This is a genomic window from Clostridium algidicarnis DSM 15099, assembly GCF_002934235.1.
GTDB classification, from domain to species: domain Bacteria; phylum Bacillota; class Clostridia; order Clostridiales; family Clostridiaceae; genus Clostridium_L; species Clostridium_L algidicarnis.
The window spans coordinates 57,672-115,342 of sequence record NZ_PTIS01000002.1 but is presented as its reverse complement, the minus strand read 5'-3'; the positions used below and the strand labels follow the sequence as shown (position 1 = coordinate 115,342).

Annotated in this window: 48 protein-coding genes (1 of these 48 only partly in view); 14 read left to right on the top strand and 34 right to left on the bottom strand. The window is 30.2% G+C overall.

The annotated features are described in order from the left end of the window. Window positions 1–108: 108 nt before the first annotated feature. The gene (codA, locus tag BD821_RS02735) at window positions 109–1,371 is read right to left on the bottom strand and encodes a cytosine deaminase (RefSeq protein WP_104409203.1); all 1,263 of its coding nucleotides are present in this window, start codon (window positions 1,369–1,371) and stop codon (window positions 109–111) included. A 254-nt stretch (window positions 1,372–1,625) separates the two neighbouring features. Here codA and BD821_RS02730 point away from each other — a divergent pair, with 254 nt between their 5' ends. Together BD821_RS02730 and BD821_RS02725 are read left to right on the top strand one after the other, a co-directional pair. After that, window positions 1,626–2,381, top strand: coding sequence for a creatininase (locus BD821_RS02730; protein ID WP_104409202.1), 756 nt, complete (start codon window positions 1,626–1,628; stop codon window positions 2,379–2,381). A gap of 27 nt (window positions 2,382–2,408) precedes the next feature. Then, window positions 2,409–3,317, top strand: a complete 909-nt coding sequence (locus tag BD821_RS02725) for a DMT family transporter (RefSeq protein WP_104409201.1) — start codon at window positions 2,409–2,411, stop codon at window positions 3,315–3,317. A gap of 159 nt (window positions 3,318–3,476) precedes the next feature. Here BD821_RS02725 and BD821_RS02720 read toward each other — a convergent pair whose 3' ends face one another. Continuing rightward, a complete protein-coding gene (locus tag BD821_RS02720; protein WP_104409200.1) occupies window positions 3,477–4,682 on the bottom strand; it encodes a PucR family transcriptional regulator in 1,206 nt (401 codons plus the stop codon). A 154-nt stretch (window positions 4,683–4,836) separates the two neighbouring features. On the opposite strand from BD821_RS02720, the gene BD821_RS13625 reads away from it, so the two are divergent. After that, window positions 4,837–5,076, top strand: a complete 240-nt coding sequence (locus tag BD821_RS13625; protein WP_242971447.1) for a DUF6444 domain-containing protein — start codon at window positions 4,837–4,839, stop codon at window positions 5,074–5,076. Window positions 5,077–5,713: 637 nt separating this feature from the next. On the opposite strand, the gene BD821_RS02710 is transcribed toward BD821_RS13625, so the two are convergent. Then, the gene (locus tag BD821_RS02710) at window positions 5,714–7,327 is read right to left on the bottom strand and encodes a hypothetical protein (RefSeq protein ID WP_104409199.1); all 1,614 of its coding nucleotides are present in this window, start codon (window positions 7,325–7,327) and stop codon (window positions 5,714–5,716) included. Window positions 7,328–7,644: 317 nt separating this feature from the next. Here BD821_RS02710 and adhE point away from each other — a divergent pair, with 317 nt between their 5' ends. After that, window positions 7,645–10,275, top strand: a complete 2,631-nt coding sequence (adhE, locus tag BD821_RS02705) for a bifunctional acetaldehyde-CoA/alcohol dehydrogenase (protein WP_104409198.1) — start codon at window positions 7,645–7,647, stop codon at window positions 10,273–10,275. 74 nt (window positions 10,276–10,349) lie between these two features. Here the strand turns inward: adhE and BD821_RS02700 are convergent, their stop codons facing one another. Continuing rightward, window positions 10,350–13,565 (bottom strand): DEAD/DEAH box helicase, encoded by a 3,216-nt coding sequence (locus BD821_RS02700; protein WP_104409300.1) that lies wholly within the window; start codon window positions 13,563–13,565, stop codon window positions 10,350–10,352. Between the two features lie 111 nt (window positions 13,566–13,676). Here BD821_RS02700 and yfcE point away from each other — a divergent pair, with 111 nt between their 5' ends. The 4 genes from yfcE (at window position 13,677) to ytaF (ending at window position 17,775) form a co-directional block, all read left to right on the top strand. After that, entirely contained in the window at window positions 13,677–14,219 is a 543-nt protein-coding gene (yfcE, locus tag BD821_RS02695) for a phosphodiesterase (protein WP_104409197.1), read from the top strand. Window positions 14,220–14,451: 232 nt separating this feature from the next. Further along, window positions 14,452–16,131 carry a 2-oxoacid:acceptor oxidoreductase subunit alpha gene (locus tag BD821_RS02690; RefSeq protein WP_104409196.1) on the top strand — a complete coding sequence of 560 codons (1,680 nt, stop codon included), beginning with the start codon at window positions 14,452–14,454 and terminating at the stop codon, window positions 16,129–16,131. After that, window positions 16,132–16,995, top strand: a complete 864-nt coding sequence (locus BD821_RS02685) for a 2-oxoacid:ferredoxin oxidoreductase subunit beta (RefSeq protein WP_104409195.1) — start codon at window positions 16,132–16,134, stop codon at window positions 16,993–16,995. A gap of 162 nt (window positions 16,996–17,157) precedes the next feature. Beyond that, window positions 17,158–17,775 carry a sporulation membrane protein YtaF gene (gene ytaF / locus BD821_RS02680; RefSeq protein ID WP_104409194.1) on the top strand — a complete coding sequence of 206 codons (618 nt, stop codon included), beginning with the start codon at window positions 17,158–17,160 and terminating at the stop codon, window positions 17,773–17,775. Between the two features lie 125 nt (window positions 17,776–17,900). Here the strand turns inward: ytaF and BD821_RS02675 are convergent, their stop codons facing one another. The 6 genes from BD821_RS02675 to BD821_RS02650 all read right to left on the bottom strand — a co-directional run bounded on the left by BD821_RS02675 (window position 17,901) and on the right by BD821_RS02650 (window position 22,310). After that, window positions 17,901–18,641 (bottom strand): NADPH-dependent oxidoreductase, encoded by a 741-nt coding sequence (locus BD821_RS02675; RefSeq protein ID WP_104409193.1) that lies wholly within the window; start codon window positions 18,639–18,641, stop codon window positions 17,901–17,903. Window positions 18,642–18,870: 229 nt separating this feature from the next. Continuing rightward, entirely contained in the window at window positions 18,871–19,422 is a 552-nt protein-coding gene (locus tag BD821_RS02670; RefSeq protein ID WP_169993924.1) for a phosphatase PAP2 family protein, read from the bottom strand. A 74-nt stretch (window positions 19,423–19,496) separates the two neighbouring features. Next, entirely contained in the window at window positions 19,497–19,835 is a 339-nt protein-coding gene (locus tag BD821_RS02665; RefSeq protein WP_104409191.1) for an arsenate reductase family protein, read from the bottom strand. 60 nt (window positions 19,836–19,895) lie between these two features. Beyond that, window positions 19,896–21,041 (bottom strand): DEAD/DEAH box helicase, encoded by a 1,146-nt coding sequence (locus BD821_RS02660; protein ID WP_104409190.1) that lies wholly within the window; start codon window positions 21,039–21,041, stop codon window positions 19,896–19,898. A gap of 176 nt (window positions 21,042–21,217) precedes the next feature. After that, complete coding sequence (locus BD821_RS02655; RefSeq protein ID WP_104409189.1) at window positions 21,218–21,586, bottom strand: DUF2304 domain-containing protein; 369 nt, start codon at window positions 21,584–21,586, stop codon at window positions 21,218–21,220. Window positions 21,587–21,620: 34 nt separating this feature from the next. Further along, window positions 21,621–22,310, bottom strand: coding sequence for a glycosyltransferase family 2 protein (locus tag BD821_RS02650; RefSeq protein WP_104409188.1), 690 nt, complete (start codon window positions 22,308–22,310; stop codon window positions 21,621–21,623). A gap of 724 nt (window positions 22,311–23,034) precedes the next feature. Between BD821_RS02650 and BD821_RS02645 the strand changes: the two genes are divergently transcribed. Further along, window positions 23,035–24,306 (top strand): DUF6020 family protein, encoded by a 1,272-nt coding sequence (locus BD821_RS02645; RefSeq protein ID WP_146076371.1) that lies wholly within the window; start codon window positions 23,035–23,037, stop codon window positions 24,304–24,306. Window positions 24,307–24,417: 111 nt separating this feature from the next. Then, window positions 24,418–25,131 carry a lysophospholipid acyltransferase family protein gene (locus tag BD821_RS02640; RefSeq protein WP_104409186.1) on the top strand — a complete coding sequence of 238 codons (714 nt, stop codon included), beginning with the start codon at window positions 24,418–24,420 and terminating at the stop codon, window positions 25,129–25,131. Between the two features lie 98 nt (window positions 25,132–25,229). Here the strand turns inward: BD821_RS02640 and BD821_RS02635 are convergent, their stop codons facing one another. Continuing rightward, window positions 25,230–25,988, bottom strand: coding sequence for a polysaccharide deacetylase family protein (locus tag BD821_RS02635; protein ID WP_104409185.1), 759 nt, complete (start codon window positions 25,986–25,988; stop codon window positions 25,230–25,232). Window positions 25,989–26,161: 173 nt separating this feature from the next. Between BD821_RS02635 and BD821_RS02630 the strand changes: the two genes are divergently transcribed. After that, complete coding sequence (locus tag BD821_RS02630; RefSeq protein ID WP_104409184.1) at window positions 26,162–27,934, top strand: M3 family oligoendopeptidase; 1,773 nt, start codon at window positions 26,162–26,164, stop codon at window positions 27,932–27,934. Window positions 27,935–28,140: 206 nt separating this feature from the next. Here the strand turns inward: BD821_RS02630 and BD821_RS02625 are convergent, their stop codons facing one another. From BD821_RS02625 to BD821_RS02605, 5 genes are read right to left on the bottom strand one after another with little or no spacing between them, the layout of a single operon-like run. Next, on the bottom strand, window positions 28,141–28,497 hold the full coding sequence (locus tag BD821_RS02625) for a NifB/NifX family molybdenum-iron cluster-binding protein (protein ID WP_104409183.1): 357 nt from the start codon (window positions 28,495–28,497) through the stop codon (window positions 28,141–28,143). Between the two features lie 49 nt (window positions 28,498–28,546). After that, window positions 28,547–29,641, bottom strand: coding sequence for a GerAB/ArcD/ProY family transporter (locus BD821_RS02620; protein ID WP_104409182.1), 1,095 nt, complete (start codon window positions 29,639–29,641; stop codon window positions 28,547–28,549). Next, entirely contained in the window at window positions 29,638–29,862 is a 225-nt protein-coding gene (locus BD821_RS02615) for a hypothetical protein (protein ID WP_104409181.1), read from the bottom strand. The genes BD821_RS02620 and BD821_RS02615 overlap by 4 nt, the downstream gene beginning before the upstream one ends. A 1-nt stretch (window position 29,863) precedes the next feature. Continuing rightward, window positions 29,864–31,015 (bottom strand): Ger(x)C family spore germination protein, encoded by a 1,152-nt coding sequence (locus tag BD821_RS02610; RefSeq protein ID WP_104409180.1) that lies wholly within the window; start codon window positions 31,013–31,015, stop codon window positions 29,864–29,866. Continuing rightward, entirely contained in the window at window positions 31,012–32,556 is a 1,545-nt protein-coding gene (locus BD821_RS02605) for a spore germination protein (RefSeq protein WP_104409179.1), read from the bottom strand. The genes BD821_RS02610 and BD821_RS02605 overlap by 4 nt, the downstream gene beginning before the upstream one ends. A gap of 187 nt (window positions 32,557–32,743) precedes the next feature. Here BD821_RS02605 and BD821_RS02600 point away from each other — a divergent pair, with 187 nt between their 5' ends. Beyond that, complete coding sequence (locus BD821_RS02600) at window positions 32,744–33,646, top strand: tetratricopeptide repeat protein (RefSeq protein WP_104409178.1); 903 nt, start codon at window positions 32,744–32,746, stop codon at window positions 33,644–33,646. 71 nt (window positions 33,647–33,717) lie between these two features. Here the strand turns inward: BD821_RS02600 and tkt are convergent, their stop codons facing one another. The 11 genes from tkt to BD821_RS02545 all read right to left on the bottom strand — a co-directional run bounded on the left by tkt (window position 33,718) and on the right by BD821_RS02545 (window position 47,466). Further along, window positions 33,718–35,697, bottom strand: a complete 1,980-nt coding sequence (gene tkt / locus BD821_RS02595; protein ID WP_104409177.1) for a transketolase — start codon at window positions 35,695–35,697, stop codon at window positions 33,718–33,720. A 140-nt stretch (window positions 35,698–35,837) separates the two neighbouring features. Continuing rightward, a complete protein-coding gene (locus BD821_RS02590; protein WP_104409176.1) occupies window positions 35,838–36,662 on the bottom strand; it encodes a hypothetical protein in 825 nt (274 codons plus the stop codon). A 150-nt stretch (window positions 36,663–36,812) separates the two neighbouring features. Next, window positions 36,813–37,868 (bottom strand): 2,4-diaminopentanoate dehydrogenase, encoded by a 1,056-nt coding sequence (gene ord, locus BD821_RS02585; protein WP_104409175.1) that lies wholly within the window; start codon window positions 37,866–37,868, stop codon window positions 36,813–36,815. Window positions 37,869–37,930: 62 nt separating this feature from the next. Beyond that, entirely contained in the window at window positions 37,931–39,022 is a 1,092-nt protein-coding gene (orr, locus tag BD821_RS02580; protein WP_104409174.1) for an ornithine racemase Orr, read from the bottom strand. Between the two features lie 75 nt (window positions 39,023–39,097). Further along, entirely contained in the window at window positions 39,098–40,465 is a 1,368-nt protein-coding gene (locus tag BD821_RS02575) for a GlmL-related ornithine degradation protein (protein ID WP_104409173.1), read from the bottom strand. A 26-nt stretch (window positions 40,466–40,491) separates the two neighbouring features. Then, on the bottom strand, window positions 40,492–42,696 hold the full coding sequence (oraE, locus tag BD821_RS02570) for a D-ornithine 4,5-aminomutase subunit OraE (protein WP_104409172.1): 2,205 nt from the start codon (window positions 42,694–42,696) through the stop codon (window positions 40,492–40,494). Further along, window positions 42,696–43,061 carry an ornithine aminomutase subunit alpha gene (locus BD821_RS02565; protein ID WP_104409171.1) on the bottom strand — a complete coding sequence of 122 codons (366 nt, stop codon included), beginning with the start codon at window positions 43,059–43,061 and terminating at the stop codon, window positions 42,696–42,698. Before BD821_RS02565 ends, oraE begins: the two co-directional genes overlap by 1 nt. A gap of 10 nt (window positions 43,062–43,071) precedes the next feature. Beyond that, entirely contained in the window at window positions 43,072–44,484 is a 1,413-nt protein-coding gene (gene ortB / locus BD821_RS02560) for a 2-amino-4-oxopentanoate thiolase subunit OrtB (RefSeq protein WP_104409170.1), read from the bottom strand. A gap of 91 nt (window positions 44,485–44,575) precedes the next feature. After that, on the bottom strand, window positions 44,576–44,863 hold the full coding sequence (ortA, locus tag BD821_RS02555; RefSeq protein WP_104409169.1) for a 2-amino-4-oxopentanoate thiolase subunit OrtA: 288 nt from the start codon (window positions 44,861–44,863) through the stop codon (window positions 44,576–44,578). A gap of 282 nt (window positions 44,864–45,145) precedes the next feature. Further along, window positions 45,146–46,531: a sigma-54 interaction domain-containing protein gene (locus BD821_RS02550; RefSeq protein ID WP_104409168.1), complete on the bottom strand. Its 1,386-nt coding sequence runs from the start codon at window positions 46,529–46,531 to the stop codon at window positions 45,146–45,148. 77 nt (window positions 46,532–46,608) lie between these two features. Beyond that, a complete protein-coding gene (locus tag BD821_RS02545) occupies window positions 46,609–47,466 on the bottom strand; it encodes a DegV family protein (protein ID WP_104409167.1) in 858 nt (285 codons plus the stop codon). Window positions 47,467–47,719: 253 nt separating this feature from the next. Here BD821_RS02545 and BD821_RS02540 point away from each other — a divergent pair, with 253 nt between their 5' ends. Together BD821_RS02540 and BD821_RS02535 are read left to right on the top strand one after the other, a co-directional pair. Continuing rightward, a complete protein-coding gene (locus BD821_RS02540; RefSeq protein WP_104409166.1) occupies window positions 47,720–48,148 on the top strand; it encodes a Fur family transcriptional regulator in 429 nt (142 codons plus the stop codon). Between the two features lie 147 nt (window positions 48,149–48,295). Beyond that, on the top strand, window positions 48,296–48,739 hold the full coding sequence (locus tag BD821_RS02535) for a Dps family protein (protein WP_104409165.1): 444 nt from the start codon (window positions 48,296–48,298) through the stop codon (window positions 48,737–48,739). Between the two features lie 288 nt (window positions 48,740–49,027). On the opposite strand, the gene BD821_RS02530 is transcribed toward BD821_RS02535, so the two are convergent. The 7 genes from BD821_RS02530 to BD821_RS02500 form a co-directional block, all read right to left on the bottom strand. Next, a complete protein-coding gene (locus BD821_RS02530; protein ID WP_104409164.1) occupies window positions 49,028–50,419 on the bottom strand; it encodes an MATE family efflux transporter in 1,392 nt (463 codons plus the stop codon). A gap of 224 nt (window positions 50,420–50,643) precedes the next feature. Beyond that, the gene (locus BD821_RS02525) at window positions 50,644–52,053 is read right to left on the bottom strand and encodes a flotillin family protein (RefSeq protein WP_104409299.1); all 1,410 of its coding nucleotides are present in this window, start codon (window positions 52,051–52,053) and stop codon (window positions 50,644–50,646) included. 39 nt (window positions 52,054–52,092) lie between these two features. Next, window positions 52,093–52,632 carry an NfeD family protein gene (locus BD821_RS02520; RefSeq protein WP_104409163.1) on the bottom strand — a complete coding sequence of 180 codons (540 nt, stop codon included), beginning with the start codon at window positions 52,630–52,632 and terminating at the stop codon, window positions 52,093–52,095. A 148-nt stretch (window positions 52,633–52,780) separates the two neighbouring features. After that, window positions 52,781–54,784 (bottom strand): S9 family peptidase, encoded by a 2,004-nt coding sequence (locus tag BD821_RS02515; RefSeq protein ID WP_104409162.1) that lies wholly within the window; start codon window positions 54,782–54,784, stop codon window positions 52,781–52,783. Between the two features lie 215 nt (window positions 54,785–54,999). Then, a complete protein-coding gene (locus tag BD821_RS02510) occupies window positions 55,000–55,533 on the bottom strand; it encodes a hypothetical protein (protein WP_104409161.1) in 534 nt (177 codons plus the stop codon). Between the two features lie 353 nt (window positions 55,534–55,886). Continuing rightward, a complete protein-coding gene (gene msrA, locus BD821_RS02505; protein ID WP_029452374.1) occupies window positions 55,887–56,363 on the bottom strand; it encodes a peptide-methionine (S)-S-oxide reductase MsrA in 477 nt (158 codons plus the stop codon). A gap of 23 nt (window positions 56,364–56,386) precedes the next feature. Next, window positions 56,387–57,671 carry the end of an SNF2 helicase associated domain-containing protein gene (locus BD821_RS02500; protein ID WP_242971446.1) on the bottom strand. It continues 2,015 nt past the right edge of the window, so the window shows 1,285 of its 3,300 coding nt (coding positions 2,016–3,300); its start codon lies off the right edge, out of view; it ends in the stop codon at window positions 56,387–56,389.

Genomic DNA, 57,671 nt, shown 5'->3' with positions numbered 1-57,671 from the left:
TTAAATATCTAATATATAGATTTAAACTATTGTTTTATATATTTATTATAACCTAAAAAGCTATTGGATATTATCCAATAGCTTTTTAGGTTACTTATATTAAAATAATTACTTTAATAAAGAAATACTTGTATCAATTATTTCTGGTTCTCTTTTAAATAAGAACTCTCCCTTTCTAACAGAGCAATTAACTCCTACTCTTTCAAGTATTGCATCAAATTCATTTTTTGCATTTAACACTATAAAGTTGGCATCCTTTCCTACTTCTACACCATATTTATCTTGTATATGTAGAGTCTTTGCGCCATTTACTGTAATTAAATCCAATGCATTATTAATCTCTTCAACAGACATCATATGACAAATGTGAATTCCAGCATCTAAAATATTCATTAAGTTTCCGTTTCCTAATGGATACCATGGATCTGAAATTGAATCCTGTGCAAAACAAACATTCATCCCTGCATCATTTAGTTCTTTAACTCTTGTAAGTCCTCTTCTCTTTGGATATGTGTCATACCTTCCTTGCAAATGTATGTTTTCAGTTGGGCATGATATAAAGTTCATTTTTGATAATTTCAAAAGTTTAAATAACTTAAAGGCATATGCATTATTATATGAACCCATAGCACAAGTGTGGCTTGCTGTTGTAAGCTCGCCAATTCCATTCATATAAGATTCTGCAGCTAAAAGCTCAACAAATCTTGATTGTTCATCATCTGTTTCATCACAATGAACATCTATTAATTTATTGTATTTCATAGCAAGCTCTACAGTTTTCTTAACTGACTTTTCTCCCATTTCTCTTGTAAATTCAAAGTGAGGTATAGCACCTACTACATCAGCACCCATCTTTAATGCTTCTTCTACTAATTTATCTCCATCTTTATATGAATACATACCCTCTTGTGGAAATGCTATAATCTGTATATCAACAAGATCCTTTACTTCTTCTTTTAGTTCCATCATTGCTCTTAAACCAGTAAGCTTTGGATCTGTTACATCAACATGGGTTCTAAGATATTGTGTTCCATATAATATCTCTTTTTTAAGAGCTACTCTTGCGCGACCTTTTATTTCCTCTGTTGTCATGTTTCCTTTTGTTTCAGACCATCTTTGAATACCTTCAAAAAGAGTTCCTGTTCCATTGCTTGCACCAGGCATGCGAGCTGTATATACGTAATCTAAATGAATATGTGGATCAACATAAGGCGGAATAACAAGATTTCCTTCTAGGTCGAAGCTTTCTACATCTTTATACTTTGCTGAAATATTTGAACCTATTTCTTTATATACCCCATCTTCAACTAATAAATCAACTAATGTTTCATTTCCTTTTAATCTAGCATTTTTAAATAAAATGGCTTTCATTTAATAATCTCCTTTCAATATTTACTATTTAATTTTTTACTATTAAAATTAGCAATAGGGGAAGTTTAACACGAAAACATAAACTAGTCATTGTACTAAATATACAATAATATTTTAATATCACTGTGCATTAAAAGAACATATTTTTGTAAGTTTCTTTGTATTTTTTGTACATTGTATGTACTATATACACAGAGTATAATAAATATTGCTTTCAAAAGATATTATTAAACATATAAAAAGGAGACGTTATTATGTATGAAAATTTTAAAATGTCAAATATGACTTGGCAGGAATTCGCAAAGAAAAAAGATGATGTGATTATCTTACCAATAGGTGCTACAGAGCAGCATGGCCCTCATTTACCTACTTGTGTAGATGCTGTGCTTGCAGAGGGCTTTGCTTATCGTATAGCTGAAAAAATAAATGGTGTAGTTGCTCCAACCCTTTCTTATGGTTATAAATCAAAACCATTAAGTGGTGGTGGCCCATTATTCCCTGGAACTATTGATTTAAATGGAGCTACATTACAAGCTTTAGTAATGGATATACTTGATGAGTTTGTTCGTGATGGATTTACAAAAATCTTTATTTTAAGTGCCCACTTTGAAAATGAAGCCTTTGTTGTAGAAGCTATGGATTTATGTTCTGCAAAATATGGTGATAAAGTTCAAATTCTTCTTACTAACTGGTGGGATCCAATGTCCCCTCATGTAATTGATGAAGTATTTAATGAAGTACCATTCCCAGGTTGGGCTTTAGAACATGCAGCTGTTACAGAAACTTCACTTATGATGTATTTTGCACCAGAGCTTGTTAGAGAAGATCAAATTTTAGACACAAAGAATGCTAGCCCAGCAACTTACTATAGATACCCTATAGAAAAAGGTATAGTTCCTGAAACTGGTATATTAGCATCCGCTAAATCATCTTCAGCCGAAAAGGGAAAGATAATTGTAGATAATGTTATTCCAAATATTTTAAAAATAATGGATGAAGCTTTTAAATAATTTTATACGGAAAGAAGTAATTATAATATGAAAACAAAAGGAATAATTCTAACAATGCTATCTTCTATTACATTTGGATTTGCATTTACTCTTGGACCTATGACCTATGGCGCTGGGGGAAGTAATCCTGTAACGTTAACCTTTCTTAGGAACTTTTTAAGCTTACCTTTTTTATTGCTTATTATATTGTTTTTAAAGGTTGATTTAAAAGTAACAAAAAAACAGCTTAAAATTTTAGCAATACTAGGGTTTATAGGTAATGCCATAACAACACTTATGTTAAATATGGCTTTTGCTAATATCGATGTAGGCATAGTAACCCCAATACATTTTACTTATCCAATGTTTGTAACACTTGCTTGTGTTATATTCTTCCATGAAAAGTTAAGCAAACAAAAGATAGTAGCATTAATTATAGCTATGTCTGGTATAGGATGCTTTTTCTTTTCAGCTCTTAATTCTGCATCCTTTAATTCTAGTACATTGATTGGATTAGTTTTAGCAGTAGCTTCAGGAATGTTCTATGCATTCTATATTATATTTATGGATAAGAGCGGCTTAAAAAGTGAATCTCCATTTAAAATAACATTTTATGTGGCATTAGCTTCAAGCCTAGGTATGTTTTTATATGGTAATATTACAAATCAGCTTGTTTTATCTACATTAACACCTAAGTCTTGGGCTATATCTACAATATTTGCATTTTTATGTACAGTTGTTGCTTTATCCTTATTGCAAGTTGGCATAAATCATATTGGAGCAAGTGAGGCAGCTGTTATAAGTACATTTGAACCTATAACCAGTGTTATTTTCGGAGCACTCTTATTAGGTGAAAAGATAACATTAATAAAGATTATTGCATGTTTATTAATTTTTGCAGGAGTTTTAATATTGTCTTTTTCCAAGGACAATTCAAAAGAGAAAGCTATAGTATAATATATATTTTCATTCAATTAATTTTATTAAGTAGAAAGGTTCTGTATCAAAATTATATTTTGATACAGAGCCTTTCTACTTTTCACATATTTAAATCCACTACTAATTAACTAGTTTATAAGTATCTATAATTTTTTAAATGCTTATCTTTAGAATATCCTATATATTATTTTTTAAGTTAAGAAATTCATAAATCAATATGCTATTAAAAAGTTCTAGATCCGTCATAGCATCGTCTAAATCTCTTTTTAAAAGATCTTTTATTGTTGATAATCTATAAAGTAAGGTGTTCCTATGAATAAAAAGTTCTTGGGATGTCTTTAATAAATGCCTATTGTTCTTAAAATAACATTTTAAGGTTCCTATTAGATCCATACCGTGTTTTTCATCATATTCTAAAATAGGACCTAAATTTTCATAACAATACTTTTCAATATCCCTAACATCGTCTAATTCAATAAGTAACCTTATAATACCTAATTCTTCATACCTTATAACCTTTGAATCCTTGTTATATATATGTATCATAGATAAGGCTTTAAATGCTTCCTTGTAACTCGTCTTTATTTCTGAATTTGTTCCTCTTATTCGACTAAAACTTAAACTAATTTCAGCATTAGGGTATTTTGCGCTTACAAAATTAAATACAGCTTCAACAGAATCTGATGATTTTTTTACCTCTTCATAATCGTTCGCAAATATTAAGCTTGTCATATGATTAGTACATTCCATAGGTATTAAAGTGTAATTTTCTTCATTTAAACTTTCCCCTAAAGAGTGAATTATATATCTACTTATATCCTCCACATCATTAGAAGTATTAGGTAACCCTTCCATCTTAAATATACAAATATAGTAAAATGGTCTTAATTTTATATTATAAAATTCTGCTAAGGTCTGAATATCTTCATCTTGTTTATTTGGTGATAAAATAAGAGATTCGAGAAAATGTTTTGCATTCTTTGATTCTTCTCTTTTTTGTTCTATCTTAAAAAATATTTCTTGTATAATATCAATTAACTTAACATCCCATGGTATTATAAAAAGAGGTAAATCTTCTTCATTTGCCCTGTCTATGATTATTTTCGGTATACCTCCTCTATCTTTATCATTAATCAAAATCACAATTCCAGAAAGCTTTTTCTCAATACTTTCTTCTAATAACATCAAAAGACTATCATCATCGTCTTCAATACCTGTATAGGTAACAAACAATAATTCTCCTCCATGAAGCCACTGTGAAATAGATTCTGTCATTCTTGCATAAGGCCAAGAAATTTCACGATTTAACCCACCCTCTCCAGCTAATAGCACCGCCTTTGAAAAATGTTTGAGTTGAAATAGGTCTCTGCAGCAAAGAGTCATAAAATCGCTCCTTCTTATTTCTAAAATTAAATAATTTATCTTATAATTCTTATCTAGGATTTTAATATTATCCTCCTATTTAATTACATTAGTATATTTTAGCACTATTTCTGGGTATTATAAAGGATATATTGTAAAAAGTAATTATAAGTTAGTGACACGCAATGAGCGAAGGAAAGTTATTGAAATTTACAATAAAGGGGTCTCTGAGATTATAGGTCTAATTAAAGAACTCTCAAATCAAATAAAAACTTTGGAATCTGAAACAAAGAATCTTTCTAATGAAAATAAAATTTTAAATGAGCGTGTTAAATTGCTGGAAAGTCAAATCAATAAAAATAGTAATAATAGTAGCAAACCACCATCATATGATGGATTAAAAAAAGAAAACTAAGAGTTTAAGAACTAAATTAAATAAAAAACCTGGAGGTTAACAAGGTCATGATGCTAAAACACTAGAATTTAGTGAAACTCCAGATGAAATAATAATGCATGCTGTAGATAAATGTGATATTTATGGATAATCCTTACGGTATGTAACTTCGGAGAAATATATTGTATGTCAAATAGTTGATATTCCAGATATAAAAGTTAAAGTTATTGAGCATAGAGCATAAATCAAAAAATGTCCAAAGTGTATAAGAAAAAACACAGGTAAATTACCTGATAGCATAACTAATGCAGTTCAGTATGGCGAAAAAGTAAAAGCTGTATCTATATTTAAATTTATAATACCTAACAAAAAAATCAGATTTATAGTTGCCATGTTCAATCATTATTACTGTTTTATCTGAAAAATATTTATGAAAAATTGCAATAACAAATTGAACTAATTTCTATTTATGACTTAAGTCGTTGAAATTACTTATGCTGCATATATTATATCTAACTGTGCTTCAAATAGCTCCTCTGGAGTTTTGTATTTCAGTATCCTTCTAGGAAGGGTGTTCATCCAATCTTCTATGAAGTGCATAACAATCCCTCCATCTTCTACTTCTCCATCCTTGTATATTCTTTCTGTGACATTTATATCAAAGTATCAATTCGATAGCTTTAATATTCTCCTTAAGATATTTCATCCAATCAGCCTTAAGCTCACCATATCCTTTTCCGAAATAATCCTCATATGTTAATATATCAAAATCCTCAACTCTTAAATATAAAAGCTTTTCCAACCCATATTCATGTATTAAATAGTTAGTGAAAATTTGATTTAAATGATAATCAATATAATTTCCTTCATCCATTGGCCTTAATGTTTGATTAGCATTGTATCCATCTTTAACAAAAACTGTATCTTCAACAAGTATTTCTAATCCTTTATTTTTTATAACTTTTATTCCATCTATAAGTACTATATTAACAATTTTTATTCGCTCATCTTTATCTTTTATTATCTTATCTAGCTTATTTAAATCTATATCATTTACTTCAAGAACCTCGATAACTTTATCATAATCATAATATATTTCTTTTACTGTGTCTTCTTTTCTTGCCTCTAACAAATCACTTACCATTTCTTCTCCAATGAGTCCAGAATATGCCATATCCAAATAGTTTACTATACCTTCATCTAGCCATTGGGGCATATTATCTATTTGTATACTATTCTTAAAAAAAGAGTCTGTCACTAATATATGACCGAATTCATGTGCTTGGGCGCTTAATCTTTTAAGTTCAATCATTCCTTTTCCCAAAAATGCACCACCTTGTGTCTTTGAGTTATTATCAAAATAATAGTGTATCTTAGGCACATTTTCTATTACAGTACTATAATCATTATAGAAATTAGGAGCGTCTTTTTTTATTCCTTCTTTTATGCCTTTTATACTTGTATCCATCTTAAGTATAAAATCTTCTAGTTCTTCAGCAACATCATATTGTTCATCCATAGTCTGTATATCTATGATAAATCCATTAATATCTTCCTTTGTGTTTAAAGTTAAATATACATTTGAATTTAATTTATTTGCTTCCATTCTATTCATTAGGCTCTCTATACTTCTTTGATAAGATAGGTCTATATTCTTATCCTTTGCCCATTCTTCAATATCTGATATGTCTACTTGATTTTTCAGTAATTCTTCTTTTTTTCCCTTTTTTATTGTATACTCTACTAAATCTATTGATGCAGCTTGTACATTTTCTATTTCCCTTTTAGATGCGAATGGCTCAAAGAATCTTGCTCCAAATAATGAAAAGTCATGTTCTTCATAGTATTCAGGAAACTCTAAAGCTTCCATATCTCCCTTAAATATCTTTGCATAAAGCCCTTCTGAAATCCAATTATCATATATATCATAGGACTTTTTTATAAGTTCCTTTTTAAATTCTTCTGTCTTTATAAAACTACTATTACATTTAATACTTCTTTCCACTTTGGGTATAACATTCTTTTCATCTATATCTATTTCTATATTATATATTGGTGAAAAGCTGTTGATTTTCTGTAAATCCTCCAACAGCATACTATAGATATTTTCTTTGTCCTTCACTGTATTGGAGATCTTTATACTGATATCATTATTTGTATATTCTGTGAAATACTCTGCTTTAGTTTCTAAAAGACTTATTTTTTGACTACATCCATAGGTGAATAATGCAAAAATAAGTATTAGCACAATCAATGATAGCTTTTTTTTCATATTACTTTCTCCTTTTTCAGTCCATAATATTATATAAACATATTACCATAATTCTTATTGATTCACATCTTCTTTTTCAGAATAATAAATGTATTTAAATAGTTTAGAATATTCTATTTAACAATTTAAGTAACCTTTAAAGGAATATAAAAAATAGTAAAAGGACAAAATACACATATATCAAATAATCTTTAAAAATACAAACAAAAAGTTTGACAAAAATTAAACAATCTAATAAAATGAGTTCATAGAGAAGTTTGATAAAAAAATAACAATTGAAAGTTCAAAATTTTTATATGATTCTAGGAGGAATAATTATGTTAGTAACAAACTCAAAGGAATTAACAGAGAGAATTAGGCAGTTAAGAGAAGCCCAAAAGTTATTTGCAACATACACTCAAGAAGAGGTAGATGAAATATTTAGGCAAGCTGCTATGGCCGCAAACAACGCAAGAATTAAACTAGCTAAAATGACTGTAGAAGAGACTGGTATGGGTATCGTTGAAGATAAAGTTATAAAGAACCACTTCGCAGCAGAATATATATACAACAAATATAAAGATATGAAAACCTGTGGGATAATAGAGAAAGATAATACCTTTGGTATTACTAAGGTTGCAGAACCAATCGGAGTTATAGCTGCCATTGTTCCAACTACTAACCCAACCTCCACAGCAATATTTAAAACATTAATAGCCTTAAAAACAAGAAATGCTATAATCATAAGCCCTCATCCAAGAGCAAAAAAGTCTACAATTGAGGCTGCTAAAATAGTTTTAGATGCTGCAGTTAAGGCTGGTGCTCCAGAAGGAATAATAGCATGGATAGATGAACCTTCCGTTGAATTGTCACAAAATGTAATGCGTGAATCAGATATAATCCTAGCTACTGGAGGACCTGCCATGGTTAAATCCGCATATTCATCAGGTAGACCAGCTTTAGGTGTGGGTGCCGGAAATACTCCAGCTATAATTGATGAAACAGCTCACATAAAGATGGCTGTAAACTCAATATTACTTTCTAAAACCTTCGATAATGGTGTAATCTGTGCTTCAGAACAAAGTATAGTTGTTATGGATTCAGTTTATGAAGAAGTAAAAAAAGAGTTAACTCTTAGAGGCGCTTATATATTAAAAGGCGAAGAAGTGGATAAGGTTAGAAAAATAATTTTAAATGATAAAGGTGGATTAAATGCTGATATCGTTGGACAATCAGCCTTTAAAATAGCTGAAATGGCTGGAGTTTCTGTACCAAAGGTGGCTAAGGTTTTGGTTGGAGAAGTAGACTCCGTAGAGCTTGAAGAGCCATTCTCACACGAGAAGTTATCACCAGTGCTTGCAATGTACAAAGTAAAATCGTTTGACGAATCTTTAACAAAGGCTGCTAGACTAGTAGAATTAGGTGGATTCGGTCATACTTCTATACTTTATACGGATCAGGTTAAATCAGAAGATAGAATTATAAAGTTTGGAGCTGCCATGAAAACTGCTAGAACATTAATAAATATGCCCGCATCACAAGGAGCAATTGGAGATATATATAACTTTAAGTTAGCTCCGTCTTTAACACTTGGTTGCGGATCTTGGGGTGGAAACTCTGTTTCAGAAAATGTTGGCCCTAAACACTTAATTAATATAAAAAGTGTTGCTGAGAGGAGAGAAAATATGCTTTGGTTTAGAGTTCCCGAAAAAACTTACTTTAAATATGGATGTTTACCAATAGCTCTACAAGAGCTACATGATTTAAATAAAAAGAAGGTATTTATAGTTACAGATAAAATATTATTCGACTTAGGATATACTCATAAAGTTACTGGTATATTAGATGAAAATAAAATAGACTACAAAATATTCTCAGATGTTGAACCAGACCCAACACTTAAAACTGCAAAAAAAGGTGCTGAAGAAATGTTAAGCTTCAAACCTGATGTGATACTTTCATTAGGTGGAGGCTCACCAATGGATGCTGCTAAAATTATGTGGGTAATGTATGAACACCCAGAGATTAGATTTGAAGATTTAGCTATGAGATTTATGGATATAAGAAAAAGAGTTTACAAATTCCCAGTTATGGGTGAGAAAGCAATGATGGTTTCTGTGCCAACATCAGCAGGAACCGGTTCAGAAGTAACCCCATTTGCAGTTATAACTGATGAAGAGACAGGAATTAAGTATCCATTAGCGGACTATGAATTAACTCCTGATATGGCTATAGTAGATGCAGAACTTATGATGAGTATGCCAAAAGGATTAACCGCTGCTTCAGGAGTAGACGCATTAACACATGCCCTGGAAGCTTATGTATCAGTACTTGCATCAGAATATACTAATGGTATGGCTTTAGAATCCATAAGATTAATATTCAAATACTTACCAGATGCTTATAATGAAGGAGCAACTAATATTAAGGCTAGAGAAAAGATGGCCCACGCTTCCTCCATGGCTGGTATGGCTTTTGCTAATTCATTTTTAGGAGTCTGCCACTCAATGGCACATAAGTTAGGTGCATTCCATCACATACCACATGGCATTGCTAATGCATTACTAATAAACGAAGTAATTAAATTCAATGCTACCGATGCTCCAGTTAAGCAAGCAGCCTTCCCTCAATATAAATATCCAAATGCTGCATGGAGATATGCTAGAGTAGCTGACTATCTAGGTTTAGGTGGAAATACTATAGATGAAAAAGTTCAATTATTAATTAAGGCTATAGATGAGTTAAAGTCTAGGGTTAACATTCCTAAAACCATAGCAGAAGCTGGGGTATCTTCACAAAAGTTCTATGCTACCCTTGACGGCATGGTTGAGCAAGCCTTTGATGACCAGTGTACAGGTGCTAACCCAAGATATCCCCTAATGAGCGAAATTAAGCAAATGTACGTAGATGTATTTGAAGGAATAACATCTGACACTAAAGAATCAAAAAACACAACTAAAAAAAAGTAACATTAAAGTTTAAATAAAAAAGACTAAGCTACATAGGTTTTAATAAAATCCACTTGTAGCTTAGTCTTTTATTTTTACTTAAATAATCCTAATAATTCTTCTTCATTTAGACTTGAAAACCCTTCTCCTTTAGAAGATTCATCTCCTATAAATTCTGATATAAGTCTTTTCTTTTCTTCTTGCAATGAAAGAATCTTTTCTTCTATGGTTCCTTTAGCTATTATCTTTATTACTTCTACCACATTCTTTTGTCCTATTCTGTGAGCTCTATCTGTAGCTTGTTCTTCTACTGCTGGATTCCACCAAGGATCAAAATGAATTACAGTATCAGCTGAAGTTAAATTAAGCCCTGTGCCTCCAGCTTTTAAGCTTATTAAAAATACAGGTTTTCTTCCTTCATTAAAACTATTTACTAATTCTATTCTCTTTTCTGAAAATATTGATCCATCAAGATAGTTAAAGTCTATACCTTCTGCTTTTATTCTCTTACCTATGTTTTTAAGCACTGTAGTAAATTGTGAAAATATCAGTATTCTATGACCTTCTTCTATGCTCCCTTCAATCAACTCTAATAAGGCTATAAGCTTTCCGCTATCACCAACATAATCACTAATTAGTACTGTTGGATCTAAGCACAATTGCCTTAGTTTTGTTATATAAGATAATATCTCTATTTTACTATTTTTAAATTCATCATCCTTTACCTTTTTTTCTATTAACTGAACTACATAATCAGCGTAAACCTTATATACCCTTTTTTGCTCTTCTTCTAGATTAACTAATAGCACCTTTTCTATCTTTTCAGGTAATTCTTTTAAGACCTCACTTTTTTTTCTTCTAAGAATAAATGGTTTTATTAGCCTATTTAAATCCTCCAAAACTTCTGGTTCTTCCTTAAGCCTTTTATGGTATCTTACGCTAAATCTTTTCTCATCGTAAAGATATCCTGGCATTATAAAGTCAAATATTGACCACAGATCCATAAGAGAATTTTCTAATGGAGTGCCTGATAATGCAAATCTTGTCCTTGCCTTTATACTCTTTGAAGCTATGGAATTTTGAGAATTATAGTTTTTTATATTTTGCGCTTCATCTAATATACAATAATCAAATTCTAAATTACAAAAAAGATCTATATCTCTTTTTAATAAATTATATGTAGTTATTAAAACATCCACATCTTCTATATTATCTAAAATACATTCCCTCTCTTCTTTTGGTCCGTTAACAGCCACTACTTTTAGATTTGGTGCAAACTTATGAAATTCATTTATCCAGTTATAAATTAATGATGTAGGGGCCACAATTAATGATTTACTTCCCTTATTAGATAATAAAAACACGATAATTTGAATAGTTTTACCAAGACCCATTTCATCAGCTAAAATTCCTCCAAATCCTAAGTAATCTAAAGTTTTAAGCCAGTTATAACCTATCTTTTGATATTCTCTTAGTGTGCCCTTTAATTCAAAGGGCACATTAAACTTTAATTTTTCTATGTCTTTAAGTCTATCTTTTACCTTCTTTAATTCACCCTTGCCTTTTATATATCTAATATTATTTTCTTCTATATAACTATCTAAAAACACCGCTTTATTCTTAGATATTTCAATATGATTATCCTCTACATTAAAAGAAGATACTGAATCTAAAAGCTTTAAAAACTTATTAATTTCTAGTTCCTGTAAATCTAGGTACTCTCCACTTTCTAATTTATAATATTTAAGATTATTCTTAAATGATCTTATTATATCCATAGTTTCTTTAGATGATATATCACCTATATTAAAGTCCATATCAAAATAATCATATTTACCTGAACTAATTTGTGCATTTATGCCTTTAGTTCCTATATATTTTAGTCCCTTAAAATTTTCAGAATAATAAACTTCTCCTATTTTTTGAAGCCTTTCTATATCATTTTTAAAAAAGTTAAATATATAATCATCATCTTTTAAAAAATGAAACACTCCATTTATTTCTTCAAATCCTAAGGCTTTAATAATTCCAATTGTCTCCTCTTCCTTTTTAATAGCTCTATATATAACCTTTTCTTTAAAGTCCTTAAAAATATTAAATTCAAAGGCTCCATACCTTACCTTAACCTTTAGTGTTACAATTTCATCTTGTCTATCAAAATAAAAATTAAATTTGCAAGAATCAATTACAATCTTATCTTGTATAGAATTTGATAATGAAACCATAGGTGATAAGGAATTAAGGTCTGGAATTAATCGCCTTAATATGGTATCTTCTTCAGATATTGGAATAGTTACAATTTTAGCCTTACTAAATATTTCAAAATAAGGCCTTATCTTATAACAAAATTCAAAGCTTGGAAGATATACATTTGTGCCGTATAATAAGACTTCATTTTTGGGTTCTAAAATGCTAGGCATACCTTCAGTGACCTTCAGGTTGTAATTACCTTTAGAATTATTTAATTCAAATCTTATTTCAGGGTCCTCTATTATAATTTCTGTTTCCACTGGTCTTGAAAAAAATCCTTCGTTTAAATATACCCTGTGATTTTTTATTATATAAAAAAATTCTCGAACCATGTATTCTGGAATGTTTATATATTTCCCATCTATATTTTTCTCCCGACTACTCTTAAAAGCCTTAGTATTTTTATCTAAAGTCCAAAGATTTTCTATAAAATCTATAAGCCTTTTGTCTTTTATATTTAATTTTTGAGTCTTTTTATGAAATGTGAAGGTTTTACTATAAATCACTGGAAAATTATTATAGTAAGCTAGTAAAAATTGGTTAACATCCTTTAACACATTAAGATCACTTGACCTTGCAAATTTACTACCTATTTTAAATTCAACCTTTATACCATTATTCCACTGATGTTTATTAATATAAACCTCTATTTTAATTTCTTCTTTATCTTTTTCATCACCTAAAAGTATATCTAAAACGCCACTTTTATCCTTATATAAACTATCCAAAGGAGGATGCTGTGTATTTAAAACCTTCAGAGTTTGTAAGCTTTTAAGCGCTTTGTAAAATGTTGCTACTAAGTGTTTACAACAATAATTTTCTTTTTTAAATTCATTTTTTTCATAATCAGCACAACTACAAAATGTAGACAAAATACTCTTGTTTTTTGCATCTATTTCAATTATAGTCTTATACTTATTAAAAAGGCTTTCAGAAATAACCCTACCATCTACACAAATTAAGTTTTCTTCACTTATTATATCTATAGAAGAAACTAAATCATTATCTATAATTCTCTGACCTTTAATATGATTTTTTCCACTAGTTCCCTCATTAAACATTTGTAATAACTCATATTTTTTCAATGTTTTCTCTCCTTAAATCATATCTTATAATACTTATTTTGCTATAATTATAACATAACCTATAAAATGCAAAGGAGACTTATGAAAATGAAATTATTTTTTATATCAGATATCCACGGTTCTGCCTATTATTTAGAAAAAGCTTTAGAATTCTTTGAAAAGGAAAAAGCTGACTACTTAGTTATCCTTGGTGATCAACTATACCATGGAGCTAGAAATCAACTTCCTAGAGATTATGATACTAAAAAGGTTGCCTCAATTTTAAACTCCTACACTGATAAAATTATAGCTGTAAGAGGAAACTGCGAAAGTGAAGTAGATCAAATGGTACTAAATTATCCAACCATGAGTGATTATTCTATTATTCTATATAATAATAAAAGACTATTTTTAACTCATGGTCATATTTTTAATAAAGATAATATGCCAAATTTAAGCGATGGAGATGCTTTAATATATGGTCATACTCACATACCTTTAGCTGAAAAAATAAATAATATTTTTGTAATAAATCCTGGTTCTATTACATTCCCAAAGGAATATACCCCTCATTGTTACGGTATTTTGCATGAAAATATATTTGAAATCAAAACTTTAGATGGAGAAATATTTAAAAAGATAGATTTTTAGATATATTTAAACAACAACCTCAATAAAATTTATAATATACTGACATGTTATTTTAAAAATAAACTTTTTATATATTTTCCGCTATGTGTAAAGATAATAGTTTTCGACTAATAATCATTATTGACATCACTGGTGATTAGAGCTATTATATATTTATAATAGAAATTATATAACAGATTACAAAATCTTTGATATGAAATTTTGGGAAATTTATAAAGCGAGGTGTTTAATTTTGAAATTTAATATATTAGTTGGTGGTACAGCGGGACAAGGCATGGATACCATAAGTGATTTTCTAGAAAAGTTGCTTTTTAAAAAAGGCTTTTACGTATTCTCTAATAAAGACTATATGTCAAGAGTTAGAGGTGGACACAATTTTACCCAGGTTCGTTTTGGTGATGAACCAATTTATACACATACAACCTCAATAGATTTAATGATTGCTTTAGATAAAGATACTATAGATGCTCATTTAAACAATCTTAAAGATAATGGGATAATTATAGCTGATGAAAAAATAGAACATGATGATAATAGAGTTAAAACTTTTCCACTTATGAAACTTGCTAAAGCTGCGGGACTTACAAGAGCTTTTGGTTCTGTTGCTGCTGGTATTGTTATAAAACATTTTGGAATATCAAATGAGGGTGTTTCCGAAATCTTTAATAATAAATTTACAGATGAAATAAGAGATATAAATGTAGATGCTTTTAATAAAGGCTATGATTTAGTAGATAGCACCTATGATTTAAAAAATGGTGTTTTAAAGGATAATATGCTGATAAATGGTAATACTTCAATAGCTCTTGGAGCCTTAGCTGGTGGACTTTCCTATTATGCTGCTTATCCTATGACTCCAGCTACAAGTATAATGACCTACCTTTCCAAAAAACAGGTAGAAGCTGGAATAGTAGTTGATCAAGTAGAAGATGAAATAGCAGCTATTAATGCAGCCATAGGTGCTTCTTATGCAGGTGCTAGATCTATGACTGGTTCATCTGGTGGTGGTTTCTCACTTATGGTAGAAGCTTTAGGTCTTGCAGGCATTATGGAGACTCCTTTAGTTGTAGTGGACTCCCAAAGACCAGGTCCTGCTACAGGACTTCCTACTAGAACTGAACAAAGTGATTTAAGCTTCTTACTTACAGCTTCTCATGGTGAATTTCCACGGATGGTTATAGCTGTTAGAAACCCTGAAGATGCTTTTTATCAAACTTTTAGAGCCTTAAACTTAGCAGATAAATATCAAACTGTAGTTTTGTTATTAACAGATCAATATCTAGCAGATTATAATATTACTGTTCCAAAGTTTGATGTTCAATCGCTTAAAATAGAAAGACATATTGCAGGAGAAGAGGTCTTAGCTGATGGAGAAGAATATCAAAGATATAAATTAACTGAAAATGGAATATCTCCAAGGTTTATTCCTGGAAAGGTTAAAGGCCAAATAGTACTAGTTGATAGTGATGAGCATACTGAAGATTCCCATATAACTGAAGAATCAGATATAAGAAATGAACAAATGCAAAAGAGAATGAAAAAACTAGATTTAATTAAAGAAGATTTAATTGAACCTGAATACTTTGGAGTGGAAAATCCTGACACTTTATTACTAGGTTGGGGTTCAACTTATGGTGCTTTAAAAGAAGCTGTAGATATGCTTAATAAAGATGGTGTCAGTGTTGGTGCTCTTAGCTTTGGAGATATATCTCCCCTACCTCAAAATTTACTAGCTAAGTATTCTAAAGATGCTAAAACATTAATAAATGTTGAACAAAACTTTACAGGACAACTAGGCAAGTTTATAACTCAAGAAACAGGATTAATCATGGATAAAAGTATACTTAAATATGATGGGCGACAATTAAATTCTATAGAAATATATGATTCAGTAAAAAAGGAGGTGCTATAAATGTTAGATATAAAACTTTATAACACTAAAGATGAAAATGCATGGTGCCCTGGTTGTGGTAACTTTAATATACTAGATGCCATAAAGAGAGCCGCTGCAGAGCTTGACATAGCCCCTGATCAATTAGTAATGGTTTCTGGTATAGGACAAGCTGCAAAGACACCTCACTATATAAGAGCAAATGGTTTTAATGGTCTTCACGGGAGAGCTCTTCCTCCAGCTCAAGCTATAAAATTAGTTAATAAAAATTTAAAAGTTGTAGTTACTGGTGGTGATGGTGATGCTTATGGAGAAGGTGGAAATCACTTTTTGCATGCACAAAGAAGAAATGTGGATATAGTTCAATTAGTTCATGATAACCAAATTTATGGATTAACTAAAGGTCAAGGATCCCCCACAACTGCTTTAGGTCAGAAAACTTCTATGCAATTTGAAGGTGTTAATATCTATCCTTTAAATCCACTAGCAGTAGCCATAAGTGCTGGAGCAACCTTTGTAGCTAGAGCCTTCTCTGGGGATAAGGATAAGCTTGTAGAAATTATAAAAGCTGCTATGAATCATAAAGGGTATGCTTTAATAGATATACTTCAACCTTGTGTAACATTTAATAAAGTAAATACTTTTAAGTGGTATAAAGATAGACTTTATTATTTAGATGAATCTCATGATCCAAGTAATAAGCTTTCAGCCTTTGAGAAGGCATCGCAATTTGGAGATGAGGGAATTCCAGGTGGTATAATTTATGAGGAAAAAGGTAAAGCCACTTACGGAGAACTTCATCCTGTATTAAATTCAGGAGTATCATTAGTAGATAGAACATGGGAACCTAAGAATGTAGATAAGTTCCTTAATGAGTTTATGTAAATTATATAATTCATTAATTAAAACCTCGCCTTAAGTGGTGAGGTTTTTTTATAGTGTAACCATTCATAAATACATGAATAATATATTAATATCTATAATCCCGTATTATATTCCCGGGGAAATACGATAAAGTCTTACAAAATAATATTGGCAGGTGATATGATGTTAGAGTCCCTACTATTGGTACTAGCCTTATCTTTAGATGCACTAGTGGCTAGTATTGCTTATGGTGCAAATAAAATAAAAATCCCTTTTGTATCTATAACAGTTATTAATATAGTTTGTTCTTCTTGCCTTGCTATATCGCTTTTTTTTGGTTCCATAATAAAAAGACTTATTCCAGGTAATATTACCTCCATAGTAAGTTTTTTAATATTATTTTTACTTGGTATATACTATTTATTTCAAAGTCTTGTGAAAAGTTATATAGGTAAATCTTCAGGTAAGAAGATAAATTTAAAATTATTTGATTTAAGATTTATAATTGATATATATGCCGATGAAACTAAAGCCGACTTTAATAATTCAAAGGAGCTTGAGCCAAAAGAAGCCTTATATCTAGCAATAGCTCTATCTTTAGACTCTTTAGCTGTTGGGTTTGGAAGTAGTCTTGGAAATGCTAATTATATACAAGTAATTTTGTTATCTTTAGTTTGTGGCATTGTAGCTATATATTCAGGTATCTTTTTAGGTAAAAAACTTGCTAAAACTTCAAAACTAGATTTATCTTGGCTTGGTGGAATATTGTTAATTATTTTATCTATTTTAAAGATAAAGTGATTTTTAATTTAAACATAATATTAGCCACCTTTATTATAAATTTCAAAAAGGTATATTAAATATTTTAAGGGCTGTGTATTAATACACAGCCCTTAAAATATTGACTTTATATGCTCATCATATACTTATTTTATACCTTTAAATCCTTGCTTTTCTAGAGCATCTTTTACTTTTGGATAATATATAGTTTTATATGTTCCAGACATCATTTCTGACCAACTCTTAGTATCTCTACCTCCAGTTGCCTTTGTCATAAAGTCTTCTATAACTTTATCATAGTCTTTTATACCTTGAAGTAAATCTTTATTATATCTTTCTTTATGGAAAATTACCTCTGGCTTAAATCTAGGTTTAACCATTGATGGTCCCTCACCATAGCCTAATACCAATCCAACCATTGGGAATACATACTCTGGAAGTCCTAAAAGTTCAATAACTTCTTCTGGCTCTTTTCTAATTCCACCTATAGGAACTATATTCAATCCTAAAGACTCTGCAGCTGCAATCGCATTTCCCATAGCAAGACCTACATCTACAGCACCTACTAAGTTAGCCTCTTGGCTATCAGTAATAATTATTTTTTCGCCTGTGATTTCACCTGCTATTTTAGCTCTATAAAAATCAGCACAAAAAACTAAAAATATTGGTGCCTCATCTATATATTTTTGATCTCCTACAAGCTTTGATAGTTTATATTTTTTTTCTTTATCTTCTACACTTATTATAGTAACTTGCTGTCCATCTATTGAAGATGGTGCTTGTTGGGCTGCCTTTATTATTAAATCTATATCCTCTTTTTTAATAGCCTTATCGCTGTAACTCCTTACAGAACGGTGATTAAGTAATGTTTTTATAACTTCATTCATGGGCTCATCTCCCTATTTAATAATGGTTATCTGTTACCTAAGATTATATCGCATTCTATTTAATTGTCAATATTTTTATTTGTTTATTTATAATACTTATCTTTCTAAATCTCTAAACAAAATATTTTAAACTAATATTAATATCTAACCTAGTATTTTAAATATTAATAAAATAAAAGAAGCTTTGATAAAAGCTTCTTTTTTAATTATATTATAGTACATCTTAAAATTAATCTGTAACTATAAATTTTCTTATGTACTTTTTATATATGTAATTTACTATAAAAACTAATACATAACCACCTATGACATCTAAAGGATAGTGATTTCCTACATATATCCTGGCAATACCTACCATTATAGATAAAAAGGTTAAAAACATTCCTATTAAATTATCAAATGAAAACAATCCTACAGCTATACTCATAGTTCCCATAGCGTGGTTACTTGGAAAAGAAGCATTACTTTTGTGATCTATAAGCAAATTAACCTTATTTTTAACAAAAGGCCTGTCCACATAAAACACTTTGCCTATTATAAAACTTAATATCATGCTAATTATAGTTATTATTAAAGTTTCTGTAGCATATTGAACTGGTCTTCTTTTCTTTTTATATAGCCCTAATATAAGTATACTTCCTAAAACTAATATAGATATATAAGGGCCATACTTTGAAATTACAATCATTACTCCATCTAAAAGACTGCTTTTATTGGCTACATTATTTATTGCATGAAAAATATAATCATTCATTCTCTTCACCATACTTTCTTTATCCAAAGACCTATCGAGGTATAAGTTCAGGGGTTTGAACCTTTTAAATAAAGATGTTTAAGCTTTAGTATGCCCTTTTTCTACTCCCAAAGTTTCCAAACCTCTATGGCATAGCCAACTGTAGCCACCTTACCATTACGAACTATAGGTGTTTTATATAGTTTAGGGTTGTTTAAAAGAATTTCTTCTCTTATACTATCGCTTCTAATATTTGAAAGATTTAGCTTTTCATATTCTTTACTTTCCTTATTTATTAAATTTATTAATCCTACAGAAGATTTTACACTTTGTAGCTCTCCTTTGCTTAATGCCTTTTCATTTAAATCAATAAACTGATATTTTATATTTCTTTCCTTAAAATATCTTTCTGCCTTTTTTGTATCAAAGCATTTTTTGATGCCAAAAATTTGAATATTCATAACTAATAACTCTCCTCTAAATATTTCCTGTAAACTTCTATAAAAGTCCTAATTCACCTGTTAATCTTCTTGAATCTCAACTCTTCCACCATACATATATTTCTCTGGAATAATAATCTTAAAGCTATCTTCATATTTTTTTATAAAGCCTTCTTCTTTAGGATCTACAAGAGAAAATACTTCTCCTATTTCTCCTGCCCTTGCAACTCTTCCTGCTCTATGTAGATAATCTTTAGAATCCTTTGGTAGATCTAAATTTATCACATGGGTTATGCCTTTAATATCAAGTCCTCTTGCAGCAATGTCAGATGCAACTAAAACTTGTATACTACCTTTTCTAAAGTTTTCTAAGGCTCTTTGTCTATCTTCTTTATCATTACTACCGTGAACAGAGTCTACCTTTATATTATGGAATCTAAGCTTTTCAAGAGTTTTCTCTACATCATAACTACTGTTAATAAATACAAGAGCCCTTTTAGGTTTTACTGCAGATATAAGTTTTCTTAATGTATCTATCTTCTTTCTATGTTCAGTTAAAATATATCCATGAATTATATTCTCATTAACAGCATTTGTATTTTTAACACTTAATACAACAACATCTGAAGCTAAAGTTTTAGAAACATCTAAGGTATTGTCTGTTATAGTAGCTGAAAACATCATTATTTGAGTTTCCTTTGGTGTAGCTTTTATTATCTCTTTTATAGAAGGGATATTATCCTTATCTAAAAGCTTATCTACTTCATCAATAACCATGGTTTTTATGGTGTGTGCAGATATCTTCCTTTTTTTTATTAACTCTAATATTCTTCCTGAAGATCCTACTATAATATGAGGCTTTGACTTTAACTTTTCTATTTGTCTTGTAACATTAGCACTTCCTATTAAAGGTGTAGATGAAACCTCTATACCTGAACTATTTCTTAAATCTGAAATGGTATTATGTATCTGCATTACAAGCTCATGTGTTGGAGCTATTATTATACATTGCATCTCTTTTTTATTTACATCTATCTTTTCTATTATAGGTAAAAGATAGGAAAGTGTCTTACCTGTGCCTGTCTCAGACTGTCCTATTAAATTTTTTCCCTCTAAAGCTAAGGGAATTACCTTTTCTTGAATCTCTGTAGGTTTTTTAATTCCTAAACCTTCTAACCCACTTATCATTTTTTCTGTTATCTTAAGACTTTCAAAATTAACTGCCATCTTTTTTCTACCTCTTTCATCAAGTTACCTGATTATTAATTTTATCAATAGTTCTATCTATTGTCAAAAAATTATTATAGGTTTTATTTTAATTAAAAGTTCTATATAAAAAAGACCAGTATATCTAAAAAAAATCACTGATCCCCAATAAATCTTATGTAGTATCTTTTATAGTCTTAGTTCTTATCCTTCCCCTGTTCTTTAGATAATTCTTCAACCTTAAGCTTTAAAATCGCAACCTCTTGTACTAAATCTTTTATGCTGCTAGATCTTTTTGAAATAGTAAGTGTTAAGGTAAATGTAACTACTAAAAGAAAAAATATAACTAAAAGAAATATTGTATTAACAGGTTCTTCAATATGTAATAATCTTGAAATACTAGTTAAGATACCTGGAAATATAGACATTAATATGAAAACTAAGCTAGATAAAACCCAAACTAAACTATGTCTAAGGTCCATCTTATAATTTGTTATCATTTTATAAATAAATATAAAAAATCCTATTGACACTAATATTAGAATAATCTGAAGCTGATAATTCATCTATCCATCCTCCAAAGTTCAAATTATAATTATGTTATCTATTAGAAATCGAAGTAAAGCATATAGCTATTGAAACCTTTATCATATAGTATATAGATTTAATGAGATTTATTGATGACACTCCACTTTCTCTCTCATTCATTACTACAGGAATCTCTTTTATACGAAGCTTGTTTTTTGCTAAATAAACTACCGTTTCAGGCTCTGGGTAATCTGTAGGATATCTTTTTGCAAACATCTTAATTACAGTTTTATCACAAGCTCTAAATCCCGAAGTTGGATCTGTTATCCTTTTTTTACATACCAAATGTATAAGGTTTGAAAAATATACTATACCTATTCTTCTTGCAAAGGTGGATTGAAATCCCGCCTTATCTATAAACCTTGATCCAAGACACATATTCTCTCCCTTATTAATCTCTTCAATAAGATCTTTTATGTACTTAGGATTATGCTGGCCATCTCCATCTACCTGTATAGCCACATCGTAATCATTATAATATGCAAATTTATACCCTGTCTGTACGGCTCCCCCAATGCCTAAGTTAGAACCTAAATCTATCTTATAAACTGGTGGCTGAAACCTTAAAAGTCTTGTATTATCTGTAGAGCAATCATTCACTATTAAGATATCATAAAAAGGACAACATATCTTTATGTTATCTATTAATTTAATTAAGTTTTCTTCTTCGTTAAAAGCAGGAATAATAATCAGTACTTTCATTATTCATTTACCTCTTTATCTTTTTCATTATTAATTTTTTCTAAGTATCTTCTTTATTTTGACATCAATTATAGCATATATTTACTATATTTTAAATTTCAAATAACTAATTTTTACCTTTTAAATTATTTTTTAACTTATCCTTCATATATCTTTACATTTATTTACCACTAATGTATAATATTGTATGAGCATAGTGTGACACCTAATAAGGTAATAACTATTTAAGAGGTGAAATATGATTAAAAGCAAAGTTACTAACAATCTATCTAGTCTAATTTTAGGTATTATTTATAGTTTTACAATTTCCCTTTACATTAATCCAAACAATAATAATAGGATGCTTATACCACTATTTTTTATTATTCCCCTAGCTATATTTTTCAGTAAAATAATAAATGAACTACCTAATAAATTTAATAATCTAAGCAAAAACAACAAAATACTAATACTTATATTTTCTTTTCTATCATGTATATTATATAAAGTTATATTTATATCTTATAAAAACTACTTATTACCTTATCCAACTATTGTTAAATATTCAATCAAACTATTTATGTTTTTACTTCTTTTTACATCTTTTTTGATCTTTTTTATAGAACTCTTACAGTTTGAAATTGAAGTTAATCATAAAGACATAAGTAAAAAAAGAATACTTATATATGCCATTCCTTTTATTTTATTGGGGATCTTTTATTTACTGTCATTTTATCCAGGGGTTATGACAGCAGACTCAATGAATCAATGGAATCAAATATCAAAGGGTGTATATTATGATTCTAACCCTGTAGTACATACCTTATTCACCTATTTAATTACAAGAGTATGGTATTCTCCTGCTGCGGTTGTTATAGTGCAGGTGATTATTATGTCTATAATGATTGGATATTGTATGTATAACTTTGAAAGACTTGGTGTAGATAAAAAGATTTTATATTTAATTATTTTAGCCATGGCCTTAAACCCTGTTAATGGAATAATGTTTGTTACTTTGTGGAAGGATATAATTTATAGCGGATTTATACTCTTATTTACAATGCTAATTATAAACATTGTTATTACTAATAATGAATGGATATATAATAGAAAAAATCTTATTTATTTTATACTTTGTTCCCTTGGTGTTGTGTTATTTAGACATAATGGCTTAGTTCCGCTATTCGGAACATTAGTAATATTAATAGTATCAAATATAAAAAAATCAAAACCATATATAATAACGTTTGTTTCTGTCTTAGTTGTTTTTCTTTTAATAAAGGGACCAATTTATAGCCTAATTGGAATAGAACCTGCTTCCTCTAGTGAGGCTTTTGGAATTCCAACACAGCAAATTGCTGCGGTTATAAAAAATAATGGCTATTTAAATGAAGATCAATTAAAAAAAGCTAGTGAAATAATGCCTTTAAATTCTTGGTCAGAAAATTATATGCCAGGTAATGTAGATTATATTAAATTTCACAAAGACTTTAAAGTAGATAAATTAATGGAGGATAAAATGGCCTTCCTTAAACTTTGGGCGGGGGCTTGTATTCAAAATCCTAAGATAGCCTTTGATTCTTACCTAAGCCAAACTGCTATAGGTTGGTCAGTTAAGGGCTATGTAAACTGGGGTAGTCGAGAGATTTTACCAAATTCTTTAGGATTAAAACAAACTGTTTTAAGTAATAGTCTAACTAAAGTTGGAAATAAATTTTTAAATTTAACTCAAAAGCCTGATTTGCAGTATTTCTTCTGGAAACCAGCTTTTCAAATGTTTTTTATTTTGTTATTTGGTTTTTTAGCTATATTAAGAAATGGTGCAAAAACTATACTTGTAATTTTACCAGTATTGCTAAATGCAGCAACTATATTTATAGCTACCCCAGCTCAAGATTTTAGATACCTTTATGCTAACACTCTAGTTTGCCTTATACCTATTGTATTTTCTTTTATTAAAATAGATAGGCTCAAAATAGATATTCCTACTGTACCTAAGGATACTTCTAAAAAATAATCTTATATAATTATTCTATTTCTTACTTTAATAAAGTTGAGATTTATACTATAATTAAAATAGTGTTTTTACAAATATATCCTAAATCTAAATACAGATAGGAGATTTATTATGCTTAGAACTATAGCTTGGTATACTCACTTTGCCACAAGTTTAATTGGTAAAATCCCAGGTGTTTATAAAATTAAATCTTTAGAACGCCAAGGAAAAATTAAAGAAAAGGATGAATATATAAATAAGGCTACATCCTCCTGGGCTATGTCCCATGTTAAGCTCAGCGGGGCAAAGGTTAATGTTTATGGCAAAGAAAATGTTCCAAAAGATATTGCTGTGCTCTTTGTTAGTAACCACCAAGGCAATTTTGATATTGCCTTGTTTATGAGTTATATAGATAAGCCTAAAGGGTATGTTGCTAAGATTGAGATGAAAAAGATACCTGTTTTAAGTACATGGATGGAATATATGCACTGTGTTTTCATGGATAGAAGTAGCATTAGAAAATCAGCTGAGGCTATTGTAGACGGTATAAATATCCTTAAAAGTGGTTATTCTCTAGTAATATTCCCTGAAGGCACTCGAAGTCGTAAAAATGAAATAGGTAATTTTAAAGCTGGAAGTTTTAAATTAGCCACCAAAGCCAAAGTACCGATAGTTCCCGTTACCGTAAATGGATCTTATAAGCTCATGGAACAAAACGGTGGCAGGGTAAAACCTGCTGAAGTTGAAATATTTATACATCCAATGATAAGAACAGATAACCTTTCTAAAACAGAATTAGATAATTTAGCTTTTAATGTTAAAGGAATTATTCAAAGTAAATTATAATATATCTGCATAAGAAATAAAGAATCAATATAGCAAACGCCATAATGATTCTTTATTTCTTATGTACTACTTTTCTTTTAATACTTGATATTCATATGTTACTTATTAACTACCTTTTTGAAATGATCCATATTCATATACCCACTTACCATAACTCTTTTCAATTTATTTAAATCATCTTTTCCTTTAGCATGTCCAAACTTTGTAGTAAAAGACATTTTATAGCCTTCAAGATAAGCATCTCGAACTACTTGTTTGTTGCACCTTCCATAAGGATATGATATATATTTCACCTCTTTATTTAACACTTCATCAATATAATCCTTAGAACCTCTCAATGTGTTAATTCTATCAACTTCCGTAAGCTTGTCTAGTTTTGCATGATTGGTAGTATGGCTTTCAATGTCAATATTATTGATCTGCATTTCTTTAATTTCATCTACACTAAGGTAAGCACTTTCATCTAAATAATCTGTAACTACAAAAATAGTGGCATTCATTCCAAATTCTTTTAATATGGGGTAGGCATTATAATAATTATCTTTATACCCATCATCAAAGGTTATTGCTATAGACTTATCTTCAAAGGATTTATTGGTTTTAAAGTGCTCATACATTTCATCCATACTTAATATAATAAAATCATTATCTTTTAGATATCTCATTTGATCATAAAAATTATCTTTAGTGACCCTAAACATCTTTTTATTATTATCTGTAATAGAATGATACATGAGCACAGGTATATCACAACCCTTTTCATTAAATTTACTTTTAGATAAAACTTGTCTTACCGTAAATAGATTAATTGCTATTAATATAACTGCAAATTTAATCCATCCTGTGTTCCTTTTCATAAAAATCCTCACTTTCTTGTATATCCATAATAATTAGGATTTCTTATTTTCAATATAAATATTATATTAACACACAACTTACCAACTATCCTAATCTATCTTTTGTTTTATGTAGAAATAAAATACATAAATAGTATATACTATTTATATCAACATTATAGGGAGGTATCATTATGAACTTAAACTGGAGCTTAAAAGAACTCTACACTTCTTTTGATAGCAAAGAATTTAAAGAAGATTTAAATGAGTTAAAACTATTTATATATAAAATAAATAGTGAAGTTAATTCCGACATAAATAGCAATGACATAAAATCTACCCTTGAAAAATATATAAATGACAATATAAAGCTTACAAACTTAGTAACAAATTTATATTCTTTCTGTAGTTTAACAACCTCAGTTGATACTAATAATTCTGAGGCTTTAAAAAATTCAGAAATAATCCAAAAAATATTAGCTGAAATGGCTGAAAGTGATTCAAAATACAAAAAATTCATAGGATCTATTGATAATTTAGATAATATAATAGAATCTAGCCCTTTGCTTAAAGAACATGAGTTTATGCTTAAAGAGATTAAGGCAAATAGTAAATATGTACTAAGTGATAAAGAGGAATCTATAATAGCAAAAATGCAGACTACAGGATCCTCAGCATTCGACACCTTAAAAGAAGCTTTGGTTTCAAAGCTTATGGTGGATATAGAGATTGATGGCAAAAAGAAGATATTGCCGCTTACAGAAGTTAGAAATTTAGCTCATCATAAAGATAGCGAAGTTAGAAAGGCAGCTTATTACGCTGAACTTGAAAGCTACAAAAAGATTGAAGACTCAGCAGCTGCCGCCCTTAACGGAATAAAAGGTGAAGTTATAACTACTTCTAAATTAAGAGGATACGAATCACCTCTTCATGAATCCTTAATTAAATCTAGAATGGACATGGAAGCCTTAGATGCTATGATAGATGCTATGAAGGAATATATTCCTTATTTTAGAGGATACTTAAAAAAGAAAGCAGAAATTTTAGGTTATGAAAATGGACTACCTTTTTATGAAATATTTGCTCCGATTGGACAAGTAAATAAAACTTACAGTTATGATGAAGCAAAAGATTTTGTTGAAGAAAATTTTAGAACCTTTAGTGATAAACTTGGAGATTTTGCTAAAAGAGCTTTTGATGAAAATTGGATTGATGTACTTCCAAAGGAAGGAAAAGTAGCAGGAGCTTTTTGTGCTGGCCTTCCTACCATAGGGCAAAGTCGAATAATGTTAAACTTTGGTGGAAACCTTAGTGATGTAATCACTCTAGCTCATGAGCTTGGTCATGGTTATCATGGTAATTGTCTTCTTAACGAATCTATACTAAATTCTGATTATCCAATGCCTATAGCCGAAACAGCTTCCACCTTTTGTGAAACTATAGTTAAAAAGGCTACTCTAAAAAAGGCAACCAAAGAAGATGCTTTAAGTATTCTAGAAAGCGAACTTCAAGATTCTACACAAATTATTATAGATATTTATAGTAGATTTTTATTTGAAAAGAAGTTATTTGAAATGAGAGATGAGGCAGCTTTAACCCCTAAAGAACTTAACGAAATAATGATTTCAGCTCAAAAAGAAGCCTATGGTGATGGTTTAGATCAAGATTTATTACACCCCTATATGTGGATTTGCAAACCTCACTATTATTCAGCAGGATATAGCTACTATAACTTCCCTTATGCCTTTGGGTTACTATTTGCAAAGGGTCTTTATGCTGAATATCTAAAAAGAGGTGAAGAATTTATCCCTGAATATGATAAACTATTAGCACTTACAGGTAAAAATAGTGCAGCCGATGTAACAAAAGTTATGAATATAGATATCCATAATATTAACTTTTGGAGAAATTCTTTAGAGATAATTAAAGGTGACATAGATGAATTTTTAAACCTATGCAATAACTAATATCTATAATACATTATATTTAGTAGAACATATTAGGTTCTATCAAAAGCCTTATATTCTATGAAATATGTAATATATAAAAAGAAAACTTCAGCTACTTTAAGTAATTCCACTTAAAATAGTTGAAGTTTTCTTTAAGCAATAGATTTATTAGAGTTTTAAACTTTTAAAATATTATCACCATAATACTTATATATAATTATGCTTTAATGATTATGATGTTCTCCATTATGATTACACACTACATTCTTATCCTCTAATTCACCTTTTAAGTAAGCTAGTAGTACCTCTTCTATTTTTCCATTAACCCCTCTTATAACCTCTAAGTTATTTTCCTTTAAAGCATTATAGGCACCGGCTCCTATTCCGCCAGTTATAATCAAGGAAACACCCTCATCTAAAAGTAAGTTTGAAAGTCCTCCATGGTTATGTTGTAACTTTAAAGCTGAGATTTCCTTTTTATCTATGATCTTTCCTTCTTCCATTGTTACAACCAAAAAGCTTTCACTTTTACCAAAGTGTTGATTAATCAATTCTCCATTTTTAGGCATTGCTATTTTCATGTACACAGATCCTTTCCATATAATATATATACATTATACACCATTTCCATTAAACTTTCTTATTAGCTGAATATCTCTTCTTTAATAAAGCCACTATAAATATTATAAATGGAATTATAATCTGTACTAAAAGGGCATATGATGGCCATAACTCACTGGTAAACTCCATAGATTCCATTATACTATTAAACATTATATAAGCAAAATTCATCATTAAAAGAACTATAGGTATTAAAATATCTCTATAACTTTTTAGATTAAATAATTTAGTAACTCCTTTAGAAACTCCAAGTACACAAAAACTCACTTCAAGGAACTGTATTATAGTAAATGCTATAGAAACTGCTATTTCTATCCTTTGAAACTCTCCATTTAATTGTAATCTTTTTATACCCTCATACCCTGCATAATATAAGGAAGAATACTCCTCTCCTCCTAATAACATTATATTTATCATGGTAGTTATTACCACAACTATTCCACCTATAATTACTGGCTTTAAAAATATATTTTTACTCTCTGAAGTATGATCTAAGTAATCAAAAAATAGCATAAATAAAAATATTTCACTAAAGGGAAAACTAATTAACTTAAAGCTTACTTTTGCTATATCCTTTAGTCCGCTGTAGAAAATCGGTTGTAGATTTGTAATATCCATTTGAGGTATTAATAACACCCACACTAAAATCACAAATACTAGTATAATTCTTATGAAAAACTGAGCCCATGCAGATAGAACTTCAATGCCCTCCTTTAACATCCATATACTCAAAATTCCAATGCACATCATTAAAATTGCTGAAGGAGTATTAGGAAGAGCTGTTAATTTAATAAAGTCAATAAAGTCCCTTAATATGTAAGCTCCTAATAAGAATATATGTAAAATGAAAATTATGCTTATAACTTTTCCAAAAACCTTTCCAAATAGTATTTCGACTATATCAAATAAATTTTTTCCTGGATATAGGTTCATTGTTCTACTATACATAATCATAATAGGTAGGGAAAGTACTATAGCTATAATAGAGGCTATCCATGCATCCTGTTTTAAGCTTCCTCCCATACTAAAGAGCAGATATCCCCCTATAGTATAGAAAAATATAAGAATTTGCATTTGTTTATTAGATATAACTTCTTTCTTCATAAAAACCCTCCTAACATATTCTTTAATATGCTAAAAACCTTGCCAAGATACACCATAGCATTTGGTATCTTAACCTTTAAAGAAATTAAAGAGCTGATTATAACACTTATGGACAGTATAGCAATATATACTAATATTTCTTTTTTTAAATTATTACTCTTTAAATACAGTAAGTCACTGCTACATATTAAAATGTAGCATCCTAGCACTAAAAAAATCATATTAATCTCCTACTTCTATATTTTTATTAGTTATTCCACTATATTTAATATTTATATTTACTCTAAAATTAGTATCTATATTTTGAAAAGCCTCTTGCCAGTTATCTTGAATCTTTCTCCATTCATTAGGTTTTTTCTTTTTTAATATATCTCCAAATCCTATTATGTCACTTTTATAATCTTTTTGAAGATCTTCTATTAACTCTTTGCAACTATTTTCCACATATTTTTCTGCCTGTTTTTTTAACTTTTCTCTTTCATCTTTAGAGATGTAGTTTATTCCAGTTGATGCTAATTCAGATAAACTTGTATCTATATCTATATTCACATCCACAACTATTTTACCTTCTTTTACTTTAGGAATTATCTTTTTATTACCCTTTATTATATCTATAGTTATAGTTTTATTTTTCCCTAGTTCCATTGGAAGTACAAACTTTAATTCGTCTTCTTTTAGAAGGTTTAAGATCATAGTTTCATCTTCATTTAATTTGCCCACCATCTTGTCAGTTTTAAATATCGCTGTTCCAAATATATGAAAATTTAAGTTTTTATTATCTTTGTCTATTTTAATCATAGGAGCTGTGGCTGAAAGTCCCTTGTTTGATACGGCTTCTAGAACCTTAAAAGTTTCCATCTTCAAGTAGGTTCCTATTTTATTTGAATTTGCAACAGCTGAAGATATCTCATAGGATATTATTTCATCTCCTTTTTTCTCTTTACTGAGTATTTCTGAAGCTGTATCCATATCTGATATTAAAATCCACATATCATCTCGTACTTCCACATCTCTATCTATTAAATCCAGAACTGGAGTTATACCTTCACTTGCAATATCCGCGCTAACTATAACCACCTTAGCGTGTGATACCTGAAGCATCTTACCTGCCTTACCAATGGCACTTCTAAGTGATTCATGTATAGTTTTACCTCTACCTTCAACTATATTAGAACTTATTGACTTTGAACTTGTCGATGCTTCTAATACCTCAAAGGTTAGTATATATTCATCCGTAACCTTATCCCTATCTATTGCCATTCCAGCTAAATATTTCACATCAGTCATCTCAATATAATCCCAGCACCCGCAAAAAACTGTAGTAAAGGCCACCATAAAAAGCAAAACAACACTTACATTTAAATACTTTTTCATTCTCTATTCCTTCTATTAATATAATTTTTGCTTCTCACTTTATCTCTAGCAATGAATTTAGTTCTATACTTTAACAGCCACCAAGGTGCCCTTATGCCAGCATCTCTTATATTATATTTATCTAAATCTATGAGGTTTAACATATAAGGTATCCCAAAACTTTTTATAGACATTAAATGTAATATAAGACCCATGCTAGCAAATATAACTCCATATAGACCTAAAAGTGATGCTAAAATCAAAAATATAAACCTTGAAATAATTATACCTGAGTTCATTTCATATAATATAAGTTCACATATACCTGCAATAGCAGTTACAATTACTATAGGTGCGCTTACAAACTTAGCATTAACAGCAGCATCTCCTAGAACTAGTGCTCCTACAATACTCACTGCAGCCCCTATATGTTTAGGTAGCCTTAATCCAGCCTCTCTTATTATTTCAAAAACAATAATCATAAGTAAGGTTTCTATTACTGTAGGCAATGGTACACCTTGCTTTGCTGCGTATATACTTAGTGCGAGTTTAGTCGGTATAAGCTCTTTATGAAATGCAATAAATGCAACATAAACCCCTGGTGTAGCTACAGTAATAATGAATGCTACTACCCTTAAAATCCTATTTATAGATGCATAAATAAAATTATCATAGTAATCTTCATTTATTTGAAAATGTTCTATAAATAAATAAGGTAAGGTTATTGCCATAGGTGATCCGTCACATAATATAGCTATTCTACCTTGCAATAATTTAGATGCTACAACATCTGGTCTTTCTGTATTTCCGATGGTCTTAAAAGGTGATAAAGGACTGTCACTTATAAGTTCTTGTATTTGCCCTGTGCCAAAAACCCCCTCTATATCTATCTTGTCTAACCTATTTGTTAGTTCTTCTAATATTTTAGTGTTTACTATGCCCTCCATGTATATAATGCAAATCTTAGTATTTGTTCTAACACCTATTTCTTTACGTTGAAACTTTAAACTTGGAGAATTAATCTTTCTTCTTATTAAAGACGTGTTTACATTTAAAGATTCATTAAATCCTTCTCTTGGTCCCTTCACCACTGTTTCAGAGGGTGGTTCTGCTATAGCCCTAGTTTGCCAGCCTTTAGTATTAAGAAGGAGACCTTCATTAAAGCCATCTACAAGCAATAAAGTATCCCCATATAGTAAAGACTTTAAAATCTTTTCGATTTCATCAGTCTTAATTACATCATCTATTATTAATACTTCTTCCTTTACGTAATCTACTATGTTGTTTAGTTGATCATTAAGATCTTCTTTCATTAGTGGCAATACTATATTTTCATTTATAATTTCCCTATCCGACATACCATCTATAAAAATTAGGCAAAACTTTAAATCACCCTTCTTATTTTTAAATTCCCTATAAATAACAGTATCATCTAGTTTTAATATGTTATTTTTGAATAAATTTATGTTTTCTTGTAATGGTTTTGTTAAATAATACTTACCTATATCTTCTTTTAAACTATTACTATCCTTATTATCTATATCTCTTGGCCATCTCCTCATATAATTACTTATCTAATTTATTATATTGTCTTCAAAAATACTAAATATATTCATTTAATGTTATTATCGTATTCAAAATCTACTGTTAACATGGTATTATTATTAGAATATATAATTTAAACTTTATGTATAAGATTAATGTATTTAATGCTTGTGTATCTAAAAATAATATTTAACGGAGGATAATATGAAAACAAAGTTAACTAAAATACTCCCCGACCTAGTCTTTGCTATAATAATATTTTCATCTATATATATGGGATATCCCCTTGTAGGTAAAATACTATTAGCTGTGTACTTTTTATATTTAATATATAAAAGTCTACCTGCTATATATGCAACAGCAGGAGGTAATGCTTATAAAAAAGGTGATAAAGAAAAGGCTCTAACTTATTTTAAAAAGGCTGCAAACTCTAAAAATGCAAAGGCTAACTTTATATCATCCTATGGCTACTTATTACTTCGAGATGGGAAAATTACAGAATCAGAACCTTACTTAGAAAAAGCTGTAGAACTTGATGATAAGTTACCTCAAATTAAATATAGTTCTCTTCTTAATCTTAGTCTTTTAAGATGGAAGCAAGGAAGAATTCCTGAAGCTATAAAAATAGCAGAAGATTTAAAGCCTAATTACCTAAATTCCGTTGTATACGAGGTCCTTGGATATTACTATATTTCTAATGGAAATTACAAAAAGGCTAAGACTTTTAATGAAGAGGCTTTATTATACGATGAAGACGATGATGTAATAAAGGATAATATGGCTCAAACTCACTACTTCCTTTCTGAATATGAGGAAGCTGAAAAAATCTATTCAAAAATAGTTCCTGATGTAGCTTTTCCTGAGGCTTATTATTATTATGCCCTTATAAAAATAGAAATGGGAGAAATAGCTGAGGCTAAAAAACTATTAGAAATTGCTTTAAGTAAAAAGGTTTCATTTATGTCTAATATAAACGAGGAAATCATTAAGAATAAATTAAATGAAATAAATAGTTTAATTGAATTAAAAAGTATAGATGAACCAAACAACCCAGATGATTCAAATAACTTAGATGATTTACATACCCAAGACCAATCAGAAAATTAATTGAAATTAAAAGGACTATCTTGAAATAATCAATATAGTCCTTTTAATTAAACTTTTTTATTATAAAAATCCTATTTTTTTAATTCTAAAGCCTTTTTAACTACGTTATCAACTGTAAATCCAAAGGTTTCGAATAAAACTTCTGCTTTTCCTGATGCTCCAAAATGATCTATTGATATTACATCTCCATCAAGTCCAACATATTTATGCCAACCAAAGGAAGTTGCAGCTTCTACTGCAATTCTTGATCTTACGCTTCTAGGGAATATAGATTCCTTATATTCACTGCTTTGTGCTTCAAATAATTCAAATGAAGGTACGCTTACAACTCTAGCATCAATATTGTTTTTCTTTAGTTCTTCTGCTGCTTTATAAATAAGCTCTACTTCAGATCCTGAGGCCATTAATATCATATCTGGAACCTCTTTTATTGAATCCTTAAGGATATATGCTCCCTTTAATGCTTCTTTACCTGTGTTATCATAAAGAGGTAGCTTTTGTCTTGTAAGTACAAGGGATACAGGACCATCTTCCTTAGTTAAGGATAAATACCATCCTGCAGCTGTCTCTTTAGAGTCTGCTGGTCTAAATACAGTCATATTAGGCATACTTCTTAAAGCAGCTAAATGTTCTATAGGCTCATGTGTAGGTCCATCTTCTCCTACTCCTATGCTATCATGTGTAAGTACATAAGTTATTGGAAGTCCCATAATAGCTGAAAGTCTCATAGCGCCCTTCATATAATCACTAAACACAAAGAATGTAGATACAAAAACTCTAAGTCCTCCGTGTAAGTATATACCATTTCCTATAGCAGCCATAGCATGCTCTCTCACTCCAAAGTGTAAGTTTGCCCCACTTCTGTCTTCTGCTGAGAAATCTCCTCTATCTTTCATATAAGTCTTATTTGAAGGTGCAAGGTCTGCTGATCCCCCAATAAGATTTGGAATAAGTTTAGTCAACCTATTAATAAGTATTCCTGAAGATTCCCTTGTTGCCATAGGCTTATCAAAGCTCCAAAAATCCTTATCATTTAATATGTCTGTGGATAACTTTCCGTTAAACCAAGTATCCCATTCTTTTGCAAGTTCAGGATAAGCATTCTTGTATGATTCAAATAAATCATTCCAAGCTTTTTCTTTAGCTGCTGCATCTTTATTAAAGCTCTCCATGTTCTCTTTAACTTCTTCTGGTACAGTAAATGGTTCATGCTTCCAACCAAAACCTTCTTTCATTGCATTTATGTTATCTTCACCTAAAGGTTCTCCATGAGCTGATGCCTTTCCTTGCTTAGCAGCACATCCAAAACCTATTATATTTTTAACTATTATTATACTTGGTTTCTTTTTCTCTTTTTTAGCTTCTTCTATAGCTTTACTTATTTCTTTAACGTTATTACCATCTGCTACATTTATTACTTGCCATCCATAAGCATCGTATCTTTTAGCTACATCTTCTCTAAAAGCGATATCGGTATCACCTTCTATTGATATATTGTTAGAATCATATAACATAATAAGCTTACCAAGCTCTAAAGTTCCTGCAAGGGATGATGCTTCACTTGAAATACCTTCCATTAAGCAGCCATCTCCAGCTATAGTATAGGTATAATGATCTACAACATTAAATCCTTCTTTATTAAACTTTTCTGCAAGATAAGCTTCTGAAATAGCCATACCTACAGCATTACATATTCCTTGACCTAAAGGTCCTGTAGTTGTTTCAACTCCATCTATATGCTTGTATTCTGGATGTCCTGCAGTCTTACTTCCATACTGTCTAAAATTCTTTATATCCTCCATGCTTACATCATATCCAAAAATATTAAGTAGTGAATAAATAAGCATTGATCCATGACCTGCTGAAAGCACAAATCTATCTCTATCAATCCAGTTTGAATTTTTAGGGTTATGTTTTAAATGTTTAGCCCACAATGTATAAGCCATTGGAGCGCAACCAAGTGGTAATCCTGGATGACCAGAATTTGCTTTTTGTATAGCCTCTGCTGAAATAACTCTTATTGTGTCAATAGTTAATTTATCGATATTCATCTAATAAATCATCCTTTCTTATTTTAATATTATCTTTGTTTAACTTATCCATGAATAGTGTTTTTTAATTTTAATTGAATTTAATATGATACAGTTTAATATTATATCAAAAGTAAAATCTCATCTCCTAGTTTACCACACTAGCTTTTTTTAGAAAATAGTAAATAACATAAAAAACTTATTCCTAAACTAAATAAGGAAAACATTAGAGCTATCATTAAAAATACACTTAAATAAACATTATATCTAATCAATTGTAATTTATATTGTGTAATATTTACACTAAAATATACAAGAACTATATTCACTATAAATATAAATGCAAATAGAACTAAAAACCCATCCTTACCGTTTTCTATATCTGCTTTACTTAATGCCATATGAGATGATACACATATTGCAACTATTATAAATATCCAAAAGCTTAGGTGCTGAAAATTATTAGCACTAAAAACACTTTTTAAAAGTCCTCCTGATAAATTTAATAGTGATACTATTAAACCTTTATCTATTTTGTCACTGTTTATGCCATAGATAACATATCTTTTTAATATGCTAAAAGATTCTGGCATAAAAGAGTACAATGCTAATATTAACACTGAAGTACCACTAAATATAGGTCCTAAAGCTATGAACAAGTTCCCTATCCTTTGGTATAAACTATTTTTATTGTAACTATGCTTAACATATCCTAGTACTCCACTTTTATCCTTAAGATTCAAAAGTTTTATATCCATAATCTTATGATTAAATATTATACACATTATGGCATGACCTATTTCATGGATAGGAGTACCAATAAAAGCTGTAATAAATATTCCTTTCCTTCCTAAAGATCTTTGCATAAAAGTATTTGCAGTCTTTTCAAAAAAGCCTAGCATAAGTCCTACAACAAGAATTAGTCCAGTAAAATATCCCATTTGCACTGTGGTCATCTTAAGCACTTTTAGTAATGATTCTGTCATTGTGTCACCTCAATTAAATTATATCATATATACTTAACTATAAAAGTCAATAAAAAGTACACTTACTAAAACACTATAAAAGCTTAAAGTAAGTGTACTTTTTTATATGGAAAGATGTCACAATAAAAGATTGAAATTATATCTCATATTTTATTTTTCATCTTTTACAAGATCTCTTACATCTCCAATAATTGCTCTTGGAATTGGAAGGTCTAACATGGTTTTAAGACCTGGCTCTGAGTTTATTACTAAAGGAATCATATTTACACATATGGCAACTGTTGCAATTCCTCCTGGTATTTCTGGTTTTATTTGAAGGTTTAATTTTGGAACTCCATTAACCTCTATATAATCTCCTGTTTCAACATTTTCAAGTTCAGGTTTTATTTGTTGAGGATGATCCATTGTAATAAATAACTTTTCTCCTAAATCTGCATAACCTAGTTGTCTACATCCTACCACATCTCCTTTTTCAGCAGAAACAATATCTGTAGATCGTGGAACTTTTGTAAGAATAGGCTCTTTTTCCTGCCTAACGTTATTAAATTTAACACCAAAAGCTTCTTCAATCATTCCAAAGGATTGTAGGAATCCAACATGACCAGCTACAGTGTTATCTTTAGCTCCTTTTATAAACTCTTCTTCTTTAAGTCCTATGCCTTGTTCTACCATAACAGCCTTTCCAAAACAGGCTAAGTCATTAATTCTAGTTACATTAATATTGTCTACTGATTCAGAAACTCCTGTAAGCATTATAACCATTAAATCCATTATAAACCCAGGATTTACACCAGTTCCAAGTATAGATACATTGTTTTCCTTAGCTATTTTGTCCATTTCCTCTGAAAGTTCTTTATCTAAAGCTTTTGGATAGGACATTTCTTCAGCAGTTGTTACTACATCCATGCCCGCCTGTGCTGCCATTTTTATTAAAGGAAATACTACCTTTGTAAAAGAAGCTGTAGCTATTATACATACTTTTGCAAAACCTTTTTTTATTACGTCATTTGCATCATTTGTAACTATGCAACAATTATCTTCATTTTCTTCTATACCTAAAACCTCATAAAGCATCTTCCCTACTTTACTAGGATCCATATCAATAGCTCCTACAATTTGAAATCCTTTTTTATTTAATATCATATTAGCAATGCCACTCCCCATAGATCCAAGTCCAAAAACAACAACTTTTATCTTATCTTTCATAATATATCTCTCCCTTAAAATCATAGTAATTAATAATTTCTTTTTAAATGTTATTTTATCTTTTAAATATAACTATAAACCTTTTCATCTTTATAAGACTTTTCTATATATGGTGATGTCATAGCTGATAATAAGGTTCCATAGCTTAATTTAAATTCTACTATATCACCTACTTTTAAGTCTTCCTTACTATCAGTTACATCTAATATTAAATGATCACTACTAGCTCCAAATATGCTTATATTTTCATCTACTGGGGTTAAACCCTCTATTCTTACATCTTGTTTTCCAAGTGCCACTATGGCTCTTTTCCTTATTCCTTTATCTTCAAATTGTGGTTTCTCTCCAAAAGAATTTAATCCTATATTGCCCTTTGGCACTGAAGGCTTATACTTAAGTTCGATTATTTCACTTTTAAGTATAAAGGCATTTTTATAACAATTAGGTATTAATTCACCATAGGCTGTCTCAATTCCAAGTACTATAGATTCACCAATTCTAAGATTATTAATCTCTTTTGGAATGGTGTCATTTATAACCATGTATAAGCTGCTAGAATTTCCACCGGATATAATAGATAAATCTAAGTTAAATATATTTTTTATATCATGCTTTAAGCTTATAAGTTTACCTAGATTCTCTGTATCTGGAATTAATCCCCCATAACAGGTTACATTGGTTCCAAGTCCAACTAAATTTATATTATCTAAAGTTATTATTTGTCTTACTGTATCTATTGCATCTTCTGCTAGTACCCCTTCTCTTAAATCACCTATGTCTACCATCAGTAAAATATCATGTACTTTATCCAATTCTACTGCAGCCTTTGATAACTTTTTTATTGTGTCAATCTCTGAGTTAAGACTCATATCGCTATATTTAACAACTTCGTAACACTCACTTACCATTGGAATTCTAAGCAAGGTCTTTTTACAATTTAAATCTTCCATCTTTTTTAAATTTAATATTCTAGAGTCTGCAAGTTCATTAACTCCACCTTCAAGTATAGCCTCTACAATAGGTCTATAGGCACAGAACACCTTAGTTACAGCTGTAACTTTTATATCCTTTTTATCACATATAGATACAATTTCTTTAACATTATGAATTAACTTTGATAAATCAGCTTCTAAATAAGGATAAACTTTTCCCATAACACTACTCCCTTTTTATTTATTTTTATCAAATCAAGTTAAATCAGAAATCATTTTTTAAACTTTATAAATTAATTATCTATTTGATATATCCTCATCTATGCCTAAACTTTGGACTAATAGTGCTATAGCTGCCTCTTTATTTTCTTTACTTAAAACTCCAGCACAAGCCATAATATAATCTCTATCTAAAAGTACCTTAGCACCTTTTCTTGGGAGCATTGTTACCTCGTCTTTTAGGTAACGTATAGCTTTTAGTAACTCTTCTCCACCCTGTATCCTAGTTAATGCTCCTCCTGTTCCTACTATATATTTAACCTTTGATAAATCTTTCCCATAAGCTATAAATCCACTTTCCCCTCCATACTTTCTCTTTATCACACCAGCATGTCTATTTATAGCTATATCCATAGCTTTTTTTGTTAACATGATACTTGCATTTATATCCTCTTTTTCTATAGGTATTGCCTTTATATGTTCCTTCATATATTCTTTAGTTAAACCACCTAAATCTCTTATATCCATTAAATCTATTACATTTTTATTATTTATAAATATTCCGATATCTCCCTCTACAGTTCTCTTAGCCTTTGGCTCAGGATTTATAAGCATATCTAAAACCACACTACTACCTTCAGTAACTGAGTGAACATCAGTAGTTGCTCCCCCTACATCAAAAACTAAAATATCTCCTATAATATCATATAAAATCTTTGTGCTTTCCATTACAGCTCCTGGTGTTGGCATTATGCTGCCCTTTACCATTTCTTTTATCCTACTCATTCCAGGTGCCTTTATTATATTTTTTTCAAAGGCTTGTTGAATCACTTTTCTTGCAGGCTCCACATTAAGTTCATCTATACTTGGATACACATTATCAATTATATAAAGCTCTTCATGCTTTAATATTTCTTTTATCTCTTCCCTATTTTCTATATTTCCACAGTACACTATGGGTTTATTAAAGTTTTCTTTACCTATAAGTTCAGCATTATAAAGTGCTGTTTCTCTTTCACCATAGTCTGTTCCTCCTGCAATTATTATCATATTGGGATCTATATCTCTTATAGCTTTTAGATCACTTTTTCTCATCTTACCTGAGGTAACCATTTTAATTATTCCTCCAGCACCTAGAGCTGCTTCTCTTGCCGCCTTAACTGTCATCTGTTCCATAAGTCCATGTACAGTTATTTTAAGTCCTCCAGCTGCACTGCTTGTAGCTATAATTTTATCCCATGTTAATGTATCTTTTATTTCTCTTTCAATATGCTTTATTGCATCTTTAAGACCAATGGTAACATCTCCATCTAAAACCGTAGTACAACTTTCTCCTTGAAATGGAATCTCTACATAGACCTTACCTTCATTATCCCTTTTTACATTTAAAGCTGTAACTAAAGTAGTGGTGCTACCTATTTCAGCAACTATATAATCAACCTTCAAAATAACACCTCCATTTTAAGTAAACTTTATTCATCTTTATCTACATCTTCACCCATTAACTTTTTAATTATAAAAGATGCTACATCCGTTCCATTTGATCCTCTTCCAAATCCAACATCCATTCCGTTAGCTCTTGCTATTTCATCTGTAACCTGAGTCCCCCCTGAAACAAGTATCAGCTTATCTCTTACACCCTTTTCAATACAAAGATCATTAAGTTTTTTCATATTTTTAATATGAACATCGTTATGAGTAATTATGGTGCTACACAATATGGCTTCAGCTTTCGATTCTATAGCTGCCTCTACTAATTTATCTATAGGGCAAGAAGTTCCAAGATAGATAGCTTCTACACCAAATCTTTCAACCCCACCATGTTTAATATCTATAACCTCTCTTAGCCCTACAGAATGTTCATCCTCTCCTACTGTGGCTGCTACAATCTTTACTGGATGCGTCTTAACATAATCTTTCATAACCCCATTTGAAAGTGTCTTTCTCCTTTTTGGAAGAATTAATTCATTACGCTTCACTGGTTCAAAATCACAGACTCCTTTAATTTCTATAAGTGTTCCCTCTGAGCTTTGAAGTACTTGTTTATGAAGAATCTCCACATCCTTTAAGTTCATCCTTCTACCCATTTCAATAGCTGCCGCTTCACTTATTTGTTCATTTTCTGGAATACATAATGTTATTTTTACATATCCATCTTTAGACCATTGAACTTCCGGAACTACTGTGCCATCCTCTTTAACTTTCTCCATTCTCTCTTTAGCATTATCTTTATCATCTAATTCATCTATATATTTAATCTTTGAATGATTACATAAAGTACATTCATCTATAGCATCACAGGGCTTTTTATATTGCTGTGGCACATTATTATATCCAAATTGTCCGCAAACCGGTGCAAAGTAATCCTTGTCTCTTTTTATTATGGTATTAACTGCATCTCCACCATCCATCTTCCTTGAAATACCATCACCATTTCTTTCAGGATATTCTCCTGAATCTATAAAAAAGCCTGCATCTACTGCTTTAAAGTATCCTCCACATTCAATTATTTCTTCAAGAAATAAAATAGCTCTTTCTTGTATCTCTCTTACCTTTTCTGGTAAATATCCTGTTTCTTTAAGCTCTATCATTTCCATTAGACCGTCCATACCTAAAAATGCTTGCTTAGCTGTATTTATTGCATGAATATTATTATAATGCCAAGGCACATTTCTTCCTTCATCAGGGGTTATTGTACTTTGAATATCCACTGATGTTAGCTCTGATATTAAAAGGTTTAAGGTATGTCCAACTGTTGCTTCTCTTTCACAGGATTCTATATATTTAGTATTCATTTGAGCTCTCATTTTATATTTTTTAAAGAACTGTCTAAGTGCTACTGCATAAGGCAGATCGTATCTCATACAAGGAGCTGGCGCAGAGGTTGGTGGCACTGTTGAAAGTGCTATATTTTCTGGTTTTATTCCAACCATTTCTGAAAACTTTGAGTTTATAGCGTGTTGAACCATCAGTTCTGGCATTACGTTATATCCCTTCATAGCTGTAGCATTGGCATTATGAGCTCCATCTATTTGAAGCATATCTACAGAAGCCATTATATGCTTTGCTGTTGCAGCATCTACAAAGGATCTAAACATATTTATATTTCTATAAAGCACATTGTATTGAGGGTCTTGATGAGCTCCGTTAACCCCTTCTTCTGCAAACATAACGGCTACATCAGGTCCAGCTACACCAGATACATAAGAGTGAAAATTAATTTTTCTTCCCACTTCTTCTTCTATTAAATCTATGGCTTTTCTTGTAGCTCGAATTTCCTTTCTTGTAATAGGTACGCCACCTATGCCTTCTGGACTTCCTTCTATTAATCCATCAAAATGGCTTTGTCCTGCAGTTCTTATAACCATTAAATGATCTGCACCATGCCAAGCAGCCATTCTCATTCTTCTTATATCATCTTCAAACCTACCTGAAGCAATTTCTGTTGTAATAACAGCCCTTGGTTGTGGATCTATACCTTCAAAACTTCTTGCAGCTGGAAGTGGATGACTTTTTTTCAAAGGAGCTGATATTTCTTTGTAATTAAACTCTCCAACCTTTCCATACTCTACTTCTTCTCTCCAATGCCATCCTCTCCACTTTGGCTCATATTTATCTAAATCCTTTAAGATTTCTTCAATATTAAGCTTTTTATTTTCTTCTACCCTTTCTACCATTATCTCTCCCCTCCCTTCATCTCTTTTAAAACCATATCCCACCCTATGCCTTTAGATAGCTCTTCTCCTGCCTTAAGATAAGGAATATCCCGAAGCCTTCCATAGGTTAAAACTACATTTCCTATTCCTTTTGACAGAAGATTCCACTTTGTACCATAGTCAATTATAGGTTTTGCTTCAATACTTGAAAATCCCATCCTTAAAAGCACAGATCGTTCAATAGCAGGGGATGTATAATCATGTCCAAGTTCTACCATAGGTTTAACTATCTCTTCTGTAAGACTCCAGAACCTTTCGTATAACTCATCATTGTTTAACTCCTTTAAGTGTTCTCTTCTTTCTTTGAAATCGTTTTCTCTTTTCATTCTAATCCTCCTAATCTATTTCAATGTTGTGGGATCTTAATATTTCTGATACTTCACTTTTTGACATCTTAGTTTCCTTAGATAAAAATTCTATATCAATTTCTCTTACCTGATCTTTTCCTAGCCTTTTAATCATATTTTTTATATAAGAATTTCTCATATTATCCATATCTACATCTTTAACCGATACTAAAAATGGACTGGAAGGTATAACTATATTTTCCCCTGGAACTTGCTCTTTTGGATCACCAAGAAAAACCTTAATTCCATTTTCCTTTGCAAAATTAAGTTGGGGTATTAAGTGTTTACCAGCTCCTGTATATTCAGTTTCTTGAACAATTATTATAGCGTCATCCTCATATTCTTGACTTATGGAAAAGGCAGCTGAAAGAGATGTGTTACCTGCAGGCCCTCTTTCAAGACCTTCAATTTGAGCCAGTATTTCAGTCATCCAAAATACTTCTCCTTGAGTTATAGTAACGTATCTATCTAGATATCTTAATGGTCTTGCAGCACTTCTTGGAACGTCTGACCTATCTGGATATGTGATAAATGGAATACCAAACCCTGTATGACCTGTGGTGAAGGATTTTTTATTGAAATCTATATCTGAAGCCATGTGAAGACCTGAAAGATCCACGGACGCCCCTATTATCTTAGTATTTAAGGCTCCTGCCTTAATAAGACCTCTTGCAGTACCTGTTACATTTCCGCCACCTGCATGAGTTGCTATAACAGCTTCTGGGTACTTACCAAACCTTTCATTACATTCTTTTGCTATTTCATCTCCTAAGGTTTCTATACCTGCTATCCCGTAGGAAGAATATAATGATGCATTATAATAGCCTGTATCTTCCAGTATTTTTAAATAAGCATAAAATAATTCTGGACCTACAGTAAGTCTAATAACTTCCGCTCCATAGCCTTCACACTTTCTGCCCTTTTCTAATATTTCAGGTTGTCCAACTTTTCTTGAGTCGTAACACTCATTAGCTATTATGCATTTAAGTCCCCTCATATTAGCTTGAGATGCCACCGCCGCTCCATAGTTTCCTGAAGTTGCAGCTCCTACACCCTTGTATCCTCTTTTCATTGCATCATATACAGATATTGATGCCCTTCTATCCTTAAAGCTCCCAGAAGGATTACAACTTTCATCTTTTACAAATATTCTAGCTGCCTTTCCAGTTTTAGAACACTTTCTAGCAAGTTTTGTTATATTTTTAAGTTCTAGTAAAGGTGTGTTTCCAACCCCAACTTCCCTTTGTATATCCCTAACTTCATTTAATGAATATCCTACATCTTCCATTAGGCCTTCATAATCAAAGGAAAGATTTCCAGTTTCATATTTTTCAAAATTAATTCCTACAGATTTAAGCATTATTTCATTTTTTCGTTCCATAAGCTCTTCATATTTATTCATCTGTATACTTATGCCCCCTTTAAAAATATTATTGACTTTCAAATTAAAATGAGACCACACTACATTTATTAATATGTTCACTCATTATATTTTATTTAATCATCTCTTTTGCTTGAATTCCTATGTTAGATATCTCACTTACATACTTACCAAAGGTGTGATAATATCCTGGCTCTACCTCTACAACTATCCCCTTAGCAATTCTTCCTATATTAGTTTTAACTTCTACATATTCACCTAGTACACAATTCTCCATGCAATTACCCCGTATCCAGCACTTAAGGGGAGTAACTTTAGTTTCAATTGGTATATTACTAGCCCTATCTTTAACTTCTAAAACCACTTCTTCAATTTCAACCCAGGTTCCCTTTTTTATCATATCTTTCACCTGCCATATTTTATATTTTAAGCTTTAAATACTTTATTAGTCCATTTAATTTACTATAGCAATTCTTGTACCAAGTAAAGACACCTGTATCTAGGCCATTTCCTAAATACAGGTGTCTTTACTTGCATATTTTTTTGCTATTACTTATTTGTTACGCTTCCTTTTTCTTAACATTCTGTATATTTAGCCTTGTATATCAGCTGCATTTTTTTTTGCACATAAAGCAAATTTTTCTGCATGTAGATTATACTTTAACTTTTGACATAATATACTTTAATTAATATTATACTTTTTTATCTTATATTGAAGGGTTTGCCTTGAAATACTTAGTTTTTTTGCACTTTTACTTATGTTATTATTATTTTCAGATAACACCTTATTTATTATTTGTTTTTCAATATTAGATATGTGTTCTTCTAGATTAAATCTACCCTCTTCTTTAGATGTGGCGTGAGAAATATCATTATCAGTATCCTTTGAATCTTTATTTATTATTCTATTATCGAAGTGCTTTTGTGTAAGAATTGAATTATATTCCGCCATATTTATAGCAGACTCTATTACATTTTTAAGCTCTCTTATGTTGCCTGGCCAATTGTATTTTAAGAGCTTGTTTATCATATCTTCATCTATTCCTCTTATATTCTTATTTAAAATCTTGTTATATTTTAAAATTAACTTTTCTATAAATATAGGTATATCCTCTTTTCTTTGTCTTAGAGGAGGTATATTTATCCTAATTACACTTAACCTATAATAAAAGTCTTTTCTAAGTTTTCCACTTTCTATAAGCTTTTCCGGTTCTTCATTTATTGTGGCTATTATTCTAACATCAATATCTATAGTCTTATTACTTCCAATAGGTCTTACCTTTTCCTCTTGAAGTACTCTTAAAAGTTTAGATTGAAGATATGGTTCTAAGGAGTTAACCTCGTCTAGCAATATAGTACCATGATTAGCCTCTTCAAATAGCCCCTTTTTATTTTCAGCCCCCGTAAATCCACCTTTTTCTGTACCAAAAAGCATACCTTCAAGTAATGTTCCAGGTATAGCTGCACAATTTATAGCTATAAAAGGCTTGTTCTTTCTTAAACTACCATAATGAATACTCTGAGAAAATACTTCTTTACCTGCCCCAGTTTCTGCATATATTAGCACAGTGGAATTTGATTTACTAGATTTTTTAGCCTTTTCTATTGCATCTTTCATAGCCGCGTTATTTCCGTATATATCTTCAAAGCTATAGTGCTTTATATTATTTTCTTCTAAGTTTTGTAGTCTATATATTTTTTCTGTAAGTTCTTCTAATTGAGTTGTATCTTTTGCTATTTCCATTACACAAATAATTTTATTATCTACAATTACAGGTATTGTTGTATTTATAGTTGTGACCTTTTTCTTATGACCACTATCATAATGTTGTATCAAATCTACAATCTTTTCACCGTTTTTTAGCGCCCTCATTATGGTAGAGTCATGATCTTTTACCTCTTTTAAATATTCGTTTACCTTTTTTCCTAAAACCTTCCTTGGATCTATTCCTTCAACCTTGCTCATAACACTATTATAATATATAGTCCTTCCATCAGAGTCTACTATATGAATTCCTTCATCTAAATTTTCTAATAAACATTGTAATATATGTTCTGCGTTAGACAACTAAAATTCCTCCTCTTATACTATTAAATAATATGGAGTATTTCACACATATTATTTAATAGTAGTATTTTAAAGGTTTATTTCATATCCTTTTTAGTATAATAAACTATACCCATAGCCCCAGGTCCTACATGCATTCCTATTACAGGCCCTATATCACATATATCTATATCTATATTTATCTTTTCTTTTATTATATGAGCTAATTTAACTGCATCATCTTTGCAATTTATATGATGTACAACTACTTCTCCAATTTCATATTTGCTAATATCCTGAACCATCTTATCTACTAATGTTAATAAAGCCTTCTTTTTAGTTCTTATTTTAGTTAATACCGTGGTCTTACCATTTTTCACAGTTAAAACAGGTATTATCTTAAACATATTTCCTATAAGACTACTAGCCCCGCCAATTCGTCCACCTTTTCTTAAATACTCAAGATTATCAGGTATAAACAAAAATCTACTTCTTTTAATATTATCCTTTGCAATATTCTTAACTTCTTCTAATGACTTTCCCTCTTTCCCAGCTCTTGCAGCTACAATTACCGCAAATCCAAGTTGCATTGAGTTAGACTCAGAGTCTAATATATCTATCTTTGCATCTTTATACTCTTCTAAGATCATATCTTTAACCATATTAGCTGTAGAAAATGTTCCACTCATATGAGAAGATAAAAATATGCACAAAAGGCTATTCCCTTTTTCTACCACCCTTTTCATTTGACCATACATATCATTAACACTAGGTTGTGAAGAGGTTGGAATTCCTCTTTCATCCATTATGTTGTAAAAATCTTCATTTTTCATGTCACTTTCTTTATAACTTTTGTCCTCAAATATTATATTTAAAGATACCATATTTATACCTAACTTATTTAGAATACCTTTAGGTATATAGCTTGTACTGTCGGTTAAAATTTCTACTTCCATTAATATATCTCTCCTATTTATGAAATATTTGTCCAAAAAATTTTGAATTAATATATCAATTCTAACATACTTTTTCTTTAAGGTGCATAAACTTTTGCCCTTATTTTTAACAAGTGTTATTATCAACCTAAATGCGTAAATTATTCATCCGTGCTATTACCATATAAGTTTGCCTATATTTTTATATTGATTTATAATATAATTACAATCAGTGTAAAATTGAAATTAATATAATAAGAAGGATGTAAAAAATATGAATATAAATAATGTTGATATTTACTTAAGGGATCAGGGTATCAAGCCCTCCTACCAAAGAAAAAGAGTTTTAGAGCATATAATAGAACACCATGATCATCCTACTGTTAATCAAATATATGATGCTTTAATATGTGAAATACCAACACTTTCAAAAACTACAGTATATAATACCTTAAATCTTTTTACTCTAAAAAAGATAGTTGAAATCATTACTATAGAAGGAACTGAAACAAGATATGATCTTTTCAATCCTAAACCTCATGCACACTTCAAATGTGATAAATGCCAAATTGTATATGATATAGATTTAGATTTTAGTAAGATTGCAAATGAAGACCTAAAAAATTATATTGTAAAAGATCAATATATTCACTTTATAGGAATATGCCCAAGTTGTTCTAAAAAAGGCATAGTACAAGACTAAAATGCTTAAAGTAAGGCTGCGAAAAAGTTTTTCGCAGCCTTACTTTATTTCAGTCTTGACAAATTCTTTGATGAGAGTTATTATTACATTGTAGTCATTACAAGTTAGTAATTACTACAAATTTTAAAATGCATAGGAGGTATTATTATGAATAAAGAAAATTTAACTAAGGAATTAAATGTTTATCTTGCAAATTTAAATATACTATATATTAAACTTCATAATTATCATTGGAATGTAAGTGGTCTAGGATTCTTTGAACTGCATACTCAATTTGAAAATTTCTACACTCAGGTTTCTTTAGATTTAGATACAGTGGCAGAAAGATTATTAACTATAGGTGAAAGACCTTCTGCAAGCATGAAAGAATATTTTGAGATTGCTACAATGGAGGAAAAATCCAGCGAGGCTATATCTTCAAAAGAATCTGTAGAATCAGTAATAAAAGATTTCAGATTTATGTTAGATAGTTCTAACGGCATTCTTAAAATAGCCGAACAATTAAGAGATCTTCCAACTACAGATATGATGACTCAGTTTATAGCAAATTATGAAAAAACACTGTGGATGTTAAATGCATATACTGCTTAGTAACAAATTAAGTCCAAAATAAAAAAGGATATTTATGATACCACTGAAAATAAGATATTTTCAGTGGTATCGCTATTTATAACCTTTTTTATCCGATGGCTACCATCCGTAACACCCCTATCCTCTTCAAGGTGGGGGATGACAGCTGCTACGCCCCTGGATAAGTTCTTCTAAGACTTTGATGGACAGATGTATTCCTTGTAAGCAAACTCCACCTATGTCTAAGAATCACTTGATTTTTATTCACTTGTTTAATATTAATAACATATATAAATTCGTGAATTTATTTTAACTCTCACCTTCAATTGTAGCCAAAGACTTTGTCCTTGTATTATCTACTAAACTTCTTTTATAAAATATGTAGAAACATATACTTGTTGTTATTGCTGCTAACACATCTGCTATAGGTTCAGCTAATAACACAGCTTTCAGTTTATTTTCAAATAACATAGGAAGTATAAATATAAGTGGTATTAATAATACGACCTTTCTAAGTAACGCCATAATTAAAGATATTTTTGCTTGCCCTAGGGCAAGAAATGTTTGCTGGCAAGCTATTTGAGCACCAAACAACAAAATTCCTGAAAAGAATATTCTTATACTCATAGATGTAATTTGCAAAAGCTCTGGTTTATTATTAAATATAGATACGAAAACTTTTGGAAATAACATCAGTAATGCCCACATAATTATGGTATAAGTTATGCAATTTATAAATAATATCTTGAAAGTTTTCTTTACTCTATGTAAATTTCCTGCTCCATAATTGTAACTTATAATAGGTTGTGCCCCTTGAGATAAGCCTATTATAGGGAGTGTTATTATTTGCATAATACTGCTCATTATAGTCATAGCTCCTACAGCTAGGTCTCCACCATACATTTGAACCTTATTATTTAAAGCTATTAAAACTATGCTTTCAGTAGAATGCATTATAAATGGAGAGACACCTAGAGCCATAATAGATAAAACTATATTTAAATCTGGAACCAAATACTTCCGCTTAATTTTAATTATGCTTTTATGTCCAATCAAAAAATGCAATACCCATAAAGCTGAAACAATTTGAGCAATTATAGTGGCTAAAGCTGCTCCTTTAACCCCCATATCAAATACAAATATAAATATAGGATCTAAGATTATATTTATAACCGCTCCTGTTATTACTGTAGACATACCAATTTTAGCAAACCCCTGGGTATATATAAAAGGGTTCATTCCTAGTGCTATTTGGACAAATATGGTACCTATAAGATATAAGTTTAAATAATCTAAAGCAAAGTTAATAGTTACTTCACTGGCGCCAAAGGCCCAAAGTATAGGCTCTTTAAATATCATAAACAATATAGTTAAAATAGTTCCTAATATTAATAACATAGAAAAACTATTTCCCATTATCTTTTCTGCTCCTTCATTATCACCTTCACCCATTTTAATAGCTGCAAGTGGAGCTCCACCCATACCTATAAGTGCGCTAAATGCTGATACTAGCATGATAATTGGAAAAGCTATTCCAACACCTGCCATGGCTATATCGCCACTAGGCATTCTGCCTATAAAAATTCTATCTACTATGTTATAAAAAACATTTACAAGTTGAGCCAAAATGGCTGGTAAAGCTAGTCTTAACAAAATCTTTCCTACAGATCCTTTACCTAAATCTGTTGACTTTTTGTTCAAATCATCATCCCCCTTATAAATAAAAACTTAATTACACATATACATTATTTATAATTGCTATTAATTAAGTTTTATGTTATTATAACTTTGCAGTTGGTACGAATAGTGCTAATTACTTGGAGCCTAGCTTTCCTTCGCCGGTAGCTAGGCTCCTTCATTTTATAAAATAGTGTTCTTAGCTTTTAATATGAAAATAGACCTGATTTTACAGGTCTATTTTAAAATTATCCTTCTATATCCTGTTCATTTATACTATTTGTTTCTATGACCTTACTATAACTTTCTTCAATTTCTTTTGAATCTTCTTTTTTTCCTATACCTTGAAGGATGCTTAGTAAGTCTATTCCCGTAGTAGCCTTTACAGTTTCAGGAACCTTAGTCATTATATCTGTAACATAACCTGTAACTCTTGAAGCTCCCCCGCCGTTTTCTCCTTTTCCACCATCTATTATTACTATTTTTTCTGTTTTAGATAGTGGCTCTGCTATGGCTCTTGCTAACTCCGGTAACTTTTCTACTACCATTTGAAGTACGGCCGCTTCACTATATTGTTTAAATGCCTCTGCTTTTTTCATCATAGCTTCTGCTTCTGCCTTACCTGTTTCTCTTATAATATCTACTTTTGCCATACCTTCTAGCCTCATAGCCTCTGATTTAGCTTGACCTTCTAGCTTTATGGCTTCTGATTTAGCCTGAGCTTCTTGTATAGCTTGATATTTATCTGCTTCTGAGGATCTTTTTACTGTAGCTTCTAATTCCTTTTCTTTTCTTAAAGATTCTTGTTCTGCTAGTTCTATCTCTTTTTGCTTTCTGATTATTTGAACCATCATTTCTGTTTCTGTAACCTCTTTTTTTACCTTGTTACCTTCTATTTCATAAGCTAAATCAGCCATAGCTTTAGAAGTTTCTTGATCTTTTCTATAAGATTGAACTTTAAGTTCTTTATTTTTTACAGATTCAGCAACAGAGGTTTCAGCTATAAGTCTTGCTGCTTCTCCTGCTCTAAAGGCTTCTGATGTTCTTATTTTAGTTTCTTTTTGAGCTTCTGCTTCAGCTATTTCAGCATCTCTTTTAACTTCAGCAATTCTCCCCTTACCTAAGGCTTTAAGATATCCGTTTTCATCTGAAATATCTCTTATAGTAAAGGTCTTTATCTCAAGTCCCATTTGATCTAAGTCTATAGCAGCAACCTCTTGAACTCTAGCTGCAAACATTTCTCTATCCTTATAGATCTCTTCTATAGTCATCTTAGATACTATTTCTCTAAGCTTACCTTCAAGCACATCTTTAGATGTATCTTTAATTATAGCTATTGTTTTATCTTCATTTCCAGTGTTAAATTGCTCTACAGCTGAAAGTACAGACTCATGATCAGATTTAACCTTTATCACTGAAACTCCATCTGCGCTTATTCCAACACCTTGACCTGTAAGTGCATTACCTATTCTAACTTCAATTTTCATATTTTCTAAGGATATTTTATCTGTTCTTTCTAATATAGGAATTACTATTCCTCCGCCTCCTGAGATTACCCTTTTCTTAAGTCCTGTAACTACTATAGCCTTGTCTTGAGGAACCTTCTTCCACATTGAAAGTATTATTCCAAGAATTATTAGTATGATTACGCCTATCATTATTTGCGGTATATAATTTTCCACAAACCTTCCCCCTTTTTATTTAGATTGATTTTGTACCTCAAAGGTCATAACAAAAAATGTATTTTCCTTGATTTCCTTTATAATAACCTTTTCCCCTACAGGTATTTTAGTAGACCTAATGCATCTAGCTGGCGATGAATACTTATTTCCATTAGCTACATAAGTTATAGATCCAACTTTACCTTCTAAAATAGTTTCTATAACAAAGGCTTCTGACCCTATAAGGTCTTTTCTTTTTACCGAACTAGTATTTTCAGCTTTTAATAAATTAACTATAACAAACCTCCATATAAAAGTCGCCGAACATATTCCTAGAACCGTGGCAATTAAAATAGTATATTTCCATCCATTTCTTATACCTATAAGCCCCATACCTCCAAATATTGTTGAGAAAACTGCTAATACTGAGGGTTTCATTAAAGATATAAATGGAAATTCAAAGTTTAAATCAATACTGCCACCAATATTAAATATATCAAATATTCCTCCTAATATTACTGATAAAACAGAATAAATTATTCCTATTAAAAAACAATAATAAAATACTTTGTCCATGATTACCTCTAAAATACATATTTTAATATATTATACCATATTATTTTATTGAGTAATTATAATTTATTATAAAAAGTCATTGTAAACTAAAAGGTATCTGCATTGTATCAGATACCTTTTTATGTTCATATTATTTTATTAGTTATTCTTACTTTAAATAATGATCAAACCAGTTTGTTATTTCTTGAAGCCTTCTCATCCTGTGAGTTGGTTTTCCACTTCTGCTTAATTCATGATTTTCTCCTTTAAATAAGCACATTCTTGAATCTACCCCATGATATTTAAGTGCACTAAACATTTGAAGTGCCTCAGCCATCCAACATCTATAATCCTCATCAGAATGAATAAATAATGTTGGTGTCTTAACTTTATCTGCATATTTAAGTGGAGAGTGCCACCATAATTTATCAGCATTATTCCAAGGTGTACCACTTTGCTGGTCATCTACAAAGTAGTAGCCTATATCTGTAGTACCAAATTTTGAGATCCAGTTAGATATACTTCTTTGAGAAGCTGCTGCTTTAAATCTATCGGTATGGCCTATTATCCAGTTAGTCATAAATCCACCATAAGACCCACCAGTTACACCAACTCTATCTTTATCGATGCTTTCATATTTATTTAAAACTTCATCAGTAAACTTCATTAAGTCATCATAATCAATGGTGCCATACTTCCCTCTTATGTCTGAAAATTCATTTCCTTTTCCATCACTACCTCTTGGGTTACAGAAAAATACGAAATATCCCTCACTGGCAAAGTATTGCATCTCATGGTAGAACACTTCACCATAAACAGTTTTAGGCCCTCCATGAATATCAAGTATAGCAGGATACTTTTTCTTTTCATCAAAATCTACAGGCTTTAGTACCCAGCCATCTATTATAACTCCATCTTCTGTTTCTACTGCTAACCTTTCAATTTTAGAAAGGCTTATTTCTTTATTAACCCATCCATTAAAATCAGTTAACTGTATTTCTTTTTTGTCTCTTAAACTATATAGTTCTTGAAGTTTTAAACCTCTTAATCCAATAAATAGTATTTCTTCTCCATTTACTGTATAACTGTCTACTGATCCATTAGTTTCTATGATCTTTTCTATGTTTCCTTCTAAATCTATTCTATTTAAATGAGAACTGTACCCTTCTGTTGTTATAAAGTATAAATGATCTTTATATTTTTTAAATCCTGATCCTCCTCCATACCTAGCATCAGAACCTACAGAATTCCAAGTGCTAGTTTCGAAATCAGGTGTTATACAAATACACTTTTTAGTTTTAGTATTGATTTTATAAAACTTAGCATTTTCATTTATACCGTACTTTTCCATGTCACTTCCCATTAAAATAATAGTGTCATCATTCATAAAGTTTACATAAGAATAAGAAAACTCTTCACCCTCTGTTAACTTATCTATATTTCCACTTTCAATATCATAGGTATAAACATTATCTATCATTGATAACATATCTTTAAATTCATTTGCAACAAATACTACCTTGGATTTATCTTCATTTAAATTAAAACTTCCAACAGTACTTATCTCTTCAGTTATTGCCTTACATTTATTACTTACTATATCATAAATATATAGCCTGTCCCTTTTTTTGTTAGTAAATCCACTACCATTACTCCAAAATGGAATTTCATCTATTACCTGATAGTCCTTTTCTTCTTTTCTTTTCTTTAATTCCTTTGACTTTTCTTCATCACTCAATCCATCTAAATTAAATTGCATTGGGTCATATTCCGCTGCAAATATAAATTTATCTTCCCTAACTTCTTTAATGCTTCCTACTCTTAGAGGTATTCTAAAGAACTTTTCAGCCTCTCCTCCATAAATATTTATCTTATAAAATTGAGTAAAAGCCTCACCATCTTTTAACTTTTCCTTATCCTTGTCATCTCTAACACTTGAAAATAATATGTTTTCTCCATCTTCTAACCATATAAAATTAGATTCCTTATCAAATGAAGTGAGTTTCCTATACTCACCACTCTCTACATTATATAACCATAGATTGGATGAATACTTATTATCCTCTACATTTGATTCATGCATAACAAAGCAAGCAAATTTACCATTAGATGATAAATCAACATTTGATAAAAACTTGTATTTAGTAAATTCATCTAAGTTTAACTTTCTCATTTTCATCCTCCTTTTACTAATTTATAATTAGCCTTCTTGTCCTTATTATACTCCATTTGCTTTTACATTTGGAATTCTCATAAGCCCTTTTACTTTAATCTTATTTGATAATAATGAAAACTGTATCTTTTATATCCTAAAAAGTCATAAATATAACTTTATTATGCTACATACTAAAAGGTTATATTTATGATTAAAATCTTTTATCTATATATTTATAATATTACCCTACACTTATCTCTAAAAATTTCCTCTAGCTTGTATAAGTTTTTTTCTCTAATATAAAACTTATTTTCAATTTTACCGTTAACAGATATTTCAACTAGTCTTCCCGTAATAATTGACTTTTGTGGATAGACTTTAACATAGTTAATTTCACTAAATTTCATATTTTCATAACCAATATAAATAAACTTTTCATTAAACATCATTATACTACTGCTAATAACTAAGAAAATAAGTATTTCTATGAAGAATATAACTAAAATAAGTATTTCATAAATCATATCAGGGTAAAAATTAAATGTTCTATATCCATACTTATAAAGTTTCATATAACTATATATATCTATCATAAACATAATCCCCATATATATAATCCACCTTCGGCCTATTTTAAGTCTGCTGCTTACATATTTAACTTTATAACCTTTAAATCTTATATGATACACAAGTTTTTTACCTAGGTTTAATAGTATAAATATAAAAACTGCTAATGTTATAATTATAATACTACTTTTAAATTCCACAGCATCTCCCCCTATGTAATATTCCCATCATATGTATATTATATATACTTTTTTTTGTTTTTGTCACCTATTTTTATTTTATTACTTTTTCTAAGGTTTCTTTATTATTTTCAAATACAACTAATACCTTTTTCTGCGATTCTATAACTTCTCTTTTTATATCAATTGCTCTTTTATTTATTTCTCCAGCTGAAACTGCTCTTTCTATTTCAAATTGTTTTAGAGGTGACCCACGGAAAAAATGGAGAGAAACTTCCGAAACACATGATTATATAAAAAAGAGAAATGAAAACACAAAAAAAACAGCTAACCTTATTTAAAGATTAGCTGGTTTTTATATAGTTAAAAATGATTTAAAAATCTAAATTGATGTGACAATATCCACCTGGGTTCTTCTTTAAATACTTTTGATGATACTCTTCTGCATCATAAAAGCATTTAAGAGGTTCTATTTCAGTAACTATATCTGCCTCATACTTTTCTTGTTGTTTGTCTTTAGTTTTTAGTATTGTGTCTAAGTCTTTCTCATCTAAATAATATATTCCAGTTCTATATTGGGTTCCTTTATCATTTCCTTGTCTATCCCTTATAGTTGGATCTATTATAGACCAGAATCTATTTAAAAGCTCTTCTAATGTTATAATACTTTCATCGTACTTTACTAGACAAGCCTCTGCATGACCTGTGATTTTTGTGCAAACTTCTTCATAAGTTGGATTTACTCTATCCCCATTTGCATATCCAACCTTTGTTTCCATTACACCTTTTATTTTTAACATGTATGCTTCTATACCCCAAAAACATCCTCCACAAAGAACTATTTCTTTCATGTTTTATCCTCCTCATATTAAAATTAGATTTTAAACAAGTCTTCCATATCTTCTTCTGTCATAGTACTTAAGAGTACTTTATCATGATTTTCTCCATCAAGAACACTTTTTATTATTTCTTTTTTCTTTTCCTGAAGATCATAAATCTTTTCTTCTATGGTTCCCTTTGTTATTAGTTTTATTACTTCTACAGTTTTTGTTTGGCCTATTCTATGAGCCCTATCTACAGCTTGATCCTCTACTGCTGGATTCCACCAAGGATCAAAGTGTATTACTAAATCTGCTCCTGTAAGGTTGAGCCCAGTTCCCCCTGCTTTTAATGATATTAAAAATACCTGTGCATCTCCCTCATTAAACTCATTAACCATGCCCATTCTCTTTTTAGATGGTACAGATCCATCTAAATACATAGATTTTATATTACTTTTGTCTAATCTTTCTTTTATACTTTTTAAGATTGTAGTAAACTGAGAAAATAGCAGAACTCTATGACCATTTGAAAGACTTTCCTCTAATATTTCATCTAAGGTAATATATTTCCCACTATCTCCAGTATAATTATCTAAAAAGCTTGAAGGGTCACAACAAATCTGTCTTAGCCTTGTAAGCAAAGAAAGTATCTTAATTTTGCTTCTATTAAAACCCTTCTCCTTTATTTCTTCTTTTATTTCTTCCTTAAAGGAGTTCACATAAGAAACATAAAGCTTCTTTTGCTCTTCTGTCATATCTACTATTACTTTATGCTCTATCTTTTCTGGAAGTTCTAAAGCCACATCTCTTTTAAACCTTCTTAATATAAAAGGTCTTATAAGCTTTAACAGTTCTTTTAATACTATCTCATCTTTATCTTTTACTATAGGTATTTCAAATTTCTTTGAAAATCTTCCTTGAGTCTTTAAATATCCTGGCATAATAAAGTCAAAAATTGACCAAAGTTCTGTTAGTGAATTTTCAATTGGTGTTCCTGTTAATGCAAACCTTTTTTGTGCCTTTAATTCCTTAACGGACTGTGCATTTAAAGATGATGGGTTTTTGATTTGCTGTGCTTCATCTAAAATACATATACTGAATATTATGTCGTTGTATTCCTCTATATCTCTTCTTATAAGTGGATATGAAGTTATAATTACATCATATTCTAATAATCCTTCTCTTTGAATTAGCCTTTCATTTTTACTACCTGAAACCACAAGTATTTGAAGATCTGGTGCAAATTTTTCAAATTCACTAAGCCAATTATATACTAAAGATGTAGGACATACTATTAAAGCTGGAGTATTAAGTGCCCCCTCTTCCTTTTCTGATGCA

Coding starts and splice junctions, on each gene's coding strand:
- codA (WP_104409203.1), bottom strand. CDS start 1,371: ATGAAAGCCATTTTATTTAAAAATGCTAGATTAAAAGGAAATGAAACA.
- BD821_RS02730 (WP_104409202.1), top strand. CDS start 1,626: ATGTATGAAAATTTTAAAATGTCAAATATGACTTGGCAGGAATTCGCA.
- BD821_RS02725 (WP_104409201.1), top strand. CDS start 2,409: ATGAAAACAAAAGGAATAATTCTAACAATGCTATCTTCTATTACATTT.
- BD821_RS02720 (WP_104409200.1), bottom strand. CDS start 4,682: ATGACTCTTTGCTGCAGAGACCTATTTCAACTCAAACATTTTTCAAAG.
- BD821_RS02710 (WP_104409199.1), bottom strand. CDS start 7,327: ATGAAAAAAAAGCTATCATTGATTGTGCTAATACTTATTTTTGCATTA.
- adhE (WP_104409198.1), top strand. CDS start 7,645: ATGTTAGTAACAAACTCAAAGGAATTAACAGAGAGAATTAGGCAGTTA.
- BD821_RS02700 (WP_104409300.1), bottom strand. CDS start 13,565: ATGTTTAATGAGGGAACTAGTGGAAAAAATCATATTAAAGGTCAGAGA.
- yfcE (WP_104409197.1), top strand. CDS start 13,677: ATGAAATTATTTTTTATATCAGATATCCACGGTTCTGCCTATTATTTA.
- BD821_RS02685 (WP_104409195.1), top strand. CDS start 16,132: ATGTTAGATATAAAACTTTATAACACTAAAGATGAAAATGCATGGTGC.
- ytaF (WP_104409194.1), top strand. CDS start 17,158: ATGTTAGAGTCCCTACTATTGGTACTAGCCTTATCTTTAGATGCACTA.
- BD821_RS02675 (WP_104409193.1), bottom strand. CDS start 18,641: ATGAATGAAGTTATAAAAACATTACTTAATCACCGTTCTGTAAGGAGT.
- BD821_RS02665 (WP_104409191.1), bottom strand. CDS start 19,835: ATGAATATTCAAATTTTTGGCATCAAAAAATGCTTTGATACAAAAAAG.
- BD821_RS02660 (WP_104409190.1), bottom strand. CDS start 21,041: ATGGCAGTTAATTTTGAAAGTCTTAAGATAACAGAAAAAATGATAAGT.
- BD821_RS02655 (WP_104409189.1), bottom strand. CDS start 21,586: ATGAATTATCAGCTTCAGATTATTCTAATATTAGTGTCAATAGGATTT.
- BD821_RS02650 (WP_104409188.1), bottom strand. CDS start 22,310: ATGAAAGTACTGATTATTATTCCTGCTTTTAACGAAGAAGAAAACTTA.
- BD821_RS02645 (WP_146076371.1), top strand. CDS start 23,035: ATGACAGCAGACTCAATGAATCAATGGAATCAAATATCAAAGGGTGTA.
- BD821_RS02640 (WP_104409186.1), top strand. CDS start 24,418: ATGCTTAGAACTATAGCTTGGTATACTCACTTTGCCACAAGTTTAATT.
- BD821_RS02635 (WP_104409185.1), bottom strand. CDS start 25,988: ATGAAAAGGAACACAGGATGGATTAAATTTGCAGTTATATTAATAGCA.
- BD821_RS02630 (WP_104409184.1), top strand. CDS start 26,162: ATGAACTTAAACTGGAGCTTAAAAGAACTCTACACTTCTTTTGATAGC.
- BD821_RS02625 (WP_104409183.1), bottom strand. CDS start 28,497: ATGAAAATAGCAATGCCTAAAAATGGAGAATTGATTAATCAACACTTT.
- BD821_RS02620 (WP_104409182.1), bottom strand. CDS start 29,641: ATGAAGAAAGAAGTTATATCTAATAAACAAATGCAAATTCTTATATTT.
- BD821_RS02615 (WP_104409181.1), bottom strand. CDS start 29,862: ATGATTTTTTTAGTGCTAGGATGCTACATTTTAATATGTAGCAGTGAC.
- BD821_RS02610 (WP_104409180.1), bottom strand. CDS start 31,015: ATGAAAAAGTATTTAAATGTAAGTGTTGTTTTGCTTTTTATGGTGGCC.
- BD821_RS02605 (WP_104409179.1), bottom strand. CDS start 32,556: ATGAGGAGATGGCCAAGAGATATAGATAATAAGGATAGTAATAGTTTA.
- BD821_RS02600 (WP_104409178.1), top strand. CDS start 32,744: ATGAAAACAAAGTTAACTAAAATACTCCCCGACCTAGTCTTTGCTATA.
- tkt (WP_104409177.1), bottom strand. CDS start 35,697: ATGAATATCGATAAATTAACTATTGACACAATAAGAGTTATTTCAGCA.
- BD821_RS02590 (WP_104409176.1), bottom strand. CDS start 36,662: ATGACAGAATCATTACTAAAAGTGCTTAAGATGACCACAGTGCAAATG.
- ord (WP_104409175.1), bottom strand. CDS start 37,868: ATGAAAGATAAGATAAAAGTTGTTGTTTTTGGACTTGGATCTATGGGG.
- orr (WP_104409174.1), bottom strand. CDS start 39,022: ATGGGAAAAGTTTATCCTTATTTAGAAGCTGATTTATCAAAGTTAATT.
- oraE (WP_104409172.1), bottom strand. CDS start 42,696: ATGGTAGAAAGGGTAGAAGAAAATAAAAAGCTTAATATTGAAGAAATC.
- BD821_RS02565 (WP_104409171.1), bottom strand. CDS start 43,061: ATGAAAAGAGAAAACGATTTCAAAGAAAGAAGAGAACACTTAAAGGAG.
- ortB (WP_104409170.1), bottom strand. CDS start 44,484: ATGAATAAATATGAAGAGCTTATGGAACGAAAAAATGAAATAATGCTT.
- ortA (WP_104409169.1), bottom strand. CDS start 44,863: ATGATAAAAAAGGGAACCTGGGTTGAAATTGAAGAAGTGGTTTTAGAA.
- BD821_RS02545 (WP_104409167.1), bottom strand. CDS start 47,466: ATGGAAGTAGAAATTTTAACCGACAGTACAAGCTATATACCTAAAGGT.
- BD821_RS02540 (WP_104409166.1), top strand. CDS start 47,720: ATGAATATAAATAATGTTGATATTTACTTAAGGGATCAGGGTATCAAG.
- BD821_RS02535 (WP_104409165.1), top strand. CDS start 48,296: ATGAATAAAGAAAATTTAACTAAGGAATTAAATGTTTATCTTGCAAAT.
- BD821_RS02525 (WP_104409299.1), bottom strand. CDS start 52,053: ATGATAGGCGTAATCATACTAATAATTCTTGGAATAATACTTTCAATG.
- BD821_RS02520 (WP_104409163.1), bottom strand. CDS start 52,632: ATGGACAAAGTATTTTATTATTGTTTTTTAATAGGAATAATTTATTCT.
- BD821_RS02515 (WP_104409162.1), bottom strand. CDS start 54,784: ATGAGAAAGTTAAACTTAGATGAATTTACTAAATACAAGTTTTTATCA.
- msrA (WP_029452374.1), bottom strand. CDS start 56,363: ATGAAAGAAATAGTTCTTTGTGGAGGATGTTTTTGGGGTATAGAAGCA.